General features: G+C 64.9%; 57 protein-coding genes and 1 tRNA gene (2 of these 58 running past the window's edge). 17 read left to right on the top strand and 41 right to left on the bottom strand.

Annotated elements, in window-relative coordinates; translation table 11 throughout:
* Both IWX62_RS01125 and IWX62_RS01130 read left to right on the top strand, forming a co-directional pair.
* Nucleotides 1–573, top strand: the end of a protein-coding gene (locus IWX62_RS01125; RefSeq protein ID WP_196839519.1) for an ATP-binding protein. It extends 1,020 nt beyond the left edge of the window; only the last 573 of its 1,593 coding nucleotides appear in the window; the start codon falls outside the window, past its left edge; its stop codon occupies nt 571–573.
* A complete protein-coding gene (locus tag IWX62_RS01130; protein WP_196839520.1) occupies nt 570–1,295 on the top strand; it encodes a response regulator in 726 nt (241 codons plus the stop codon). The genes IWX62_RS01125 and IWX62_RS01130 overlap by 4 nt, the downstream gene beginning before the upstream one ends.
* A gap of 168 nt (nt 1,296–1,463) precedes the next feature.
* On the opposite strand, the gene IWX62_RS01135 is transcribed toward IWX62_RS01130, so the two are convergent.
* From IWX62_RS01135 to IWX62_RS01160, 6 genes are all read right to left on the bottom strand, one after another.
* On the bottom strand, nt 1,464–2,183 hold the full coding sequence (locus tag IWX62_RS01135) for a hypothetical protein (protein ID WP_196839521.1): 720 nt from the start codon (nt 2,181–2,183) through the stop codon (nt 1,464–1,466).
* On the bottom strand, nt 2,180–2,914 hold the full coding sequence (locus tag IWX62_RS01140; RefSeq protein ID WP_196839522.1) for a hypothetical protein: 735 nt from the start codon (nt 2,912–2,914) through the stop codon (nt 2,180–2,182). Before IWX62_RS01140 ends, IWX62_RS01135 begins: the two co-directional genes overlap by 4 nt.
* 129 nt (nt 2,915–3,043) lie before the next feature.
* Nucleotides 3,044–3,274: a hypothetical protein gene (locus tag IWX62_RS01145; protein ID WP_196839523.1), complete on the bottom strand. Its 231-nt coding sequence runs from the start codon at nt 3,272–3,274 to the stop codon at nt 3,044–3,046.
* 198 nt (nt 3,275–3,472) lie between these two features.
* Nucleotides 3,473–4,099, bottom strand: a complete 627-nt coding sequence (locus tag IWX62_RS01150; RefSeq protein WP_196839524.1) for a hypothetical protein — start codon at nt 4,097–4,099, stop codon at nt 3,473–3,475.
* A gap of 190 nt (nt 4,100–4,289) precedes the next feature.
* Nucleotides 4,290–4,365: transfer RNA gene (locus IWX62_RS01155), tRNA-Lys, on the bottom strand.
* Nucleotides 4,366–4,463: 98 nt separating this feature from the next.
* Entirely contained in the window at nt 4,464–6,224 is a 1,761-nt protein-coding gene (locus IWX62_RS01160; protein WP_196839525.1) for an ABC transporter ATP-binding protein, read from the bottom strand.
* A gap of 76 nt (nt 6,225–6,300) precedes the next feature.
* On the opposite strand from IWX62_RS01160, the gene IWX62_RS01165 reads away from it, so the two are divergent.
* The 4 genes from IWX62_RS01165 (at nt 6,301) to IWX62_RS01180 (ending at nt 9,531) form a co-directional block, all read left to right on the top strand.
* Entirely contained in the window at nt 6,301–6,957 is a 657-nt protein-coding gene (locus tag IWX62_RS01165; protein ID WP_196839526.1) for a TetR/AcrR family transcriptional regulator, read from the top strand.
* On the top strand, nt 6,954–7,601 hold the full coding sequence (locus tag IWX62_RS01170) for a hypothetical protein (protein WP_196839527.1): 648 nt from the start codon (nt 6,954–6,956) through the stop codon (nt 7,599–7,601). Before IWX62_RS01165 ends, IWX62_RS01170 begins: the two co-directional genes overlap by 4 nt.
* A 301-nt stretch (nt 7,602–7,902) precedes the next feature.
* Nucleotides 7,903–8,520 carry a DUF47 family protein gene (locus IWX62_RS01175; protein WP_196839528.1) on the top strand — a complete coding sequence of 206 codons (618 nt, stop codon included), beginning with the start codon at nt 7,903–7,905 and terminating at the stop codon, nt 8,518–8,520.
* Complete coding sequence (locus IWX62_RS01180) at nt 8,521–9,531, top strand: inorganic phosphate transporter (protein ID WP_196839529.1); 1,011 nt, start codon at nt 8,521–8,523, stop codon at nt 9,529–9,531. It begins immediately after the preceding gene.
* A 94-nt stretch (nt 9,532–9,625) separates the two neighbouring features.
* Here IWX62_RS01180 and pstB read toward each other — a convergent pair whose 3' ends face one another.
* The 4 genes from pstB to pstS form a co-directional block, all read right to left on the bottom strand.
* Nucleotides 9,626–10,405, bottom strand: a complete 780-nt coding sequence (pstB, locus tag IWX62_RS01185; RefSeq protein WP_196839530.1) for a phosphate ABC transporter ATP-binding protein PstB — start codon at nt 10,403–10,405, stop codon at nt 9,626–9,628.
* Nucleotides 10,406–10,434: 29 nt separating this feature from the next.
* On the bottom strand, nt 10,435–11,538 hold the full coding sequence (gene pstA, locus IWX62_RS01190; RefSeq protein WP_196839531.1) for a phosphate ABC transporter permease PstA: 1,104 nt from the start codon (nt 11,536–11,538) through the stop codon (nt 10,435–10,437).
* Nucleotides 11,538–12,485 (bottom strand): phosphate ABC transporter permease subunit PstC, encoded by a 948-nt coding sequence (pstC, locus tag IWX62_RS01195; RefSeq protein WP_333483133.1) that lies wholly within the window; start codon nt 12,483–12,485, stop codon nt 11,538–11,540. Before pstC ends, pstA begins: the two co-directional genes overlap by 1 nt.
* 156 nt (nt 12,486–12,641) lie before the next feature.
* On the bottom strand, nt 12,642–13,766 hold the full coding sequence (gene pstS, locus IWX62_RS01200; RefSeq protein WP_196839532.1) for a phosphate ABC transporter substrate-binding protein PstS: 1,125 nt from the start codon (nt 13,764–13,766) through the stop codon (nt 12,642–12,644).
* Nucleotides 13,767–14,034: 268 nt separating this feature from the next.
* On the opposite strand from pstS, the gene IWX62_RS01205 reads away from it, so the two are divergent.
* From IWX62_RS01205 to disA, 3 genes are all read left to right on the top strand, one after another.
* Nucleotides 14,035–15,162 (top strand): FUSC family protein, encoded by a 1,128-nt coding sequence (locus IWX62_RS01205; RefSeq protein WP_196839533.1) that lies wholly within the window; start codon nt 14,035–14,037, stop codon nt 15,160–15,162.
* A gap of 73 nt (nt 15,163–15,235) precedes the next feature.
* Nucleotides 15,236–16,612: a DNA repair protein RadA gene (gene radA, locus IWX62_RS01210; protein WP_196839534.1), complete on the top strand. Its 1,377-nt coding sequence runs from the start codon at nt 15,236–15,238 to the stop codon at nt 16,610–16,612.
* Nucleotides 16,613–16,806: 194 nt separating this feature from the next.
* Nucleotides 16,807–17,883 (top strand): DNA integrity scanning diadenylate cyclase DisA, encoded by a 1,077-nt coding sequence (disA, locus tag IWX62_RS01215; RefSeq protein WP_196839535.1) that lies wholly within the window; start codon nt 16,807–16,809, stop codon nt 17,881–17,883.
* A 24-nt stretch (nt 17,884–17,907) separates the two neighbouring features.
* Here disA and IWX62_RS01220 read toward each other — a convergent pair whose 3' ends face one another.
* The gene (locus IWX62_RS01220) at nt 17,908–18,621 is read right to left on the bottom strand and encodes a DUF4232 domain-containing protein (protein WP_196839536.1); all 714 of its coding nucleotides are present in this window, start codon (nt 18,619–18,621) and stop codon (nt 17,908–17,910) included.
* 86 nt (nt 18,622–18,707) lie between these two features.
* Here IWX62_RS01220 and IWX62_RS01225 point away from each other — a divergent pair, with 86 nt between their 5' ends.
* Nucleotides 18,708–19,649, top strand: a complete 942-nt coding sequence (locus tag IWX62_RS01225) for an A/G-specific adenine glycosylase (RefSeq protein WP_196839537.1) — start codon at nt 18,708–18,710, stop codon at nt 19,647–19,649.
* A gap of 34 nt (nt 19,650–19,683) precedes the next feature.
* Here IWX62_RS01225 and dhaM read toward each other — a convergent pair whose 3' ends face one another.
* From dhaM to dacB, 24 genes are all read right to left on the bottom strand, one after another.
* Nucleotides 19,684–20,397, bottom strand: a complete 714-nt coding sequence (gene dhaM, locus IWX62_RS01230) for a dihydroxyacetone kinase phosphoryl donor subunit DhaM (protein ID WP_442859222.1) — start codon at nt 20,395–20,397, stop codon at nt 19,684–19,686.
* Nucleotides 20,398–20,414: 17 nt separating this feature from the next.
* Nucleotides 20,415–21,074 (bottom strand): dihydroxyacetone kinase subunit DhaL, encoded by a 660-nt coding sequence (dhaL, locus tag IWX62_RS01235; RefSeq protein WP_196839539.1) that lies wholly within the window; start codon nt 21,072–21,074, stop codon nt 20,415–20,417.
* Nucleotides 21,075–21,076: 2 nt separating this feature from the next.
* Nucleotides 21,077–22,078, bottom strand: a complete 1,002-nt coding sequence (dhaK, locus tag IWX62_RS01240; protein WP_196839540.1) for a dihydroxyacetone kinase subunit DhaK — start codon at nt 22,076–22,078, stop codon at nt 21,077–21,079.
* A gap of 231 nt (nt 22,079–22,309) precedes the next feature.
* Nucleotides 22,310–22,492 carry a CsbD family protein gene (locus IWX62_RS01245; RefSeq protein WP_196839541.1) on the bottom strand — a complete coding sequence of 61 codons (183 nt, stop codon included), beginning with the start codon at nt 22,490–22,492 and terminating at the stop codon, nt 22,310–22,312.
* A gap of 120 nt (nt 22,493–22,612) precedes the next feature.
* Nucleotides 22,613–23,128 carry an amino-acid N-acetyltransferase gene (locus IWX62_RS01250; RefSeq protein ID WP_196839542.1) on the bottom strand — a complete coding sequence of 172 codons (516 nt, stop codon included), beginning with the start codon at nt 23,126–23,128 and terminating at the stop codon, nt 22,613–22,615.
* A 35-nt stretch (nt 23,129–23,163) separates the two neighbouring features.
* Nucleotides 23,164–25,266 carry an alpha/beta fold hydrolase gene (locus tag IWX62_RS01255; protein ID WP_196839543.1) on the bottom strand — a complete coding sequence of 701 codons (2,103 nt, stop codon included), beginning with the start codon at nt 25,264–25,266 and terminating at the stop codon, nt 23,164–23,166.
* Nucleotides 25,267–25,451: 185 nt separating this feature from the next.
* A complete protein-coding gene (locus IWX62_RS01260) occupies nt 25,452–27,959 on the bottom strand; it encodes an ATP-dependent Clp protease ATP-binding subunit (RefSeq protein WP_196839544.1) in 2,508 nt (835 codons plus the stop codon).
* A gap of 129 nt (nt 27,960–28,088) precedes the next feature.
* On the bottom strand, nt 28,089–28,409 hold the full coding sequence (locus IWX62_RS01265) for a histone-like nucleoid-structuring protein Lsr2 (protein WP_196839545.1): 321 nt from the start codon (nt 28,407–28,409) through the stop codon (nt 28,089–28,091).
* Between the two features lie 127 nt (nt 28,410–28,536).
* Nucleotides 28,537–28,731, bottom strand: coding sequence for a hypothetical protein (locus IWX62_RS01270; RefSeq protein ID WP_196839546.1), 195 nt, complete (start codon nt 28,729–28,731; stop codon nt 28,537–28,539).
* Complete coding sequence (lysS, locus tag IWX62_RS01275) at nt 28,724–30,187, bottom strand: lysine--tRNA ligase (protein WP_333483162.1); 1,464 nt, start codon at nt 30,185–30,187, stop codon at nt 28,724–28,726. Before lysS ends, IWX62_RS01270 begins: the two co-directional genes overlap by 8 nt.
* Nucleotides 30,188–30,327: 140 nt before the next feature.
* Nucleotides 30,328–31,245, bottom strand: coding sequence for a pantoate--beta-alanine ligase (gene panC / locus IWX62_RS01280; RefSeq protein ID WP_196839547.1), 918 nt, complete (start codon nt 31,243–31,245; stop codon nt 30,328–30,330).
* Nucleotides 31,242–32,153 carry a Rossmann-like and DUF2520 domain-containing protein gene (locus IWX62_RS01285; RefSeq protein ID WP_196839548.1) on the bottom strand — a complete coding sequence of 304 codons (912 nt, stop codon included), beginning with the start codon at nt 32,151–32,153 and terminating at the stop codon, nt 31,242–31,244. The genes panC and IWX62_RS01285 overlap by 4 nt, the downstream gene beginning before the upstream one ends.
* Nucleotides 32,140–33,699: a PH domain-containing protein gene (locus tag IWX62_RS01290; protein ID WP_196839549.1), complete on the bottom strand. Its 1,560-nt coding sequence runs from the start codon at nt 33,697–33,699 to the stop codon at nt 32,140–32,142. The genes IWX62_RS01285 and IWX62_RS01290 overlap by 14 nt, the downstream gene beginning before the upstream one ends.
* Nucleotides 33,696–34,211: a PH domain-containing protein gene (locus IWX62_RS01295; RefSeq protein ID WP_196839550.1), complete on the bottom strand. Its 516-nt coding sequence runs from the start codon at nt 34,209–34,211 to the stop codon at nt 33,696–33,698. Before IWX62_RS01295 ends, IWX62_RS01290 begins: the two co-directional genes overlap by 4 nt.
* Nucleotides 34,204–34,701, bottom strand: a complete 498-nt coding sequence (locus IWX62_RS01300; RefSeq protein WP_196839551.1) for a DUF3180 domain-containing protein — start codon at nt 34,699–34,701, stop codon at nt 34,204–34,206. Before IWX62_RS01300 ends, IWX62_RS01295 begins: the two co-directional genes overlap by 8 nt.
* On the bottom strand, nt 34,689–35,204 hold the full coding sequence (gene folK / locus IWX62_RS01305) for a 2-amino-4-hydroxy-6-hydroxymethyldihydropteridine diphosphokinase (RefSeq protein ID WP_196839552.1): 516 nt from the start codon (nt 35,202–35,204) through the stop codon (nt 34,689–34,691). Before folK ends, IWX62_RS01300 begins: the two co-directional genes overlap by 13 nt.
* Nucleotides 35,201–35,590 carry a dihydroneopterin aldolase gene (gene folB, locus IWX62_RS01310; protein WP_196839553.1) on the bottom strand — a complete coding sequence of 130 codons (390 nt, stop codon included), beginning with the start codon at nt 35,588–35,590 and terminating at the stop codon, nt 35,201–35,203. Before folB ends, folK begins: the two co-directional genes overlap by 4 nt.
* Before the next feature lie 7 nt (nt 35,591–35,597).
* A complete protein-coding gene (folP, locus tag IWX62_RS01315; RefSeq protein ID WP_196839554.1) occupies nt 35,598–36,503 on the bottom strand; it encodes a dihydropteroate synthase in 906 nt (301 codons plus the stop codon).
* A gap of 14 nt (nt 36,504–36,517) precedes the next feature.
* Nucleotides 36,518–37,135, bottom strand: coding sequence for a GTP cyclohydrolase I FolE (gene folE, locus IWX62_RS01320; RefSeq protein WP_196839555.1), 618 nt, complete (start codon nt 37,133–37,135; stop codon nt 36,518–36,520).
* 37 nt (nt 37,136–37,172) lie between these two features.
* On the bottom strand, nt 37,173–39,245 hold the full coding sequence (ftsH, locus tag IWX62_RS01325; protein WP_196839556.1) for an ATP-dependent zinc metalloprotease FtsH: 2,073 nt from the start codon (nt 39,243–39,245) through the stop codon (nt 37,173–37,175).
* Nucleotides 39,246–39,436: 191 nt separating this feature from the next.
* Nucleotides 39,437–39,988 carry a hypoxanthine phosphoribosyltransferase gene (hpt, locus tag IWX62_RS01330; protein ID WP_196839557.1) on the bottom strand — a complete coding sequence of 184 codons (552 nt, stop codon included), beginning with the start codon at nt 39,986–39,988 and terminating at the stop codon, nt 39,437–39,439.
* Nucleotides 39,957–41,045, bottom strand: coding sequence for a tRNA lysidine(34) synthetase TilS (gene tilS, locus IWX62_RS01335; RefSeq protein WP_196839558.1), 1,089 nt, complete (start codon nt 41,043–41,045; stop codon nt 39,957–39,959). Before tilS ends, hpt begins: the two co-directional genes overlap by 32 nt.
* A 19-nt stretch (nt 41,046–41,064) precedes the next feature.
* Complete coding sequence (locus IWX62_RS01340; protein WP_196839836.1) at nt 41,065–42,219, bottom strand: zinc-dependent metalloprotease; 1,155 nt, start codon at nt 42,217–42,219, stop codon at nt 41,065–41,067.
* 41 nt (nt 42,220–42,260) lie between these two features.
* The gene (dacB, locus tag IWX62_RS01345; RefSeq protein WP_196839559.1) at nt 42,261–43,694 is read right to left on the bottom strand and encodes a D-alanyl-D-alanine carboxypeptidase/D-alanyl-D-alanine endopeptidase; all 1,434 of its coding nucleotides are present in this window, start codon (nt 43,692–43,694) and stop codon (nt 42,261–42,263) included.
* A 144-nt stretch (nt 43,695–43,838) separates the two neighbouring features.
* Here dacB and IWX62_RS01350 point away from each other — a divergent pair, with 144 nt between their 5' ends.
* Together IWX62_RS01350 and IWX62_RS01355 are read left to right on the top strand one after the other, a co-directional pair.
* Nucleotides 43,839–44,357 (top strand): inorganic diphosphatase, encoded by a 519-nt coding sequence (locus IWX62_RS01350; RefSeq protein ID WP_196839560.1) that lies wholly within the window; start codon nt 43,839–43,841, stop codon nt 44,355–44,357.
* A gap of 72 nt (nt 44,358–44,429) precedes the next feature.
* Nucleotides 44,430–45,071 (top strand): hypothetical protein, encoded by a 642-nt coding sequence (locus IWX62_RS01355; protein WP_196839561.1) that lies wholly within the window; start codon nt 44,430–44,432, stop codon nt 45,069–45,071.
* On the opposite strand, the gene IWX62_RS01360 is transcribed toward IWX62_RS01355, so the two are convergent.
* The gene (locus IWX62_RS01360) at nt 45,068–45,898 is read right to left on the bottom strand and encodes an HAD family hydrolase (protein ID WP_196839562.1); all 831 of its coding nucleotides are present in this window, start codon (nt 45,896–45,898) and stop codon (nt 45,068–45,070) included. The genes IWX62_RS01355 and IWX62_RS01360 overlap by 4 nt on opposite strands.
* A gap of 43 nt (nt 45,899–45,941) precedes the next feature.
* Complete coding sequence (gene serS / locus IWX62_RS01365; protein ID WP_196839563.1) at nt 45,942–47,228, bottom strand: serine--tRNA ligase; 1,287 nt, start codon at nt 47,226–47,228, stop codon at nt 45,942–45,944.
* Here serS and IWX62_RS01370 point away from each other — a divergent pair, their 5' ends adjacent.
* On the top strand, nt 47,229–48,401 hold the full coding sequence (locus IWX62_RS01370) for a diacylglycerol/lipid kinase family protein (protein WP_333483134.1): 1,173 nt from the start codon (nt 47,229–47,231) through the stop codon (nt 48,399–48,401).
* Here the strand turns inward: IWX62_RS01370 and IWX62_RS01375 are convergent.
* The 4 genes from IWX62_RS01375 to IWX62_RS01390 form a co-directional block, all read right to left on the bottom strand.
* A complete protein-coding gene (locus tag IWX62_RS01375) occupies nt 48,398–48,763 on the bottom strand; it encodes a hypothetical protein (RefSeq protein ID WP_196839564.1) in 366 nt (121 codons plus the stop codon). The two genes, IWX62_RS01370 and IWX62_RS01375, sit on opposite strands and share 4 nt — an antisense overlap.
* Before the next feature lie 84 nt (nt 48,764–48,847).
* A complete protein-coding gene (locus tag IWX62_RS01380; RefSeq protein ID WP_196839565.1) occupies nt 48,848–49,822 on the bottom strand; it encodes a DNA topoisomerase IB in 975 nt (324 codons plus the stop codon).
* Nucleotides 49,823–49,897: 75 nt separating this feature from the next.
* Complete coding sequence (gene pheA / locus IWX62_RS01385) at nt 49,898–50,830, bottom strand: prephenate dehydratase (RefSeq protein ID WP_196839566.1); 933 nt, start codon at nt 50,828–50,830, stop codon at nt 49,898–49,900.
* Between the two features lie 10 nt (nt 50,831–50,840).
* Complete coding sequence (locus IWX62_RS01390) at nt 50,841–51,167, bottom strand: rhodanese-like domain-containing protein (protein WP_196839567.1); 327 nt, start codon at nt 51,165–51,167, stop codon at nt 50,841–50,843.
* A gap of 92 nt (nt 51,168–51,259) precedes the next feature.
* Between IWX62_RS01390 and IWX62_RS01395 the strand changes: the two genes are divergently transcribed.
* The 4 genes from IWX62_RS01395 to IWX62_RS01410 form a co-directional block, all read left to right on the top strand.
* Entirely contained in the window at nt 51,260–52,012 is a 753-nt protein-coding gene (locus IWX62_RS01395; protein ID WP_196839568.1) for a Type 1 glutamine amidotransferase-like domain-containing protein, read from the top strand.
* A complete protein-coding gene (locus IWX62_RS01400) occupies nt 52,009–53,412 on the top strand; it encodes an amidase (RefSeq protein WP_196839569.1) in 1,404 nt (467 codons plus the stop codon). Before IWX62_RS01395 ends, IWX62_RS01400 begins: the two co-directional genes overlap by 4 nt.
* Nucleotides 53,413–53,478: 66 nt before the next feature.
* Nucleotides 53,479–54,945: a peptide MFS transporter gene (locus IWX62_RS01405; protein WP_196839570.1), complete on the top strand. Its 1,467-nt coding sequence runs from the start codon at nt 53,479–53,481 to the stop codon at nt 54,943–54,945.
* A 154-nt stretch (nt 54,946–55,099) separates the two neighbouring features.
* Nucleotides 55,100–56,521, top strand: partial view of a long-chain-fatty-acid--CoA ligase gene (locus IWX62_RS01410; RefSeq protein WP_196839571.1) — the 5' portion only. The gene runs 102 nt beyond the window's last position; the window shows 1,422 of its 1,524 coding nt (coding positions 1–1,422); the start codon lies at nt 55,100–55,102; the stop codon falls past the right edge of the window.

Raw genomic sequence — 56,521 nt, forward strand, 5'->3', positions numbered from 1 at the left:
ATTTCCGGCCTCCTTGAACTCGGCAGGACCGCGCAGGCAGTCGATTTCATCACCCGGTCGGGGCATGGTGGATCGGTGGTGTCCGGTGACCTGTGCCCGGGAATCAGCGACCCCGATGCCGCAAGCCTCTTGATGGCGAAGAGTACGATCGGTGAAGAGAAGAATATTCAGGTGATCATCGACGGAAATTCGACCCTTGCCCCGGACGGGACCACCGATCAGGTGACCATCCTTGGCAACCTGATCGACAACGCGATGGAGGCGATCGTCTCGGACGGGACTATCCATATCTCCACGACGGCAGGTGAAGCGGGGTGCGTGATCACGGTGTCTGATGATGGCCCTGGCGTCCCCGAAGCTGTGCGGCAACGGATCTTCGAAAGTGGTGTCACCACCAAGGGAGACGGACCGTTGGCTGCGCGTGGATTCGGGTTGTCGCTGCTGCAGCGGGTTGCCCAGCGCCGCAAGGGGGAGATCACCGTGGGCACCTCCCCGCTCGGCGGTGCTGAGTTCTCTGTCAGCCTGGCCCCCATCCCAGCACCAGTGGCGGCTGGCCGCGTGGAGAACCAGTGACACAGTTGATCCGCACTGCGGTCATCGACGATGACCGCGAGGTTGCCGGGGTGCACACAGGGTTCCTGCTGGCGCACGGCGGCTTCGAAGTGGTTGGTGTTGCCTACACCGGAGCCGATGGCCTGGAGCTCATCGCCGCCCAGCGACCTGAGTTGGTGCTGCTGGATATCCACCTACCCGATGTGTCCGGCATCGAGGTACTTCGCGCGGCCCGCAATCTGCCCGGTGATCCCGTAGACATCATCGCCATCACCGCCGCCCGGGAACTCGAAACGGTCCGCGCGGCAATGGCCGGCGGGGTGCTTCACTACCTGGTGAAGCCCTTCAACTCGAAGGTCCTGCTGGAACGCCTCGATCAGTATGTGGCTCATCGACTGAGTATCCTCGAGCACAGCGCCGGCAACTCCCCCGCCCTGGATCAGGCGGTGATCGACCGGCTCCTGGGTCCGGCCAGGGAACGGCGGCCCACCGGTGGGATTTCGAAGCCGCAGCAGCCGGTCCTGCCGAAAGGTCTGTCCGGGCCCACCCTGGAGGCGGTCATCGGCGATCTCAAGTCCAATCCGGCCGGATCCTCGGCGTCCGAAATGGCTTTGCGATTAGGGCTGGCACGGGTCAGTGCACGTCGGTATCTCGAGTACCTCGTTGCCCAGGAGCAGGCCAAGATCACTCCCAAGTACGGGGCGGCTGGCCGGCCGGAGAAGCGCTACGCCTGGACCGGGTAACCCGATCGAGAACGGGTAGGTGCGTCCACCCGTTCTAATGGACGCCCCACCCCGCACTGTAGCTCCGCCGTCCCCCATGGCTAAGCGGAGTTACATAATCATTATTTTGGCACACGATGATGAAAACGTGAATACCTTTGGTGGTACCAATCACGAAAACGTCACAATCTACGCAAGTTGGTTCCTCTGCGGCGCCTGCCTGGTACGCCGTCGGGCGGCCCAGATGATGGTGAGGCCGGTCGTGACCAGCAGGATGGCACCAAAAGGAAGGATTACCTCCCAGAGACCAAGGTCGCCCACGGTGAACCGGGCCACAGCAAAGAAGGTAACTGCACCAAACCCGACGGCCAGCAGGGCTGAAGCACCCCGGTGCGCCAAACGGCCGGTGGGGCCGACAACCCCCTTCAGGGCGGGAAGGACCAGGCAGGCAGCAACATACCCCGGGTAGAGCCGTCCGGCTTCGGCGTAATACTGGACGGTGACCTGCTCATGATAGGCCCGCAGGCCGGTCGAACTCTCTGGGAGCTCGCTCATGACGAACAGCGCGACGGTTGCTAGCACGAACAGTCCAAGGACTGCCAGCCCCACAGGTCCGACAATCAGCCAGCGGGTTCGGGGAGACCGGAAAGCGGCGGCGATTCTGATGCCCAGGAGCACCAGAATCGCGAAAAGTGAGAGCCTGATGATCAGGTTGGCAATGTTGATCCCACCCAGAAAACCATCCACCGGTAGATAGATCTGCGGCAGGCTCAAGCCCACTGCGACTACCAGCAGCACCAGGGCAGCAAACACGCCGCGCCCCCGGCCGCGGACAGCATCAGGTACGCGCAACAAGGCACAGAAAACGCATAGCGCCAGCACGGCCCACTGGATCAACTGCTCACTCATCCGAGGTTCTCCCATAGGTCTTGGTCCCGGCTATGTGCCAGCTCAAGTTTTTTCAGTGATTTACCCAGCACGTCGAGGCGGTCCCTCGCAAGAAGCACCAGGTCGACGTCCTGCAGCACGCTCAGCGCCCGATGCCTGCCGTTGCCCGGCCAGCCCCCCTCGCCGGGAGTAAGGAGGCCGGTAACCACCAGCCCACTGGCCAGTGACACACCGGCAAACCGGGCAGCCTCCAACGCCAGTTCGGGGGTGAGGCGACCGGCAGTGAGCTGCGCTGAAAGATTTTGGGGAGCAATCCCCGTTCTCGCCGCCAGTCCCTGGCGAAGGTCACCGCGATCGACGGCATCGATCCACGCCCGCACCGAGTTCCGGTGCGGGAAGGGTGCCAGTTCAAGCTGCAGGTCCCGCCCCACCGCCTCCTCGTCCTGGCTGCGGGCCACTACAAGCCGGAGGATGTCGATGTGGGAGACCTGGCTGATCAGTTCGGCGTCGGTTGGTTGCCGGATCCCGTCCGGAAGATCACGGTAGCCGTCAAAGTTGCCGAGCTCCTGGGCGGGGTTCAGGTGGTAGGCGCGGGCAATACTGACAATGGTGCCGGTGGCCACCTTCCCACGAACCAGCTGCTGACCGAGGGTTGACCTTTTGATCCCTGCCTTACGGCAAACGTCCGAAACGGTGTCCTCCGGCGCGATCCGGGACCGCCACAGCTGGAAAGACTTGGCTGTGACAGCCATTACCACCCCTTAATTGGACTTCCCCTGGTCGATTTGAAGTATACTGAGGTTGCTGGCTCCCCATTCTGCGATTCCCCCATACGCAGAACGCGGAGCCAGTCTCAATTTAACTCCGTACCGTCTGGAAATTTACCAGCGCGCCTTCTTCTCGGTCTTGCCCTGTTTACCGCTGCGGTGGACCGGCTGATGGTTCGGTCCGGTGCTCCGCGATCCGGCGAGCTTCCCAAAATCCGGGTTCTTTTTCTCCAGCGCCAGCTTCGCCCGGGGATCGTCCTGAAGCTTCTTCGCGGCGGACTCTGACAGGTGGACTGACAGATCCTGACTGTCGTCTTGGGCTTGGTTTTTCGTGTGCTCGGTCATGGTGATCCTTAAATGTTGTACTGCTGAACGCTGTTCAACAGCTGTGGTGGATAAGAAACGCCACTCGGAGGCGCTGCCTCAACAAGTGTGGTTTTCGATCAGGAAGAGCCCTCAGGGGACTACTCGAAAATTATTGTTCTCATGCGACCAAACCTACACGACGCCCCCGGCGTCGGCCAGAGTACCCGGGTGCGCTGGCTAGGTGAAAGGGCGGCCGGGTGGGTGACGGTCGCTTGGCACGCCGTCACGCCGCACCACTCCCGCGGCAGTTTCCGCAGCCTCCAGGTCAGCTTCGAGGCGCTCCACCGCGGACTCGTAGTCGGAGGCCGCAGCGTCGCCGTCGTCGAACCGGACCCGCAACAGAGCTGCGGCACGCATCGATCGGATCAGCCGGGATGTATCGCTGCGGGAGAGATCGGTCATCGCCGGGAAGTCGATGGCCGCCGCCGGATCCAGTTCGTACGTGACCCACTGCTGGAGAACCTGCTCATGGCGGGCGCGTACCTTCTCCCCCTCCCGGCGGGTCGCCTCGTCTTCGAGCCGCACCCTGCGTTCCCGCTCGCCCCGCCACAACCAGCCAGCCGCCAGACCGGTGCAGACCAGAGCCCCGCCAGTGACCATCCCTCCGCTGCCGGGGATGGTAGCCGCGGCTCCAATCACCGCGAGCACAACAGCCAGGAACCCGGAAAACCCGTACCAGAACAGGGAGTCGACGTCGTCGTTGCGCTTCAGGCTGCTGGCGAGGGCCATGGCCGTGGCAGCCGTGAGAAGACCCACCACGACGACGGCGATGGTCGCCTGGATCAGGAAGCTGGCAAGGTCCATCGGTCTTCCTCCCGGCGGGGCCGAGGTTCACGGACCGAGGGTGGCCGAAAACGTAGCGCCCTTGTGGAATTACCTACTCTCCATTGCAGACGTTTAAGCCGTCCGCGTCAATCCCCAGTTTCTTCGCCAACGCAAAGAATCCCCGCCGTTACGCTCAACGGCGGGGATTCTGTGTTCGGGTTTCCCACAATGGTGGGCCCTGAGGGGCTCGAACCCTCGACCCACGGATTAAAAGTCCGATGCTCTACCATCTGAGCTAAAGGCCCGTATCACCTCACACCACCGAAGTGGTCGAAATGACCTGCCTACATTATCGCATCCTGCCTCGGTGTGCAGAACGCAACCCCGATCCGGCGGCCGGGAATCAGCCGATGGCGGGTTCGACAATCCGCAACGCCTCGACAAGCCGGCGGTACAGGTCATCACTGATCAACAGCTCGCTATGGGTGCCGCTGGCCCTGATCCGGCCGTCCTCCATGACCAGAATGGTGTCGGCGTCGATCACCGTGGAGAGCCGGTGGGCGATGGTCAGGACCGCTCCCCGGGACGCCCGGTCGCGGATGCAGTCATGGATCGCCGCCTCGGTGAGGCCATCAACCTGGGCAGTCGCCTCGTCCAGCATCAGTACCGCGGGGGTGCGCAGGATGGCACGGGCGAGTGCGATGCGTTGCCGCTGCCCGCCGGACACAGCGGTGCTGGCGAGCTCGGCATCGAGCCCGTCCTCAAGCGACAGCACCTTCTCGTCGAGCCGCACTGCCCGCAGCGCCTCCCAGATCTCCTCATCGCTGGCATCAGGGTGGGTGAACAGCAGATTGTCCCGGATGGTGCCGGGCACGATGGGCGTCTCCTGCTCGACGTACGCCAGCTCGGATCGAATGTGGGCGTGCGTGTAGCTGGAATACTGACGTCCGTTCAGGAGGATTTCACCCTCCTGCGGCTCGATGAACCGCAGGAGGAGGGAGAAGAGGGTGGTCTTACCTGCCCCCGACGGGCCAACGATCGCCGTATGCCCTACGCGGGGGATACTGACCGTCACCCCGTCAACAGCCTGGACGGCGTCAGGCCCATACGCCGCGTGAACGTTGCGGAACTCCAGGACCGCCCCTTCACTGTCGGCGACGCCGGACTGCCGGCCGACGCCGGAAGTATCCTCCTCGACCGCCATCCGCTGAACCTGGGAAATGCGTGACGCGGCGGCGATCCCCGACTGGAGGGCGGTGATGTTCTGGGTCAGCTCCGAGATGGGGCCCATGATTCCGAAGGCGTAGAGGAGGAAGGCGATGAGGCTGGACACCTCAAGGAGACCGAGCCCCACCCGCCAGGCTCCGATGCCGAGGATCGCAATGATCGCCAACTGGATTCCGCCGCCGGCAATTGTCCAGGCGACAGCCTGGGTGCGGACAGCCCTCACACTATGCCGGGCAGACTCCCTGGCCTCGGTGACGATCCGCTCGCTTTGCCGGTCCTCAGCCCGGCTCGCCTTGACTGTACGGACGGCCCTGAGCGCACCCTCCAGCACACCGCCAAGGTTTCCTACCGACTCCTGGGCTTGTTCCTCAGCCTTCGCGATGCGTGGCATCAACAGGGCGAACAGGATGCCGACGATGACGATTGCGCCCAGCGTGGTCCCGAGGAGCACGAGGTCCAGCACCCCCATCAGGATGAGGGTGCCGACGAGGGCGACGGTGCCGTTGACCAGGCTGACCGCACTTGAGGAAGCCGCCTCCCGCAGCAGTACCGTGTCCGAAGTGACCCGGGTGACGAGCTCACCGGTGGGACGCCCGGTCAGCTCGGCCACCTTGGCCTGGAAGAACCTTCGCACCATTGACTCGCGTGCGTCGAGGACGACGCGTTCCGCGAGGGTGCCCAGCAGGATCCATTGCCATAACCCGACTGCTGAGCCAATCACCAGAAGGGTCAGCAGCACAGCGATTGGTTCGGCCAGGGAAGCCGTCGTGCCCACCGAATCGAGCACCCACTTGGTGACCATCGGGGTGGCGAGGGCGGTGGCAGTGGTGACCAGACCCAGCACCAGACCGAGCAGCAGGACCCGCCGGTGCGGGCGGATGAAGGACCAGAGGATCCTGAGTCGGGGGTAGCGGCCAGCAGGAACAGGAAGGCTCATAACCCTAATTGGAACAACGATGTACCAGAAATGTCAATAGCTATTCCATTCCGGTCATACTTGGTACTTTAGAGCTATGACATCAGCCGCACCCGCCCCGTCAGCTGACACCTCCCCCCGCCCACACACCCCCGTGAGATCCCGCACCAGGAAGGCCATCCTCGAGGCAGCCGTCGCCATGCTGGCGACCAACCCCCAGGCCTCCCTTACCGAGATCGCCGCTGCCGCTGCGGTGGGGCGGACTACGCTGCACCGCTACTTCCCTGAACGCACCGATCTGGTGGCAGGAATTGTTGAGGTCTGCGTGGAGCAACTCAACCAGGCCGCCGGGAGGGCACGGCTTGCCGAGGGAACTGGAATCTCTGCCCTGCACCGGCTGTGCCACGAATACTTCGCCCTCGGCGACCTCCTCTCGGTGGTGTTCAGTGAGCCCCAGCTCAGCGACGAGTCAAGCTGGCAGGAGGATTCCGGCGTCGGGTGCAGTCTCTCTGACACCGTTCGTCGAGGCCACAGCGATGGCACTATCGACTCCGAGATGGCTCCCGACTGGGTCGAAGGGGTGCTATGGGCTTTGCTCTACAACGGCTGGAGCCAGCAGGCAAAAGCAGGCACACCGAAGCTCACGGTACTGCGAATGATCCTGCGCAGTCTTGACGGGGCGGTGGGACCGAAAGCGGCCCTCGTCGGAGACTCTGGCATGGAGGGAAACGGCAGGAGTATCCTCAGTTCATGAGCGGTAACTACGAGAACCAAAGTCCACGGCATCACAAGCCCAAGCCCTTCGCGCCGCTGGACTTTGAAGTGTTCGCTGGTGGTGCTGATCCGTCGCGGGTCTCCGAAGCCGCTCACCTCTCCGCGCACGCGCTGGTCCATCACGGCCGCCTCTCCGACGACCCGGGGATCACCCAGCGGTTGGTCGAACTGGCCGATCAGCAGGGCCTTGAGGCAATCGCGGAGATGTGGGCGGAAAGCCCGGCGCGTTCCCTCCCGGGCGCCCTGTGGCGGCTCTACGCGCTCCGCGCTGCCACCCAGCAGAACCCCGAACGCATCGCCTCCTACTTCGAGTCCGGTAAGGATGTCGCGCAGGTCTCCAACGTGATTGCGGGGGTCGCGGAGCCTCCCGGGGCGGAGGAGGTCCGGTCCATGGCGGACACCATCCTCTCGGGAGCGTTCGAGGGAGAGTTTGACGTCGCGTTGGAACGGTTCGCCGCGTTCTGCCGGGTCATTGCCCTGGGCCAGACCCATCACGCCGACGACGCCGAACCCGCCAATGGGGCGCACGCCGCCAAACTGACGCGCAACTCACATCAATTGATCAAGACCGCCGAGGACCTGGAGCACGCTGCCGCGTCATGGCGGCGGGGTGAACTCGACTGACAGGCGGTGTCTTTCGGGCCAATGTTGACATGAGCGCACCGGAGGAGAACACTGAAAGTGGTGTCGGACCGTGGAACCCCCGGGCTTCAACATTTAGCCGCTTCGAGCGGCCTTCCGCCGAGAGGCGCTCCCGGTTCGGCACCATTTTTGTGTCATCAGCACCACCTTCCCGGGTGAACGGCGGTAGGACGAGCCGTTCAGGCGTGGAGCATCCGGCGACGGTGAGCCTCGGCGTGACTGTCAGTTATTCTTAGGCAGCAAACCCATCACATCCGATGCCCCGGCAGGTTAGGTAGCCCACGTGAAGCTTCGCCTCTTTCCTCAGGAGGATGCCGGCCTTGTGCTGCTCTCCGATATGGCGCAGCAACTGGTGCTGGGGGTGCGCACCATGTCGGGAATCCTCGGGGCCACCACCCGCGACTACGATCGCCTCGCCGAAGAACTGCACCAGCATGAAGCCAATTCGACCGAACTGCATTACGCATTGCTCACGTCCATGCGCAGCAGTTTCGTCAACCCACTCCCCCGGGAAGATCTTTACGCCCTGTCCCGGCTGCTCAACGAGGCCATCGAGAAGCTTGACGGCGCCGCGGAACTCATCTCGCTGTACCGCCTCAGTAAGCTGAGCCGCCGGGCCACCGAGCAGCTTGAGGTCATCACCCGTCAGTCGGAGCTCACCGCCGACGCAATGAAACGCCTGAATTCGATGGACGAACTGGAGGAGTACTGGATTGAGATCCTCCGGCTAGCCAAACGCGCCGAACGCACCCACCGGATCTGGTGCTCGGAGCTCCTCACCGATCACAAGCCGCTGGTCTACGCACGGCACCGCGACGTGGCGAATCAGCTCGTCGATGTCACCAAGGACATCCGCAAGGTGGCAACTCACGTGGGTAGCATTCTCGTCAAGGAATCCTAGGTGGAGCCGTTCCTCCTCGGCATCGTGGTGATGCTGGCCGGAGGTTTTGCGTTTCTCAACGGGTTCCACGACGTCTCCAACTCGGTTGCCACTGCGGTCCGCACCCGGGCCCTTACCCCGAGTGTCGCAGTCCTTCTGGTGGCCTTCTTCAACCTGATTGGCGCGCTCCTGGGGACCGGCGTCGCCCTGCTCTTCACCGGCGATGCGTTGAGCGTTCCGCCTGGCCGGGTCGGCCTCGGGATTCTCATTGCGGGTCTCATCGCTGCGCTCAGTTGGGGCGTGTTCACCTGGTACCGGGGCAAGCCGTCATCGTCGACCCATGCCCTGATCGGGGGGCTGATTGGCTCGGGCGGGGCGTCGGCCCTGATCGGAGGCGAGTCGATCGCTGACTCAGAGCAGGTGTTCCTCCTGCAAATTGCGCTCCCCCTCCTCCTGTCACCACTCGTGGCGTACCTGCTGGCCTATCTGGCGGTGTTCCCAGCGATCTGGCTGCTCCGGTACAGCCCGCCGCAGAAGGTCAATTCGGGCAGCAGGATGGCGCAGTCGGTGCTCGCGGGAGTGTTTGCGCTGGGGCACGGGCTGCAGGACGGGCAGCGGACCATGGCGGTGATCGTGCTGGCCCTGGTGGGCAGCGGCGTCGCGACGGGCACCGGAATCCCGCTCTGGGTGCAGATCTTCGCGGCAGTGTTGCTGGCGTCCGGCTCACTCTTCGGCGGCTGGCGGATTACCCACACCCTGTCGCACCGGCTGGTGCGGGTGGACCCGCTGCGTGGGATGACTGCGCAGGGCGTCAGCTCGGCGATACTCTTCGTCGGCTCGATCTCCCTGTCCATGCCGCTCTCCAGCACCCACACCATGACCTCGGCGATCCTCGGCGCGGGAGCCAATCAACGGTTCCCGACCGTGCGCGGGCGTGAAGTGGTGAAGGTGCTGCTGATCTGGTTCTCGACGGCGGCCGTGACAGCGACGATCGGCGCCATCCTTTTCCTGGCGATGAGCCCGCTCCTCTAGACCAGAAAAAAGCGGCCCCAAGGCTCAGAACCGCCGGGTCCAACCGGCACCTCTGACCCTCAGGGCCGCTTTTGGGCTAGCCGGACAGAATCACTCAGCCGAACCGGCCGGAGACGTAGTCTTCGGTGGACTTCTCCCGGGGGTTGTTGAAGATGTCGGCGGTGTTGCCAAACTCGATCATCTTCCCGGGCATACCCGTTGCCGCGATGTTGAAGAAGGCAGTCTTGTCCGAAACCCGGGCAGCCTGCTGCATGTTGTGGGTGACAATGGCCACCGTGTAGTCGGTTTTCAGCTCATTGATCAGGTCCTCGATCGCGAGCGTGGAGATGGGGTCAAGGGCCGAGCAAGGTTCGTCCATGAGGATGACCTCTGGGGATACTGCTATCGCCCGGGCGATACACAGTCGCTGCTGCTGACCGCCGGACAATCCTGAGCCCGGGCGGTCGAGGCGATCCTTCACTTCATTCCACAGGTTGGCCCCGCGCAACGACTTCTCCACCAGCGCGTCGGCATCGGATTTGCTGATGCGCTTGCTGTTGAGCTTCACACCGGCGAGCACGTTGTCCCTGATGGACATGGTGGGAAACGGGTTGGGGCGCTGGAAGACCATCCCGATCTGGCTGCGCACATGCACCGGGTCAACGGCGTCGTCGTACAGGTCGTCGCCGTCGAGCAGCACCTCACCCTCCACACGGGCGCCGGGGATTACTTCGTGCATCCGGTTCAGTGTCCGCAGGAAGGTCGACTTGCCGCAGCCCGAAGGGCCGATGAATGCGGTAACGGAACTGGCCTCAATGGTCACATTGACGTCTTCAACTGCGAGGAACTTGCTGTAGTAGACGTTCAAGTCCTTGACGTCGATACGCTTTGACATCTAAATCCTTAGGGGTTGTGCAGCGCCGGTTAGCGGCTGGTTTTGGGGGCGAACATCCGGGCAATCAGACGGGCGACGAGGTTGAGTAGCATCACGAGGATGATCAGCACCAGAGCAGCCGCCCACGCGCGTTGAATACTCGGATCGGTACTGGTGGGCGACGTCGGCGTGATGATCTGGTAGTAGATGTAGGTGGGCAGGGTGCTCATCCAGCCGCTGAAGACGTCGAGGTTGATCCCTGTGGCAAATCCTGCCGTCACCAGGATGGGTGCTGTCTCGCCGATCACCCGGGCAATCGCCAGGGTGACACCCGAGGCGATGCCCGAGATGGCGGTCGGGATGACCACCTTGGTAATGGTCCGCCATTTCCGCACGCCCAGCGCGAAGGACGCCTCGCGGAGTTCGTTGGGAACAATCTTGAGCATTTCCTCTGTTGCCCGCACCACCACCGGGATCATCAGCACCGACAGCGCCGCCGCAGCGACGAAGCCGGTGCGGGTGCCCGGGCCGAAGATCAAACCGAACAGCGCCGCGGCGAACAGGCCGGCAACGATGGACGGGATGCCGGTCATCACGTCGACGAAGAAGGTGATCGCCCGGCTGAGTGGACCGCCGGTCGAGTATTCCACCAGGTAGATGGCCGCCAGCAGTCCCACCGGCACCGAGATGATGGTGGCCCAGAGCGTGATCTGGAGGGTGCCGAGAATGGCGTGGTAAGCGCCGCCCAGTACCGGTGTACCGTCAGCAACACTCTGGTTGTCAATGGCGCCGGTGAGTCCATTCATCGAACGGAACAGGAAGTCGCTGGTCATTCCGGGGATACCGCGTTCCAGGACCGTCCAGAGGACCGAGAACAGCGGGAGGACGGCAACAATGAACGCGCCGACGATCAGGTAGGTGGCCAGCCGATCGCGCGCCTTGCGGCCGCCTTCGACCACGGCCGACGCCGCAGTGCCGCCGACGACGAAGAACACTGCTGCAAAAAGGGCCATCGCTACGGGGTTGAACCCGAGTAGGGCCGACACGGCCGCTCCGAGGATCACGGCGCCGGCCAGTACCGCCCAGATGGACCATTTGGGCAGCTTGTTCTTGGTGAACTGGGAAGGACGCCGGGTCATGGTTGAGTTACTCATTAGTTGGCACCTGAGAATTCCTTGTGGCGGCTGATGATCCAGCGGGCGATCATGTTCACGGCCAGGGTGATGACAAAGAGGACAAGACCGGCTGCGATGAGCTCACTCAGCCGAAGACCGAACGCCTCGGGGAAGTTGAGGGCGATCTCAGCGGCGATGGTCTGGTTGCCGGTCTGGATCAGGCTGGCAGTCAGTGCGCCCCCCGAGAGCACCAGTGCCACTGCCATCGTCTCGCCGAGGGCCCGGCCCAGCCCGAGCATCGCGGCGCTGATGATTCCTGGACGGGCGAAGGGCAGCACGGCCATCTTGATCATTTCCCAGCGGGTGGCGCCAAGCGCCAGCGAAGCCTCTTCATGGAGCTTGGGTGTCTGCAGGAAGATTTCCCGGCTGAGCGAGGTGATGATGGGCAACACCATCACCGCGAGCACGATTCCGGCGGTCAGCATCGTTCGCCCGGTGTTGCTGGCGGGCCCTTCGAAAATGGGGATCCACCCGAGGTTTGTTGCCAGCCAGTCATAGGCCAACGCCAGTTGGGGTGCCAGCACCGCGTAACCCCAGGCGCCGTAAACGACCGAGGGGATGGCGGCCAGCAGATCGATCAAATAGCCAAAGCCCTGAGCGAGCCTGCGGGGCGCATAGTGCGAGATGAACAGCGCGACACCGATCCCCACCGGGGTGGCGATAATCAGGGCGATGGTGGCCGCGATCACCGTACCGATGACGATCGGCCAGATGTAGGAACCGAAGCCATTACCGCCCGAGATGTCAGCTGGATCGGCGACGAAGGTGGGAAAGGCCTGGACTAGCAGGAAAATCGCCACGCTGAACAGCACGGCGAGAATCAGACAGCCGGCCAACAGGCTGGCTGTGGAGAAAATCTTGTCCCCTGATTGGCCGCTGTCGCCGTCTCTGCGCAACGTGTTCGGAGACACCGTCTTCGTGGACACTAGTGAACCCTTCAGTGCTGGTAATGGATTGTTCCTGCTGGGGCCCGAGAGCAGGCGGCGTCAGCGGTGGAGGTAACTGCATACCAGCCTAATGGCTGAGTGCAAAGGACTGCCCCGCCCGGTCGGTGAGGACCGGACGGGGCGAACGGTCCGTTGTTAGGAAGCAACCGTGATCGAATCGATGGCGGCCTGAGCCTGCTCGCGCAGTGTCTCAGAGATCGGGGCGTTTCCGGCCGAATCAGCGGCGTCAGCCTGGCCCTCTTCGCTGATGGCGTAGGAACCGAAGGCCTTGACCAGGTCAACCGTTTCCTGGTCGGCGTAGGTGGTGCAGTAGACGTGGTAGGAGATCAGCACGATGGGGTAGGCACCGGATTCGGTGGTGTCCCGGGTCAGGTTGTAGGACATATCAACCTCGGGAGCGCCTTCCACCTCGGCGGGCTCTGCGACCTCAACGGCCAGCGAAGCAGCTTCGGGAGTCAGTGCCACGTTCTCTTCGCCAACCTGAACCAGAACCTGGCCGAGGTCGCCTACTGCTGACGCGTCGGTGTAGGTGATGGCGCCTTCGGTGCCGGAGGTGGTCGACACCACACCGTTGGTGCCCTGTGCGTTCTCGGCAACGATCTCGGCCGGCCAGTCGCCCGATACCTCGTCGGTCCATACCTCAGGTGCGGCCTGGGAAAGGTAGTCGACGAAGTTCTCGGTGGTGCCCGATTCGTCGCTGCGGTGGACCACAGTGATGGCCAGATCGGGAAGGTCAACGCCCTCGTTCTGTGCGACAAGCGCCTCGTCGTTCCAGTTGGTGATGTCACCGCGGAACACTGAGGCGATGGTCTCTGCATCCATGTTCACTTCGTCGACGCCCGGCAGGTTGAACGCCACGGCGATCGGTGCAATGTAGGCCGGGATGTTGAAGGCACCCTCAGGTCCGCAGACCTCGACTGCTGCTGCGTGCTCTTCCTCGTCGAGGTAGGCATCCGAGCCTGCGAACTGGACGCCGCCGGCGAGGAATGCTTCACGGCCAGCGCCGGAGCCGTCTGGGGAGTACTGGAGTGTTGCATCCGGGTTGGCAGCGGTGAAACCGGACTGCCAGGCGGTCATTGCCGCGCCCTGGGAGGAAGCGCCTGCACCGGTCAGGGTGCCCGTGACGGTGCTCTCTGCTGCACCGTTTTCGCCGGTAGTTGCTGCCGGCTCATCGGTTGCGCTGTCGGTGCCGCAGGCTGTCAGTGCGAGCGCGGCGACGGAGATTACTGCCGCTGCGCGGCCAAAGCGAAGAACCTTCACTTGATGTTGCCCCTTCCAGGGAGTCGAAAATCAGTGCCGTGAGGCACCTTGAAGAAGGAAAAGCCGAACTTTCCGGAGTCCGTACCTTGAACAAGCTAGGCCCCACAGGTAAAGAGACTGACCGACCAAAGTGAACGGAGGGTGAACAGGAAACGTACAGTTGCAATCCGTCCGTGCCATGGTCTTGCCAAAGCGCCCCGCGTGCTGTGCGCATCCATTGGTTGCGGACAGCCATGCACCTGACGGAACCAGGGCTAGGCTGGGTTCCATGCCGCGGCCATCATTTCCCTCGCGAGCCCGTTCCTTTGTTCGCAACCGGACGCGGGTGGGTTTCCGCCGCAGTTCCAACTCGGTGATCCCCGCCCTCCAGATGACGGTCTGCGCGGTGGGCGCATACGTCTTCGCTGAGCGGGTCCTGGGTCACAGCGGTCCACTGTTCGCCGCGACCTCCTCGATGATCGCGCTCGGCTTCACCCGCGACCCGCGGCTCCGCCGAGTGCTTGAGGTCGGGTTGGGCTGCACCCTTGGGATTGCGCTGGGAGACGTCCTGCTGGCCCTGTTCGGCACCGGAATCTGGCAGGCCGCCGTCGTTCTGTTTGTTTCCATCCTGTTGGCCAGGTTCCTGGACAGCGGCACCATTTTCACCACGCAGCTTGGCCTGCAGTCCCTCCTCGTGGTGCTGCTCCCGGCTCCCGACGGCGGTCCCTTCACCCGCAGCGTCGACGCGATAGTGGGAGGGCTTTTCGCGCTCCTGATCGTGATCCTTGCGCCCAAGGATCCGCGGAAGGAGCCAAAGACCAATGTGCGCGAGCTCCTCGGGGAGCTGTCGGCGGTGCTCCGGGAGTCGTCGACGGCGCTGACCCGCAGCGATCCCACGCTCGCCTGGCATGCGCTGATCAAGGCCCGCAACTGCCAACCCTTGATGGAGGGGCTGTCCGGCAGCATGGGAGCGGCGCAGGAAGTGGCGCGGCTCTCCCCCGCCTACCGGCGCCACCGGCAGGAGCTTGGAGAGCTGAGGGGGTCAATCGAGTCGATCGACCTCGCCGTCCGCAACGCACGGGTGTTCACCCGCCGGCTGACCTCGGTCATCAACCACGCGGCGCTGACCGACGAGGCCGTCCAGGAGCTGTCCCAGGTCATTGAGGACACCGCCGACGCCGTCGATGTGCTGGGCCGGGCACTGTCCTCCTCGAGCGCCCCGGAACAGGAACTCTCCCTCAGGCGGGCGCGGGAGGACCTGGCAGCCGTGGCGACCATGCTCCATCCACGGCTGCTGAAGATTCAGCGGCTGGAAGGTGAGGGCCTGGTCCTGCTGTACCGCCCGCTGATTGTTGACCTGCTGGAGGCGACCGGCCTCCCCCACGACGAGGCCGCCGGGTACCTGCCGAGACTGTGAGCCTGGTCAAACCCGGCGCCGGGTGTGGTGTCTTTGCGGGGCCTTGTCCCTACCCGCCGGTACGTTAGAGCCCATGGCAACAAAGACAGCACGCCCCGCACGCGCCTCCGCCCCCGCCTACCGGTGCGGTGAATGCGGGTGGACCACCGCCAAATGGGTCGGCCGGTGCGGAGAGTGCCAGGCCTGGGGGACGGTCGAGGAGACCGGGCAGACTGTGGCGAGGACGACGCCGGCTGTAGCGGTTGCCTCGCCTGCCCTGAGGATCTCGCAGGTCGATGCGACTGCCGCCTCCTACCAGCCCACCCGGATCGGCGAACTTGACCGGGTGCTCGGGGGCGGCCTGGTACCCGGTGCCGTAATCCTCCTCGCGGGGGAACCGGGAGTGGGTAAGTCCACCCTGGTCCTCGACGTCGCGGCGCGGGTTGCGCGCCTCGGGAAGGACGTCCTGTACATCACCGGCGAGGAGTCGTCGGCCCAGGTGAAGCTGCGTGCCGAACGAATCGGCGCACTCGCCGAGACCCTGTATCTCACCGCCGAATCGGACCTGGGGCAGGCGCTGGGGCAGGTGGAACGGTTGTCCCCGTCGCTGCTCATTGTTGACTCGGTGCAGACCCTCAGCAGCGCAGCAGTAGACGGCACCGCCGGCGGAGTGACCCAGGTCCGGGAGGTGGCGGCGTCGTTGATCGCCGCAGCGAAAACCCGTGGGATGACGACCATTCTGGTGGGGCACGTCACCAAGGATGGGTCCATCGCAGGACCGCGCCTGCTGGAACATCTGGTGGACGTGGTGTGCCAGTTCGAGGGCGACCGGCACTCACGGCTCCGCCTGATGCGGGCGATCAAGAACCGGTACGGCCCCACCGACGAGGTGGGCTGTTTCGACCTGACCGAGACAGGCGTTGAGGGTCTCGCTGACCCCAGCGGCCTGTTCGTATCCCGCACCAAAGACCCCGTTTCGGGGACCTGCATCACTGTCACCCTTGAGGGACGCAGGCCACTGCTGGCCGAGGTTCAGGCGCTCCTCGCCGAGTCCTCAAATTCACAACCCCGCCGGGCGACCAGCGGCCTCGACAGTTCGCGGGTCGCGATGCTCCTGGCGGTACTCCAGCAGCGCGCCTCATTGAGCCTGCACAAGGATGACAGCTACGTGGCAACAGTCGGCGGGGTGAAACTCAGCGAACCGGCCACCGATCTGGCCGTTGCCCTCGCCGTCGCGTCGGCGAAGACCAACCAGCCGCTCGCGGCACGGCTGATCGCTTTCGGCGAGGTGGGCCTCGCCGGTGAGGTGCGGCCGGTCCCCGGCATTGCGCAGCGGGTCCAGGAGGCTGAACGGCTCGGTTTCACCCACGCAGTGGTACCCGCTTCCCCCAACGGGCCGGGCCGGGTCCCGGCCGGGTTCACGGTGCATGAGGTGTCAACGCTGACCGAGGCCCTGCAGTTGCTCTTCTAACTGCACCCCGGGCTCCCGCTTCCCACTCGTCCACTGCCTCCGCCGTAACCGTTACCCATTTGCGCCCCTGGCCGGTATCAGGGTTTGGGCGGCGCGCCCACTAGGATTGGAACGGCTGCGCTGGTGCCTGCGCGGCAGGGCCCCGCCCAGCCGGATACCGGTTGGGCGGCGCCGGTAGCCGGAAGGAAGTGGCAATGGTTCGCAGCCCAGAGGACGCGTTGAAAGCCACCCTGGCGCGCGTGGCGCCCGGCACACAGCTGCGGGATGGGCTGGAACGCATCCTGCGTGGGCGCACCGGAGCGCTGATCGTGCTGGGATTCGACCGCACCGTGGACTCCATCTGTTCCGGCGGGTTCGATATCGGCATCACCTTCTCACCCACAAGGCTGCGGGAACTCGCCAAGATGGACGGCGCGATTGTCTGCGACAAGGACGCGAGCAATATCCTGCGCGCCGGAGTGCAACTGGTTCCGGACCACACCATCGACACCCAGGAATCTGGGACACGGCACCGGACCGCCGAGCGGGTAGCCATCCAGACCGGTCTCCCGGTAATCTCCGTCAGCCAGTCAATGCACATCATCGCCCTCTACATCAACGGGCTGCGGCACGTTTTGGAAGGCTCCGAACCGGTCCTGGCGCGCGCCAACCAGGCCCTCGCCACTCTGGAACGCTACCGGGCCCGCCTGGACCAGGTCACCGGATCCCTCTCAGCACTGGAGATCGAGGCGATGGTCACGGTCAGGGATGTGGCGGTGACCCTGCAGCGCCAGGAAATGGTCCGACGGATCTCCGAGGAGATCTCGCAGTATGTCCTCGAACTTGGGGTGGATGGCCGGCTACTGTCCCTGCAGGTCGAAGAACTGACCACCGGTCTTGGCCCGGGCAGCGAAATGGTCCTGAGGGACTACCTCGACCTGAGCGACGCCTCCCTCGTGGTCGAGGATCAGCTCGCAAAGTTGCAGGCTTTCAGCTCCACCGACCTGATCGACCTCGGCACCATTGCCAGCGTTGTGGGTTTCAACCCGTCGAACGACTCACTCGACGCCGTAGTCCAACCCAAGGGGTTCCGGCTGGTATCGGGCATCAAGGCTGTTCCTCCGGCGGTGGCGAACCGGTTGGTGGACCACTTCGGTGGGCTGCAGAACCTGATGGCCGCGAATATTGATGACCTGATGGCCGTTGACGGCATCGGTGAACAGCGGGCCCGTACGGTGCGTGAGGGACTCTCCCGGATAGCCGAGACGAGCCTCCTCGACCGCTTTATGTAGTGGGTTACTGCAGTTCGAAGCGTGTCACTGCAGTTCGAAGCTGGTTTCCTCGCTGGTCCGCTCCCCCAGCGACACCCTCACGGCATAGGAACCGGGTGTGGGGTTCGCCTCGACTGCCACGCAGCCCGGGGCACTGCGGTTCCGTTCCCAGGTGAAGTTGGCTTCCTCTGATTCCCCCGGTTGGATCTCCCGGGTGAGGTCTTCGGCGCCCTCCTGACAGTCGACGGACGAGAAGATCCGGTCCTCGCCACTGGTGACCAGGAACTCCATCTGCGAGGTTCCCACGTTCACCGGGCAGGCCACATCGCCGGTGTTCGTCACCGTCAACGTCAGCACCGGGTTCTGTTCGGGCGCGTAATCGGCTGCGTCGGTCGACGCGCTGACTTCCACCTGGCCGGGGTCGCAGGCGGGGTCCGACGGCGATGGGGCGTCGATGGGTTCGGCCGCCTCAGTGGGGGCGTCCGACTGGCCCGCCGCTGCCCTGGTGTCGGCCGGCGACGGGGCGGGCTGGGCCGACCCGGAGGGCGCCGGCCCGCCGTCGGCGTTGTCCTGGCCACTGGTGATCAGCCCCGCAATGACAATTCCTGCCCACACCAAACCACCGATCACGATCAGTGCCAGGATCAGGACCACCAACCTGCGGCGACGGTACACCCGGGGGCTGGCCCGGGGCGCGCCGGACGGGCGTGACGGCCTGTCCTCCGGCCCGCCTCGCGAAGGGCCACCCTGCGAATCCATGACTTAAGGCTAGGGACTGAAGCACCGGATACCTGTGACCCCACGCCGGTCAGTACAGTATTGATGGTCAACTATCAGGAGTCTCAATGGACCAGGTTTCACCAGCGCTGCTGCATCAGCGCATCATTGGCTGGTTTGACGTCCAGGCCAGGGACCTGCCCTGGCGGGGTCCCGCCCGCACCCCCTGGTCGGTGCTGGTGAGCGAGTTCATGCTCCAACAGACACCCGTGGTGCGGGTCCTGCCTGTCTTCAGCGAGTGGCTCTCCCGCTGGCCCACCCCGGCGGATCTTGCCGCAGCGCCCTCAGGCGACGCCGTGAGGCAGTGGGGGCGGCTGGGTTATCCGCGGCGTGCCCTTCGCCTGCACGCCGCCGCCGGGGCCGTCGTCGAACACCACAACGGTGAGGTGCCGGACACGGTCGGCGAGCTCCTCACCCTGCCCGGCGTGGGCACCTACACGGCGGCGGCGGTGGCCGCGTTCGCCTTCGGGAAGCGCGAAACTGTGGTGGACACGAACATCCGCCGTGTTCACGCGCGGCTGCTCGGCGGGGAGGCCCTGCCTGCACCGGCGCTCACCGCAGCGGAAATGCGACGGGCAGCTGACCTGCTGCCTGACGACGACTCCCAGTCGGTGCTATGGAACGCTGCAGTGATGGAACTGGGGGCGTTGGTCTGCACCGCCCGGGCACCCAAATGCTCCCAGTGCCCGGTCCTCGAATCGTGTGCGTGGGTGGCCGCCGGCAGGCCGGAACCCCGCTACGTCCCCAAGGGTCAGGCGTGGGCCGGGACCGACCGCCAGGTGCGTGGCGCGATGATGGGCGTGCTCCGGGACGCAGCGGTGCCGGTAGTCAGGGAGCTCATGGTCAGCGGGCCCGTGGAGCTCCTGCCGGGACCCGCAGCTACGCTCACACCGCTGATGAAGTTGCATGGCCTGAAAGCGCCAAGGGAACAGCTGGAACGGTCACTGGAGGGTCTCCTTCGGGACGGCCTCGCCCGCGATACCCCGGCTGGCATCACCCTTCCCGGCTGACCCCCGGCAGCTGGATGCCGGAAGGACTTCCAGGTCAGAGTTCACCGAATCCGGCGGTGACCTCGGTGCCGATCTGGTCGATCGCCTTCTGCGCGTCTGGTCCGGCCGCCGAGGCCGTCAGCACCTTGCCCTGCCCGAGCCCGAGGCTCATCAGCAGCATCACCGACTTCGCGTCGACCCCGTTCACCGTCACCTCGGCGTCGAGTTCACTCATTGCCCGCGCCAGGGTCGCTGCGGGGCGCGCGTGGAGTCCCATCGGGTTGGGCAGCTCCCATGACCCCTCCACCGACGGGCCGCCGGTTGATGGTGCCGCCGGGGCTTCCCCGGGTGCTGCTGCGGCGTGGCTGACGAACGGCTCAAGGACCGCCGGATCCAACGCGACGATCGCGGCCTCGGCGGCGCGGGTCACCGCGTCAGCGTCAGCGCCGGTCTGCGCTTCGACGGCTGCGGCAACCGCCCCTTCCACCAGCGCCGCGCTGGCAAGCCTGACCCGCGACCGATGATCGCTGTCGAGGAACTCGAGAGCCATTTCGGCGGTCATGACCGCCGACCCCAGATCGGTCAGGATCACCACACCGTTGCCCTGGTCGGCGGCCGAAATCGCCTCGAGGACCTTCTCGAAGCTGGTGCCGATCCTCGACACCCCCGATTCGTCCTCCACGCCGCCAGCGGGGACCAGCTCGACATCGGCGGCCATCTGCCGGGCCAGATCGCAGACCCCCTCGGCAATTTTTGAACTATGCGACACGATAACCAGGCCAACGTTCACTGTTGGCCCCCGGCCGCGTCGACTGCCGCCTGCAGGATCAGGCCCGTTGAGACTGCACCCGGATCAAGGTGGCCAGCACTGCGTTCGCCCAGGTAACTGGCCCGACCCTTCCGGGCGATCAACGGTTCGGTGGCAGCGGCACCCGCGTTGGCCGCGTTCGCGGCGGCCGCGAGGACCTCGGTCACCGATGCGCCGGCCAGCGCCGCAGTTCCCGCGGCTTCCACGGCTGGGGTCCACGCGTCGACCATCGTCTTGTCACCCGATTCGGCCTTCCCCCGGGCCACCACACCATCCCGCGCAGCGGTCAGCAGCCCGACGACGTCGTCGGGTCCCACCTCCTGGGCGTCACCGAGCGCCGCGGCCCCCCGCAGGAACGCCGTCCCGTAGAGTGGGCCAGCTGCGCCCCCCACCGAGGACATCAGGGTCATCGCTGCCAGCTTCAGGACTGCGGCAGGGGTGGCGGGGGCTTCGCCGTCGTCGAGCTTTTTCACCACCGCCGAGAACCCGCGGTCAAGGTTCTCGCCGTGGTCGGCGTCACCGATCGCCCGGTCAAGGTCGATGAGGTATTGCCGTTGCTCCCCGACCACGCGGGCGCTCTCGCGCAGCCAGGCGACAACCCATGCTGCGGTGAGGGTGTTGGCGGATCCTTCGACCACGCCTAGACCCCCCAGCGCAGTGCCGCGGTCAGGACCGGCGAGTCCCACAACTGGACCATCTCGTCGTCGAGACGCAGGACGGTGATCGAGGCCCCCTGCATCTCGAGGGCAGTGATGTAGTTGCCGACCAGTGAGCGTTCAACGACGATTCCCTGCTCCTCAAGGAGTTGGCGGGCCCGCCGGTAAACAATGTACAACTCACTGGCAGGGGTGCCTCCCATGCCGTTGACGAACAACAGCACCCGTTCGCCGCTGCCAACCCGCAGATCGGCAAGAATCGGTTCCATCAGACGCCCGGTGATCCCGTCTGCGTTCTCCATTGCGATCCGGTGCCTGCCCGGTTCCCCGTGAATGCCGATACCAATCTCGATCTCGTCGTCGGTCAGGTCGAAGCTCGGCACCCCTGCGTGCGGGACGGTACAGGCGGCCAGCGCCACCCCCATCGATCTGACATTGTCGACGACGCGCTGGGCAACGGCGGTCACCGAGTCGAGGTTGTCGCCACGCTCAGCGGCAGCGCCAGCAATCCGCTCGACGAGTACTGTGCCGCCCACACCACGCCGGCCGGCGGTGTAAAGCGAGTCCTCGACAGCGACGTCGTCGTTCACCAGGACCGTCCGCACTGTCACGCCTTCGGCTTCGGCCAGCTCGGCCGCCGTCTCGAAGTTCAGGACATCGCCGGTGTAGTTCTTGACGATGTGCAGCACTCCCGCTCCCCCATCAACTGCAGTGGTGGCGGGGAGGATCTGGTCCGGCGTGGGAGACGTGAACATGGCCCCCGGTACGGCTGCGTCAAGCATGCCCAGCCCCACGTACCCCGCGTGCAGTGGCTCGTGGCCGCTCCCTCCGCCCGAAACCAACCCTACTTTCCCTTGGCGGGGCGCCTCGCGGCGGGTAATGAAGAGGGGATCCGGGTGAACGCTGACCAGATCAGCGTGAGCAGCCCCAAACCCTTCGACGGATTCGGTGACTACCTGTTTGGGGTCGTTGATTAGCTTTTTCATGGCGGCTCCTCGGTGAAAGGACACAGGGCTTATGGGTTGAACCGGCCCGCCGGACCTGCTGGCCGTGTCTGAACCCTACCCTTCGGCCAGCTGCTTGCCTATAGGCCCGAACCACTGCTTTAACTGGCTGTGGGAGGGTGCCGGGCCTGAGCCCGGTCCCTCCCACAGCACTAATCCTTCGATGGCTTCCACTAACAACTGAATGAGGAGCGGATACCCGATGGATCAGATCTAGCGGTTGTCACCCTTGAAGGCGTCCTTGACGTTCTCGCCGGCATTCTTGAGATCGCCGGAAGCCTGGTCCTTGTGACCGTCGGCTTCCATCTTCTCGTTGCCGGTGAGCTTGCCAACACCTTCTTTGATCTTGCCGCCCAGCTTCTCGCCGGTGTTTGCTGCTTTGTCGTCTGCACCCATAGTCTGACCTACTTCCGCTCGGTGTGTTGGGCCCCGGTTTCGGGCCCCGCCTGATCATCGTCGTAGATGCCAAGCCCCCTTAGCTTATCTATCCTGGCGCCGGGATGCCACCCATGGCGGCTACCGATCGTCGAGTTGGCGGATCATCCGGGTATTCCCGAGGGTATTCGGCTTGACCCGGGCAAGGTCGAGGAACTCCGCGACCCCCTCATCATGGGAGCGCAGCAGTTCCGAGTACACCGCCGGGTCGACCGCCGACTGGTCTGCCATCACCTGGAATCCCCTCCGCCTGAAGAACTCCACCTCGAAGGTGAGGCAGAAGACGCGTTCGACGCCGAGGGCACGGGCGTCGTCGAGCAGGCGTTCCACCAGCGCGGTCCCGATCCCGCGTCCCTGGGCGTTCTGCGCGGTGGCAAGAGTGCGGACCTCCGCCAGGTCCTCCCACATCACGTGCAGCGCGCCACAGCCGAGGACGCCGTCGTCGTCCTCCGCGATGCGGAACTCCTGCAGACCCTCGTAATAGGCGACAGTTTCCTTCGCCATCAGCACCCGGCTGTCGGCGAGCGGGGCCACCAGTGCCTTGATCACCGGGACGTCGGAGGTGCGGGCGGGCCTGATTCTGAAGGAGGAACTCACTAGGGCAGTCTACAAAGCCCTCGGCGCCCGTACCGCTACAGCCCCAGCTCGGGCGGGAGGGTGGTGTGCTGATCCAGCAAGTGGTGAGCCAGGAAGTGACCGACGACGCCGTACCAGACCTTGACGTGTTGCGGTTTGAGGATCCAGTGGTTCTCGTCAGGGAAATACAGGAAGCGATGCTCGGTGCGGCCCTGGTCATCGGCGGCCAGCCGGGACCGGGAGAGCAGCTCATACCAGAGCCTGAGCCCTTCCCCGATGGGCACACGGTAGTCCTTGTCGCCATGGATCACCAGCAGGGGAGTTGAGATGTTTTCCACGTGGTGGTGCGGGGAATTCTCGGCAGCCATTTCTGCGGTCATCTCCTTCTCCCAGTAGTAGGAAGCGTCAGTAGTGGGCCCGAACTGGTCAAGGGCCCACAGACTGGCGTGGGTGACAATGGCGTTGAACCGGTCGGTGTGCCCTGCGATCCAATTCGCCATGTAACCGCCGAACGAGCCACCCATGGCCGCCGTGCGCGTCCCGTCGATGTCGTCGCGGACGACGACGGCGTCGGTGGCCGCCATGAGGTCGGTGTAGGGCGTCTTGCCCCATTGGCCCCAGCCCCGGTCAATCATGTGCTGGCCGTATCCGGTCGACAGCGCCGGATCGGGGAGGAGTACTGCGTAGCCCTGGGCAGCGAGTAGCCAGGGCGACCAGCGCCAGGTCCACGCGTTCCAGGATCCGAGCGGGCCACCGTGGATCCAGAGCAGCAGTGGGGCGGGGTGGGAAGCATCCGCGTCTGTGGGAAGGACCAGCCAGGACCCAACTTCTTGTCCGTCATCGGCTGTGGTGTGAACGCGTTCGAGCCGCCCCGGGAGAGCGGGCCGCTCCACGGGTCCGTTGAGCTCCTCCACTGACGAGTCGGCGAGATTGATGCTGACCACCTCCGCGGGAAACGCGTAGGAGCTGCGCAGCGCATAGGCCGTAGCCCCGTCGGGGGCCACCACGACATTGGTGTAGGCGGCCTCGTCGCGGGTCACTCTGGTCACCTGCCCGGTGTCGACGGCGATGCGGAATACCGGGCAGGCCCCTTCCTCGTCGGCCGTCGCGAGCAACGCGCTGCCATCGGGCAGCCAGGCGGCGGGCGACGGCCAGCGGTCCCAGTCTCCGGCGAGCGGGGTGAGCTCACCTCCGGTAACGGGCAGTAGCCCCAGCGTCTGCTGGGGTGAAATCCTTGCCGTGGTTCGGCGCGCACGATGGACCACCAGGGTGGTCCCGTCAGGGCTGATCGGCCCGGGTGAGAAGTCATAGGCCGGGTCGTCCAAAATCACCTCGCGCTGCCCTGTCGCCACCTCGATGCGGGCGAGGACGCTGCGGCGGTCTCCTCGTCCCACCGGGATGCTCAGGGAGGTCACCACGAGTGAGCCGTCAGGGCTGATGACCTGCTGCGCGTTGCGGAGCGCCACCCCTGCCTCAGGGGTGATGTCCCGCAGCAGTGCCGGGGACTGGTAATCGACGGCCGCCGGTTCGGGCTGGCGCGTGGCGTCGCTCTCCAGCGCGAAGTAGCGCGGTTCGGCCGGTCCCAGGTCGGCATCCCAATAGCGGACCGGGTACCCGGAGTGGAGGATGGCCCCCACCTTCGCATCCTTGCGCTGGGTGCGGCGTTCGCCGTCGTCGGTCTCGTCAGTCGAACCGGCGAGGACGTCGGCGAGGAGGATTGCTGAGTCGGCGGTTGCGGCGGTCAGGATGCCGCTGACTCCCCCCACACGGGAAAGCACCACACGTGCCTCACCGCCCGCGGCGGGCAGCCGCCAGAGGGCACTGGTGGCATCCTTGGCCGGGTCGCCGTCGGCACGCTCAGGATCGGGGCGGACCGAGGTGAACAGGAGGTCCCCACCGGCAAGGAAGGCGGCACCGGACTCACCCTTGGCGCTGCGTGTCAACCGGCGGGCGGGTTTCGCGCCGGCCGGGTCAACCTCCCAGAGGGCGGTGGCGTACTCGGTGGATTTGGCATTCAGGGTTGCGACGGCGGTTACCAGACGGGATCCGTCCGGGCTGAGCACCAATGATCCAACGCGGGGAATCGCGATAAAGCGGTCCAGGTCGTGGAACGGGGTTTCGGGTTTCGCCGTGGGGTTCAATTCCGATTCGGGTGTCATGGATCCATCTTTACCATCGGGAGTGGTGTGGGTCACCATGACTTCTCTGAGAGAGTAATAAGTTGCTTCAGGCACACATGCTGGAGGCGGGTCGGTGCCGTCTCCCTGAAACGCAGGAGGCCCCGGCCTGAGCTCTCGCACTGACCGGGGCCTCCTGCTGACACCGAGGGGCATCACCCGACAATCTACTCGGGAACTGTCGCCTCAATGGCGGCCGGAGCATCCTCGATTTCCTTCGGGGCACCGTGGCCGATGAAGGTGAAGTGCGCTTCATCTCCCTCGCCCTCGATATCTACCGACACCAGTTCGCCGGACTTCAGTTCGCCGAAGAGGATCTTTTCGGAAAGCTGATCCTCAATCTCCCGCTGGATGGTGCGGCGAAGTGGCCGGGCACCCATTGATGGATCGTAGCCACGGGTTGCCAGCAGCACCTTGGCTGCCGGGGTCAGCTCAATGCTCATGCCCTTGTCAGCCATCCGCTTCCCCAGCCGTTCAAGGAACAGGTCGACAATCTCGACAATCTCGTCCTGGGTGAGCTGCGGGAAGACCACCGTGTCATCAACACGGTTGAGGAACTCGGGACGGAAGTGCTGCTTGAGCTCCTCGGTAACCTTCGCCTTCATCCGGTTGTAGGTCGTGGTGGTGTCAGTCCCGGACTGGAACCCGGTCATGACACCCTTCGAGATATCACGGGTACCCAGGTTGGTGGTCATGATGATCACGGTGTTCTTGAAGTCAACCACACGGCCCTGGCTGTCGGTCAGCCGGCCATCCTCAAGAATCTGGAGGAGGGAGTTGAACAAGTCGGCGTGTGCCTTCTCAACCTCGTCGAAAAGCACCACCGAGAACGGACGGCGCCGCACCTTTTCGGTGAGCTGCCCACCCTCTTCGTAGCCCACGTACCCTGGGGGCGCACCGAACAGCCTGGAGACGGTGTGCTTTTCCGAGTACTCGGACATATCCAACGTGATCAGGGCATCTTCGTCGCCGAACAGGAACTCGGCCAGCGCCTTGGCCAGTTCGGTCTTGCCGACCCCGGTGGGACCAGCGAAGATGAACGAGCCGCCAGGACGCTTCGGATCCTTCAGCCCCGCCCGCGTGCGACGGATCGCCTGCGAAATGGCCTTGATGGCGTCGTTCTGGCCGACAACCCGCTTGTGCAGTTCGTCTTCCATCTTGAGGAGTCGCGTTGATTCCTCCTCGGTCAGCTTGAAGACCGGGATGCCAGTTGAATTTGCGAGCACCTCAGCGATGAGCTCCTCATCGACCTCGGCGATGTCGTCGAGACCACCGGACTTCCACCGGCGCTCCTTCTCCATCCGCTCGTCGTGGAGCTTCTGCTCCTTGTCCCGCAATGACGCAGCGCCTTCGAAGTCCTGCGCGTCGATCGCTGACTCCTTTTCGCGCTTCACGTCGGCGATCCTGTCGTCGATCTCCTTCAACTCGGGAGGAGCGGTCATCCTGCGGATGCGCAGCCGCGCTCCGGCCTCATCAATCAGGTCGATCGCCTTGTCCGGCAGGAACCGGTCCGAGATGTACCGCTCGGCGAGGGTTGCCGCGGAGGTCAGCGCCTCATCGGTGATCGACACGCGGTGGTGTGCCTCATACCTATCCCGCAGACCCTTCAGGATCTCGATGGTGTGCGCCACCGACGGTTCCTGAACCTGGATCGGCTGGAACCGGCGCTCCAGCGCCGCGTCCTTCTCAATGTGCTTGCGGTACTCATCGAGGGTGGTCGCGCCGATGGTCTGGAGTTCGCCGCGGGCCAGCATGGGCTTCAGAATCGATGCTGCATCAATTGCGCCTTCGGCCGCACCAGCACCTACCAGCGTGTGGATCTCATCGATGAACAAGATGATGTCGCCGCGGGTACGGATCTCCTTGAGCACCTTTTTGAGACGCTCCTCGAAATCACCGCGGTACCGTGAGCCGGCCACGAGGGAGCCGAGGTCGAGGGTATAGAGCTGCTTGTCCTTGATGGTTTCCGGTACGTCGCCTCGGACGATTGCCTGGGCGAGACCCTCGACGACCGCCGTCTTGCCGACGCCGGGCTCGCCAATCAGGACAGGGTTGTTCTTGGTACGGCGGGAGAGGACTTGCATGACGCGTTCCATCTCAAGCGCACGCCCGATGACCGGGTCAAGCTTGCCCTCGCGGGCGGCCTGGGTGAGGTTGCGCCCGAATTGATCGAGCACCACCGACCCCGCTGGGGTCCCCTCCTGCTGTTGGCCGCCGACTGAGGCAGGCTCTTTGCCCTGGTAGCCGGAGAGCAGCTGGATGACCTGCTGACGGACCCGGTTGAGGTCGGCGCCGAGCTTGACCAGCACCTGCGCGGCGACGCCTTCACCCTCGCGGATGAGACCGAGCAGGATGTGCTCGGTGCCGATGTAGTTATGACCCAACTGCAGTGCTTCCCGCAGCGAAAGCTCAAGTACCTTCTTGGCGCGGGGCGTGAAGGGGATGTGGCCGGACGGCGCCTGCTGGCCCTGGCCGATAATCTCCTGAACCTGCTCACGGACAGCGCCGAGAGAGATGCTGAGGGATTCGAGCGCCTTTGCGGCGACGCCTTCTCCCTCATGGATGAGACCGAGCAGGATGTGCTCGGTGCCGATGTAATTGTGGTTGAGCATGCGGGCCTCTTCTTGGGCCAGCACAACAACACGACGGGCGCGGTCGGTAAATCTCTCAAACATGGGGCACACTCCTAGCTAACGCGTAATTCGATGCTACGTGTCCTGCTCGGGCTTTTGGAGCGTGTTCGCCACAGGCGAGATATCACACCCACCTGAAGCTGCGCCCGGCCGGGCGCAGCCAGTCGCCTTTTAGCGCTGGGCGGCCCGGTAAGCCTCGACGATTTCACTGTTGACCCGGCCACGTGCCGAGACGTTGTAACCGTTGGCCCGCGCCCATTCGCGAACCTGCGCGGCTTCCTGGTTGCGGCCCGGCGTGGCCACGCGTGCTTTCACCTGGGTGCTGCGGCGGGCGCCGGTAACGTAATTGCTCATTGCGGCCCGAAGTTCTTTCGCGTGGGTTTTGGAAAGATCTATTTCGTACTGCACACCGTCGAGACCAAAACGTACAGTTTCATCGGCTTCGCCGCCGTCGATGTCATCGATCAGGAGGATCTTTACTTTTTGCGCCACGGTTTGCTCCTGCGTTTTGTGATGAATTGTTATGTGTAACCAATTATGGGCCAGTCACGCACTAACCGTCAAAGCACAGCACAAAAACGTCTTTAGAAACTTTTGTCGAAATACGTGCGGAACTACTTCACCTGGGCGCGGCCGGGTCTTCCTGATCGGGTGCCACAACAGGTTGTTCCTGCCGTGACTGCGCGATCTGCTCTTCGGCGTGGCTCATTGCGTCACGCTCTGTGCGATCAGCGTTAAAAATTGAACGCATGACAAAATAAAAGATCACGCCTACTGCTAAGGACGGCAGCAATACTGCAACATACTCAAGCACGACTATCTCCAACCGGTTTCAGAATGGGAAAGAGGATGGTCTCTCTAATACCTGCATTGGTGAACAGCATGACCAGCCGGTCAATGCCCAGACCAATGCCTCCCATGGGGGGCGCTCCATACTCCAGCGCCCGCAGGAAGTCTTCATCAAGCTGCATTGCCTCGTCGTCCCCTGCAGCGGCCTGCCGGGACTGATCAACGAGACGCTCACGCTGCACTACCGGGTCAATCAGCTCAGAGAAGGCGGTCCCCCGCTCCATCCCACCAATAATCAGGTCCCACGCTTCGATGAGGTTGGGATCCTCGCGGTGCGGGCGAGCCAGGGGCTGCGCGGAGGGCGGGTAATCGTAGACGAAGGTCGGCTGGATCAGAGTTGGTTCGACCAGCTCACCGAACAATTCGAGGACGAGCTTTTCGCTGCCCCATTCCGGGGCAATCTTCACCTCGTGCATTTTTGCGATATCCACCAGCTCAGCCTTGGTGGTCTCGGGAGTAACCTGACGCCCCACCACTTCGGAAAGACCCGGATACACGCCGAGCCATCGCCAGTCACCATCCAGGTCAATGACACCGGCTTCTGTTTCGATGCGCCGCGAGCCAACGACGTCGGCACAATTCAGAATAATTTCCTTCATCCGCTCGGCCATTCCAAACTGGTCGGTGTATGCCTCGTAACACTCCAGCATGGTGAATTCCGGACTGTGGGTTGAGTCAACCCCTTCATTCCGGAAAATCCGACCGATCTCATAGACCCGGTCTATTCCCCCCACTACTGCGCGCTTCAGATAAAGCTCCAGCGCGATTCGCAGCGTCATTTTCTGGTCGAAAGCATTCAGATGGGTTTCAAACGGTCGTGCAGCAGCGCCGCCGTGCACCAACTGAAGCATTGGCGTTTCCACTTCGACATATTCCAGCGAATGAAGAGTTTCCCTGATGGACCGGACAATCGCTGCCCGCTTCCGCACCATATCCCGCGCCTCTTCGCGCACCATCAGATCGACATAACGCTGCCTCACCCGGGTCTCCTCGTTAACCCCGGCATGCAGGGTGGGCAGCGGCCGCAGCGCCTTCGATGCCATAGCCCAACCGCCAGCCATGACAGACAGTTCGCCACGCCGGGAGCTGATGACCTCGCCGTGCACCACTACGTGATCGCCCAGATCCACCAGGGCTTTCCAATCCGCTAGAGACTCCTCACCGATCTCGGCAAGACTGAGCATGGCCTGCAGCCGCGCGCCGCCGCCTTCCTGGAGGGTGGCGAAACAAAGCTTTCCGGTGTTGCGGATAAACACCACACGACCTACCACTGAGACGACCTCGCCGGTGGTTTCGTCGGCAGCCAACTGATCGAACTCGGTCCGCAGCTGGGCCAATGAGTGGGTGCGCTTAGGCTTCACGGGATACGCCTCATCACCCCGGTCGAGCAACCGCTCGCGCTTCTCCATGCGGATGCGCATCTGCTCGGTGGTTTCGTCATTACCCAGGCCATCGGCCGGGGCGGTTTCTGTGGCGGTGCTGGAGTTATCTGTGGTCACGATATATAAGGTTACCGGCTAGCTTCCGCGGGCCACATTTGGAACGGCGTGCACCGGCCGCCTCAGTACCCGAGTGGGGCGTTGTCAATCAGCCTGACCGATCCGACCCGGGCCGCGATCAGGGCCAGGGCCTCGCCGGTGAAGGGAGTCTCCCGGCAATTGACGGCGAGAGGTTCAAGGGTCCCTGGATCTACCACCTCGAAGTAGTCGAGGTTCACCTGGCGCGCGCTCGTGACCAACGCCACCGCTGAGTCGAGGTCCAGCGGTTCGTGGCGTTGGGCTCTGCCGTCGAGGAGACGCAGTGCGCGGGAGAGCACCAGCGCGGCGTCCTGTTGCTCAGCAGTGAGGAAACGGTTCCTGCTGGACAGAGCCAGTCCGGCCCCGGTTCGGACCGTAGGAACTGCAACGATATCGGCCGGGAAGTTAAGGTCGCGGACCATCCGGCGGATCAGGGCCAACTGCTGGGCGTCCTTCTGCCCAAAATAGCAGCGAAACCCTGCGTCAGCTGCGGGGGCGCCAACGTGCAGCAACTTGGCCACCACGGTGAGCATCCCGTCGAAGTGTCCGGGCCTGGCAGCACCCTCGAACTTATTGCCCAGGGCCCCCGAGTTCAGGGTGACCAGCGGCGGTCCGTCCGGGTACATCTCGTGCTCCGACGGGGCGAACACCAGGTCCGCTCCACAGCCAGCCAACAGGTCCAGGTCCTGCTCGAGTTGGCGCGGGTAACGCTGCAGGTCGGTAGGTTCTCCGAACTGCAGTGGATTCACAAAAATCGACACGACAACTACCTGATTGGCCCGACGCGCGGCACGCACCAGCGCCACGTGGCCCTCATGCAGCGCTCCCATGGTGGGGACGAATCCCAGGCTGGGGCGCTCACCTTCACGCCCCTGCGCCGGTGGACCACCCAGCAATTCAGCCGTGGCCGCCATCAGTTCACCGGCGGTCCTGACGACCCTGGGTAAAGGAGGCAGGGTCATGAGGGACCCAGCTCGTCAGCAGCCAGGGCTCGGGTGATCGCGCTGGCCTGCGCCTCGGTCAGGAGGCCCCGGTCCACTGCCCGGTGGGCGGTGGCAATGGCCAGTCCACGGTAGGCCGCCCTGATATCAGCTGACGGCTGGGAGTTCAGGGCCTCGATGTGCGCCGCAACGGTTCCGGTATCCCCGCGCGCTACCGGACCGGTGAGCGCGCCCTCGCCGGCTGAGAGTGCGTTCTCCAGGGAGGCTCTCATCAACGGCCCGAGCATCCGGTGCGGTTCCTCGACGCCGACGTCGGTGAGTAGCTGGGTTGATTGGGCGGTGATCGTGACCAGGTGATTTGAGGCATGAGCCAGGGCAGCGTGATAAAGGGGCCGGTGGGTCTCCTCGATCACTACGGGCTCGGCACCCATCTCCACCACCAAAGCCTGCGCCACGGGCAGAACGGCGGATGGTGCAGTGATGCCGAAGCTGCAGTCGGGGAGCCGGGCAAGGTCAAGACTCATTCCGGTGAAAGTCATCGCGGGGTGCAGCGCCAGGGGAATGGCGCCCATCCGGCGGGCCGGTTCGAGCACTGAGATGCCGAACCGTCCGGAGGTGTGGGCGACCAGCTGTCCTGGCTGCCACGCGCCGAGGGCGGCGAGGCCTTCCACCAGTTCAGCCAACGCATCATCGGGAACCGCAATGAGAACCAGTTCCGACCGTTCAATGATGGCGGGGATGTCCAGGACCGGGACGCCCGGCAAGAGCATCTCGGCGCGTTCCAGGCTCGCCTCGGATACTGCCGACACCCCGATGACTGCGTGTTCGGCAGCACGCAACGCCGCACCCAGGACCGCACCCACCTTGCCCGCACCGATGATCCCTACCCCGAGCCGGCCCGGCCGACGCGCTCCGCTAGCGTTGTTCATCAGTGTCCTTCGGGTCTTCGGTGAGCTGGCCTGGACCGTCGTAGGACGGCGGGGGTGGCATGAGTGTTGCATCAGCCACCTCAACCGGTCTCATCCATTGCTCCGGGAGGCTGCGGCGGCGTGCCTCGGCTGCACGGACCGACTGTTCGTGGAAGAGCCGCCAAGCGGCTTCCTCGTCGACCTGCTGGATCCGTGGGCTTACCGGCCCCGGCGTGGTGTGGAGCACCAGATCGGCAACCCTGAACCTGCGGTACACCGGCCCCTGGTGCAGGGCGAGGGACTGGGTGCGCTCGTGCGGCACCACGGCAAGGGTACGCCAGAAGAAACCCGACCGGATGAGCAGGGCGGTGCTGGTGACGGCAAACCCGTTGCGGCGCCATTCCAGTGGTCCAATCCAGCGTGCACGCCGCGGGGTGGAAAGGAACCCCACGTGGCTGTCCTTGCCTTCCATCCCGGCACTGAACATCGCTAGGGGATCCTCGGTGCCAGGATCCGGGAGCACCAGTGCAAGGATTTGCAGCACTTCCTGTCGGGTTCCGACCGGGAGCAGGGTGGCTCTGGCCTGGGCATCCCCAGAGGCTGAAATACCGTAGCCGGCGACGTTCACTGTCATCCGGTACCAGCCCTTCATCCGCCAGAGCGGGGACTGGATGATCCCGACGGCCTGGATTCTCCCGGGTGGGACGGTCTGGGTGCGGGTATCGAGGAGGCCGTAGCGGACCCTGATGCCATCAGGCGAGATGGCGGCCCGGAAATTGAAGCCGTTCTTGATGCTGTTCCAGTACCCGCCTGCCACGGCGAGCCCCAACGGGATGATGACGGCCAGCGGCGCGGCAGCATCGAGGACAACCGCCAGGACCACCACCACTGCCACGCCGAGGATCAGGAGGATCGTGGTTCCCGACAGCAACGCCGCTGCGATCACCCTCCCGGGCGTCAAGGCGAGCACCTCACGCTCGGGTGCCTCCTGGATGTCATCCGGATGGTCCGGGTCGATACTCACGCCAGCCGCCCGCGCCAGAATCGTCGCCCGGAGACGTTGCGCGTCGCTGAGTTTGAGGAAAGCGAGTTTGACCGCTGACTCGCCGGCGTCGGCAACCTCGAATTTCAGTTCAGCCAGCCCGAACACGCGGGCGAGGAAGGGCTGAACCACGTCGATAGCCTGAACCCGGTCCAGCCGTGCCTGCCGGTTCTGGCGGAACAGCACTCCGGAGTTGACCTTCACATGCTGCTCGGTCACCTGGTAGCGGGTGAAATACCAGGACAGCAGGAAACCCGCTGCTACGAGCACAATGATCCCGCCGATGATGGCGATGGTCCAGGGCAGCCGTGACCCGCCGTCGGCGAGGCTTGGCAGACCGTCACCGCTGAGCACGCTTTCGAACAGGTCCTGGCCGGCGAAGAAGGCAATGGCGATCAGCGCGATCCAGCCCCGTACCAGCGGGGAGATGACGTGAACCCGGCTCCACTGGTCTTCCGAGGTTGCCAGCAGCGACGCGTCGGGTGCGATGGGGTTATCCGGCGGCGTCTGGTCCTCGGTTGTCACAGTCCGGCCAGCTTCGCCTCACCGCGGGCGGACAGTTGCTCGCGCAGGCGTGCTCCCTCACCGGCTGGCAGGCCGGGGATGGAGGCGTTGGTGCCCGGCGACGCGGTGTGCATTTTCAGCGTGCACAGTCCGAACGCCCGTTCGATCGGCCCGACGGCGACGTCGACGTACTGCATCCGCCCGTAGGGCACCACCATGGTGCGTTGGTAAAAGACGCCGGTACGAATCAGGAGGTCCTCGTTCCGTTCGGCGTAGCCGATCGCTTTGACCTGCCGGGGAAGGAGGATTCCCCGCCAGAGGGACAGCACCAGGGCACCAACCGGTAGAGCCCAGGCGACCCACAGCGGCGGGAAGCCCCACCAGATCCCGGTGAGGACGAGGATCAGCGGAACGCTGAAGATTGCGAGGTTGATGATGGTCCCGACGGCCCAGCCGAGCAGGCGCACCGTGAGGTACTTCGGTGACACCCTGGTCCATTCGACACCGTCCGGGTCGATTGGTTCCTTACGCATATTCCCCCTCGTCATTGCGGCTACTTTTCCCGTCGGCGCCGTCGGCGCCGTCGTCGGGCGGTAACCGACAGAATCCCTGAACCATTATCCCCACGGCGATCATCACCATGCCGCTGAGGAGCATGACAACGGTTCCCCAGACCGATCCGGTCACGCCGCGCACCGCGACGAGGGAGAACTGGTCCACCAGAATCCCCAGGTGCCACCCCGCGTTCAGCGCACCGGCGTAAGCCGTCGCCTGGGCCAGCACCACGGTGCGGGCCGCGAGGATAGGGTTCAGCGCCCGGTCGCGTCGGCCGTTCCGCCAGCGCAGCACCCTCAGCCCGAAAACCAGTGTGACGGCCAGGATGGCCGCCACGGTGAGCAACGAGCTCAGCGGCAGGGTGGGAACGGGGAACCCGTTCCTGCTGGCCCACCAGTTCACCAGCCAGCCGCCAACACCTGCGATGACCCCGAGAGCAGCCAGCCAGCCCGGCTTTAGGGTACCCACTGTGTATCGGCCCCCTCGTACGGCCGGATTCCGGCGAGGTCAGCGGTTTCGCCGACCAGTTCGCTCACCAGCCACCCACCGAGGCGGGCCGTGGAGTCCATCCATGCCCACGGTTGCAGGACGAAGGCGCGCTCGGCCGCCCTGGGGTGCGGGATGGTGAGCCGCTCGTCGTCGGAGGTGAAGTCGCCGAAGGTGATGATGTCGACGTCGAGCGTCCGCGGCCCCCACCTGACGTCCCTGATGCGCTGGTGCTTGTTTTCGACAGCCTGGCAATGGGCGAGGAAGGCGTAGGGGTCGAGGTCTGTTTCCACTTCGATCACCATGTTCAGGTAGTCGGGCTGGCCGGCAGGTCCGCCGACCGGGCTCGACCTGACGACTGGGGAGACTTCCCTCAGCCGCACGAACTGGCTGTCCACCAGGTCGGCGACGGCGAGGGAGAGGGTGCCGTGACTGTCGCCGAGGTTACTTCCCAGCGCCAGCACCGAACGCACCCGCCCGGTCACGGGGTTTCCTGGCCGGTCCGGGTCCGAACGATCGATACGGCAACGTCACCGAACGGCACGGGGATCGGCGCCTCGGGTTTGTGGACGGTGACCTGGACCGCTTCAGCCGGGAAGGAGGCGAGCAGCCGGGCCGCGATGCGCTCGGCGAGGGCTTCGATCAGGTTCAGGGGTTCGCCGGTTACCGCTTCAACAACCTGCTCGGCCACGTCGCCGTAGTGGGCGGTTGCGGTCAGATCGTCTGTCGACCCGGCGGTGCGGAGGTCGAGGTGGAGTACGACGTCGACGACGAACGGCTGACCGTCGCGGCGTTCGGAGTCGAATACCCCGTGGAAGCCAACCGCTGTGATCCCGGTGACCGTGATGGTGTCCTGCTGGACGGGTGTCATGGCGGCCCTAGCCGGTCCATGCGGCTGACACCTTCACGGCGTCAAGGTTGGGGCCGACGTCGTGCACGCGGACGCCCCAGGCGCCCGCGGCGGCGGCGAGTGCCGATAGTGCGATTGTGGCCGCATCGCGTTCCTGCGGCGCGGCCGCCTTGCCGGCTGAGGTGAGGAGTGTGCCGAGGAACCGTTTCCGTGACGCTCCGATCAGGACCCGGTGGCCGAGGGTGGTGAACCGGTCGATAGCCCGCAGGATGGTCCAGTTGTGGGCGTCGTCCTTGGCGAATCCGAGGCCGGGGTCCAGGATGATCAGGCCCGGGTCAACTCCCGCTGCCACGAAGGCGTCCCGAATCTGCATCATCTCGGCGATGACCTCGTCGACGACTTCCTCATACTGGGCGAGGGATCCCATGGTGGCTGCTGTGCCGCGGCGGTGCAGGAGCACGTAGGGCACGTTCCGCTCGGCAATCAGGGCGGGCATCGCGGGGTCATAGTCGAGTCCCGAGACGTCGTTGACCAGGGCCGCGCCGGCGTCGAGCGCTTCTGCCGCGGTCGACGCGTGCATGGTGTCCACGCTGATCAGGGCACCCGCCTTCACCAGGGCAGCGACAACGGGCAGGATCCGCCGTTGCTCCTCGTCGGGGCTGGTGAGGTCCGCATTGGGGCGGGTCGATTCCCCTCCCACATCGATGATGTCAGCACCGGCGTAGTGCATCCTGAGGCCTTCGGCGATGGCCTCGTCGGCGCTGGCAAAGCGCCCGCCGTCGCTGAAGGAGTCCGGGGTGACATTGAGGACACCCATGACCAGCGAGCGATCGGTAGGCAGGTCGGCGAGGGTTTTTGCCTTCTTGGCGACCCGTAGAACCGGGAGGGGTGAGGTGGCCGGCCCGGTTCCCGGCGCCGCAGCGAGTGAATCCATCGGTCTGTGCTGTCCTATCTTCCGAGTATCAGGCTCATGGCTTCGGCCCGGGTGGCGGGGTCCCGCACCTGGCCGCGTACGGCCGATGTAACAGTTTTGGCGCCGGGTTTGCGTACCCCGCGCATTGACATGCACATGTGTTCACATTCGATCACCACAATGGCACCCTTTGGCTGGAGATGCGTCATGAGTGCTTCAACGATCTGGGTGGTGAGCCGCTCCTGGACCTGGGGGCGCCGGGCGAAGACCTCGACCAGGCGGGCCAGTTTACTGAGCCCGGTCACCCGGCCCTCAGCCGAGGGGATGTACCCGATGTGGGCCGACCCGTGGAACGGAACGAGGTGATGCTCGCAAGTGGAGTAGAACGGAATGTCCTTGACCAGCACCAGCTCCTCGTGGTCGATCGCGAAGGTGGTTGAGAGAATCTCCGCCGGGTCCTGATGGAGCCCCGCAAAGAACTCGGCGTACGCCTTGGCCACCCGTTTCGGGGTCTCGACCAGCCCCTCACGATCGGGATCCTCTCCTATCGCGGCGAGGATCTCCCTCACCGCTCGCTGGATCCTGGGCTGGTCCACCGGCGAACCTGCTGCCTCGAGGGCCGCCGAGAACACCTCATCATCGAAATCGGTCACTGGAGCAATCCTACGCGGTGCCTGCGGGCCGGCCCGTTTAGGGCTGGGCGCCGTCAGCGCCGCCCTTGCCGTCGGCCCCGTTCCCCGACCCCGGTGCGGGCAGGTCGGTGCCGTGCACATCGAAGTCGCCGACCAGGTGCGCGTCGGCGATCTGGTCCTGCGGTGCGACGGTTTCGGGTGCGGGTTCGCCAGCTTCGTTGGCTTCATCCCGCTCCTTTTTCGAGGTCACCGGCGGAAGGGCGTGGACCGGCCGGGAGTCTTTGGACAGCCACACGTCCCGCAGATCCCGTTTGCGGATCTCGGTGAAGACCTCGGCAATCTCCGCCTGGTTGAGGGTTTCCCGCTCCAGCAATTCCAGCGCCACCCGGTCCAGGACGTCGCGGTTCTCGGTGAGGATCTCGTACGCCTCATCGTGCGCGTTGTCGATCAGCCGGCGGATCTCCTCGTCCACGATGTACGCAATGTGGTCCGAGTAGTTCCGTTCGTGGCCCATGTCCCGGCCCAGGAAGGGCTCTCCGCCGGCCTGACCGAGCTTCACCGAACCGATCCGCTCGCTCATGCCGTACTGGGTCACCATCTTGCGGGCGGTGGCGGTCGCCTTCTCGATGTCGTTCGACGCACCGGTTGACGGGTCGTGGAACACGATTTCCTCGGCGACCCTGCCGCCCATGGCGTAGGCCAACTGGTCGAGCAGTTCGTTGCGGGTAATCGAGTATTTGTCGTCGCTGGGCAGCACCATGGTGTACCCCAGCGCCCGGCCGCGCGGGAGGATAGTGACTTTGGTGACAGGGTCGGTGTTGCGCAGGGCTGCCGCGACGAGTGCGTGCCCACCCTCGTGGTAGGCGGTGATCTTCCGTTCCAGTTCCTTCATCACCCGGCTGCGTTTCTGCGGCCCGGCAATGACGCGGTCGATTGATTCATCGAGGGCGCGGTCGTCGATCAGCTGGGCGTTCGAGCGCGCTGTGAGCAGCGCCGCCTCGTTGAGGACGTTGGCGAGATCGGCCCCGGTGAAACCTGGGGTCTTTTTGGCTACCGACCGGAGGTCCACGTCGGGCGCCATGGGCTTGCCCTGTGAGTGAACGGTCAGGATGTGCTCGCGGCCCAGCATGTCAGGCGCTTCGACGCCGATCTGCCGGTCGAAACGCCCCGGCCGCAGGAGGGCGGGGTCGAGGACGTCCGGACGGTTGGTGGCGGCGATGAGGATGACGTTGGAGGTGGCATCAAAACCGTCCATCTCGACCAGGAGCTGGTTCAGTGTCTGCTCCCGCTCGTCGTTTCCGCCGCCGACACCGGCGCCACGGTGGCGTCCGACGGCGTCAATCTCGTCGACGAAGATGATGGCCGGGGCGTTGGCTTTGGCCTGCTCGAACAGGTCGCGTACGCGTGATGCGCCGACGCCGACGAACATTTCGACGAAGTCGGACCCTGAGATGGAGTAGAACGGCACTCCTGCCTCGCCGGCCACAGCCCGGGCCAGCAGGGTCTTTCCGGTGCCCGGCGGACCGTACAGCAGCACGCCCTTCGGGATTTTGGCGCCGAGGGCCTGGAACTTCGCGGGTTCCTGCAGGAATTCCTTGATCTCGTGGAGTTCCTCGACTGCTTCGTCGGCGCCTGCCACATCGTTGAATGTGACCTGGGGCATGTCCTTGGAGACGAGCTTCGCCTTGGACTTGCCGAACTGCATCACCTTCGACCCGCCGCCCTGCATCCGGGAAAGCAGGAACCAGAAAATGGCGCCGATGATCAGGAGCGGCAGGAGCAGCCCCAGCAGGCTGGTGAACCAGTTGCTTTCGGCGGGCTGGTCCGTGAACCCTTCAACGTCCGAGGTGTTGATCGCCGCCACAACGTCTTCGGCACGTGCAGTGCTGAAGAAGAACTGGACGCTGCGGCCCATGTCCTCGTAGTCCTCGCGCAGAGTCAGGTCGACGCGCTGGTCGCCGTCGTAGATCTTCGCCTGCTCCACCTGGTTGTCGTTCAGGAGGTCGAGGCCCACGTTGGTGTCCACCCGTGAGCTACTGGTGCTGAACAGGTTGGGCAGGATGATCAGGAGCGCCACGACGGCGAGCACAATCCAGAAGATGGGCCCCTTGAAAAGGTTCTTAAATTTCATTCGTCTCAGGGTTGCGAGACCCTGTCCCTCCTGCTTAACGAGTCAAATATCGCTGACGTCACGCGGCGGGCGCGCAAGGAAAGCTACACAAGCTTTACACCGTCTGCACACAACCACGCACCAAATCACCCATAAGTTCCCTATGGGCGGACAGACTTCGCCTGCGTCGAGGCGCCCGTGGCCGGGTGGGACTACTCGTAGACGTGCGGGGCGAGGGTGCCGATGAAGTCAAGGTTGCGGTACTTTTCAGCGAAGTCCAGGCCGTAGCCGACGACGAACTCGTTGGGAATGTTATAGCCGACGTATTTCACATCGATGCTGACCTTCGCGGCCTCGGGCTTCCGCAGCAGGGTACAGATTTCCACTGAGGCCGGTCCGCGGGACTGCAGGTTGGACTTCAACCAGGACAGGGTCAGCCCGGAATCGATGATGTCCTCAACGATGAGCACGTGCTTGCCCATCAGGTCGGTTTCGAGGTCCTTGAGGATCCGGACGACGCCCGAGGACTGGGTACCCGACCCATAGGACGACACGGCCATCCAATCCATCGTGACGTGGGAGTGAAGCGCACGCGCAAGGTCCGCCATGACCATCACCGCGCCCTTCAGGACACCGACGATGAGGAGGTCCCTGCCGGCGTAGTCGGCGTCGATCTGGGCTGCCAACTCGGCGACGCGCTGCTGGATTTCCTCTTTCGTATAGAGAACGTGCTTAAGGTCGTCCTGGACGTCCTGTGAATCCACCAATTGCTCCTGAAGGTTTGGATGGTGCGGCACCGACGGCTGGGGGAAGCACGCGGTTGTTTCTAAAGACAAGACTGCCATAGCTTGGGTCCCCTTGGGGAACGGATTTGCCGCGCACCTGGCGGTGCACGCTCACGCCACCGCCGAGCTGCACCGGGCCGGCGGAGCCCCGCCGCTCAAGCAGGGTCTCAGCCGCCCGGATCCGCTCAAAACTTGGCTGCTCCCCGCCGAGCCGGACGGCGGCGAGCGCCAGGACCCGTTGCCGCAGGGATGGCGGCAGGGACCGGAGCCCGTCCTCGGCGAGGAGGATGTCGGCTCCGTCGGCAACGTGCAGGTCGTCATACATGGTGAGGCTCAGCTGGTCCAGGTAGTCGGCGTCCTGCGCCAGGATACGGGAACTGCGATACAGCGCACGGGCCACACCGGGTCCCAGTTGGTCCTCCAGATAGGGAAGCACCTGCGTCCTGACCCGGGAGCGGGCGAAGCTGGGGTCGGCGTTGGACGGGTCGTACCACGGCTGGAGGCCCTCGAACCGGCAGATCTCCACCGTCTCCTCCCGTCGGAGCCCCAGGAACGGGCGCAGGTAGAGCCCCCGCTGCGCCGGCATGCCGGCCAGGGACCTGGTCCCTGACCCCCGGGCGAGTCCCAGCAGCACCTGCTCCGCCTGGTCATCGAGCGTATGGCCGAGGAGGACCGCCGACGCCCCCAGGTCGGTGGCCGCGGCATCCAGTGCTTCGAAGCGCGCGGTCCGTGCCGCGGCCTCCGGCCCCATTCCCCGACCGTCCACCGCGACGGCGCGGACGCCGACCGGCTCCAGGCCCATCGCCGTCAGCGCCAGCGCTGCCTGAGCCGCCACCGCTGCACTGCCGGGCTGGAGCCCGTGATCCACCACTACTGCGCCAACCCGGTACTCGCCGGAGCGCGCCGTGTGGGCGGCAACCGAGGCCAGGGCCAGGGAATCGGGGCCACCGCTGCAGGCCACCAGGATGAGAGACCCGGCAGGGGTTCCGCTGGCCTCAAGGGCGTGGCGGAGAAGGTTGCGTGCATTGGCAACCACCGGGCTGAGCCGGGGACGCCTAACCACCGTTGGGCAGTCCCATTCGGGTGATCCACTTGTCGGGTGCGTGGATTTCCTCTTCGGTGGGGAGGTGCTCGGCGCTGAGCCAGACGCTGTTGAACCCTTCCATGCCGACCCGGTCCACTACCCGGCGGACAAACCGCGCGCCGTCACTGTACTGCCGCATTTTGGCATCCAGCCCCAGCACCCGGCGCAGGAACTTCTCCAGCGGGCCGCGGGACTTTCCCCTCGCATTGAACCGGCGTCGGATGGTTTTGACGCTGGGGACAATGCTCGAGTCGACGGCGTCCATCACCACGTTGGCGTGCCCTTCGAGCAGGCTCATGACGGCCGTGAGGTGGGACATCCGCGCCTTGTCCTGTGGGTCCTGCAGCAGGGAGAGGATCCCGTTGTCGCCGTAAGGGTGCTGGTTGTCGGCGCCGGGGTGGCCCTCGCCGGAGGACCGTCCCCCACTGGTGAGGCCCTTCGCGGCTTTGGCCAGCCGCTCGGAGAGGCCGTCCGCCTTGTCCAGCAGGCCCCCGGTGAGTTCGGAGATATGTGCCAGCATGTGGTCTTTGAGCCACGGCGCTGCAGCGAACTGCACCCGGTGCGTTTGCTCATGCAGGCACACCCAGAGCCGGAAGTCGGCGGGATCCACGTTCAGCTCACGCTCGACAGCCAGAATGTTGGGGGCAACCAGCATCAGCCGGCCGCCGGTGCCGTTCCTGGCGGGGCCGAAGGGATCGTACTGCCCTAACACTTTCGACGAGAGGAAGGCCAGGATGGCGCCGAACTGGGCGCCGGTGACTGTGCCGCCGAGGGCAGCGCTGGCGGTACTGAGTTCGTCTTTCCTGGTGCGTGCAAGGTGCTCCAGTGCCGGCGCCATCATGGCCTGGAAACTTTGGGTGTTGGCTTTGGCCCACGATGCCCTGTCAACGATGAGCAGATCGGAGTCCCGCAGGTCCCGGGCGGCGTCGAGCCCGGTGATCTGATGCACATAGCCGATTGAGGCGTCTGCTGCCGCGCGCAGGTCGGCCACTACTGCCGCAATCTCGCTGGCACTCACCTGAGGCCCGGCAGAGGTCAGCTTGGCGGCGCTGGACGCCGCAAGGTCCCAGTTAATGAGTTGGGCCGGCGCCTTGTGTCGGACGGTGGACGAAGGGTTGCTCTCCATGGGGTCCATTCGATCACACTAGCCTGTGAGGAAAGCTGCAGCTATCTGCAGCCGCAGGCGGCTAGTAGGGCGGCTGCCTGGTCGATAGCGGTCCGTGCAGCGAGGGTGTTTCCCTCCAGGCCTCCGGCGATCAGGGAGAACACCAGCAGCCGTCCATCCGCTGTCACCACGTACCCGCTGAGCGCCGTCACCGCGTTGAGTGTTCCCGTTTTCGCCCTGACCAGGCCGGCACCATCGGCGGCTGGGCCCTGCGGCTCGTACCTGTCCTGCAGGGTGCCTGAGAGTCCGGCGATCGGCAGACCAGCCAGGACGGAGGCCAGACCCTGGTCCTCCGAGACGGCCAGCGCGCGCACCACTGCTGCGAGCTGCGCCGGGGACACCGCGTTCCGGGGGGATAGCCCGGCAGCGTCGCTGACCACCAGCCCCTCCGTTGCCACACCCAGCTGGTTCATGACGCTCACCATGGTGTCGGTGGCACCGCCGAAGGACGCCGGCTGGCCAGCCGCCCGCGCTGCCAGCCGGGCCAGGGACTCGGCAAGATAGTTGTCGCTCGTCAGCAGCAGGTGTTCCACCTGCTCGGCGACGGTTGCCGACTCAACGGCGGCGAGCTGGACGCCGTCGTCGGGGGCCTGCGAACGGATGACCCCGGCCGTCACCTCGATGCCCAGTTCACTGCCGGCGGCGGCGAACGCGTCGCTGAATACCGTAGCGGCGTCGAGGGCCGCGTCGGGTGTCCGAGCGCCCTGGGAAGCACCCTCGGTGACCCATGACGAGTTGATGGCCAGCGGGAAGATGGGTGCGATCTCACCGGTAGCCACGTCCCCGGGCAGCCAGCCGGCGTTCAGGGTGGGTCCGACAAACAGGGTGTCGTCCAGGAGGATGGAGAACGGGGCGTCGGCCGGGTCGACGGCGGCGAGGGTTTCCTCGGCGAGGGTCTGCAGCCCAGCCCGTCCGACGACCGTCCCAGGATCGGATCTCCCGGCGGACAGCAGCACGTCCCCGCCTGCCACCAGCACCAGCTCGCTGGCCTGCTCCCCACCGACCACCGTTGTCTCAAGCCTGCGGTTCGGGTCGATTTTGGCCAGCACAGTAGCGGCAGTCAGCAGTTTCTGGTTGGATGCCGGCAACTGAAGCTTGTCCGAGTCCCTGTCAAAGAGGACATCGCCGGACTCAGCGTCCAGCACCACCCCGGAGAACCCGCCCGGTCCGTCCAGCGAGAGTTCCGCGTCAAGGGCGGCAGCCAGGAGGTCGGAGGTTGGCTGCGGTGCCGCCGGATCGAGGGCAGTGACGTGGGCGGGAGGCGTGAGCGTCGACGGCGGCAGCTGACGTGGGTCGGTAGTGGGTTCCGGCGTGGGCTCGGGCACCTCAAACGCCCCGATCACCGACGGTACGGCGGCAAAACCAAGGGGCACGGCAAGGATTGCGAACACCGCAACCAGCAGGGCTGCAGTGATCACACGAGCGCTACGGAGCATGCGGATACCCCCATCGGTGATCGGTCGAACTGGTTCGAACCCACGGGATGCGCCCCAAACCTATATGTTTAAGACTAGACCGACGCGGCAGCCCTTGCGGCATACCGCCGCGCGCTGCCCCACAGGATTCCACAGGAGAGTGCCATGAACCTCGACGTCACCATCGAGATCCCCAAAGGATCACGCGTCAAGTATGAAATCGACCACGAGACGCATCGGCTGCGCCTTGACCGTGTCCTCTTCACCTCGATGCAGTACCCCACCCACTACGGCTACTTCGAGAACACCCTCGGTGAGGATGGCGATCCGCTCGACGCCATGGTGATGCTGCAGGATTTTGACCTGATTCCCGGCGTTCTGGTGGAATCCCGCCCCATCGGCGTGTTCAACATGACCGACGACGGCGGCGGCGACGCGAAGGTCCTGTGCGTTCCCACCGACCCCCGCTTCGAGCACATCAAGGACCTCTCGGATGTGTCGCCGTTCCTGCTGGACGAGATCAAGCACTTCTTTGAGCGGTACAAGGATCTTGAGCCCGGCAAGTGGGTTGAGGCAGCGGACTGGGCCGACCGCGAAGCGGCCGAAGCCGAGGTTGAAGCCTCGCTGAAGCGTTTCCAGGAGCTCGGCGAACAGCGGGAAGAGGACGAGCCGCAGGGCCGCTAGACCCAGAACCGAAAACAACGGTTATCGGTTGATTAGAGCGTTGTAGAGCATGGTTTCAGGCATACTGAAGCCATGCTCTACGTTTTAACGATCAACCAGCGTGACTCCCGCGAGGTGGGGGATCTGGTCAATGATCTGCTGCGCGGGCTACGTCACGTCGACGCCGTGGTGCCGTTCCAGCGCTCGACGGGCGACGAGGTCCAGGGGGTAGTCGACAACGCTTCGACAGCAGTCGACGTCGCCCTGACCGCCCTCCGGCACCGGCGTTGGCACGTTGGTATCGGCGTCGGCGGAGTCAATCCACCGATCCCCGGAAACATCCTCGAAGCCCAGGGCTATGGGTTGGTCTACGCGCGCCGCGCCGTCACCCGGGCCCAGAAAACGGGTGAACGTATTCCGCTCGCCGTTGAGGGGCCTGATCCCGAGGTGGCGGCCGAGGCTGAGGCGGTACTGCGCCTCCTTGGTCAGATTGTGTTCACCAGGACGGAAGCCGAGTGGAATGTTCTTGACCTGTTGACTCCCGGCGCCAGGGGGCAGCAGCGGCTGATTGCCGCTGAACTGGGGATTACCACCCAGGCTGTCAGCAAGGCAGTGGTCAGATCACACTGGGTTGAAGAGTGGGCCACCCGGCCTGCGGCTGCGAGGCTCCTCGACCTCACTGCCGGGCCGGCCGCGTTGCCGCCGTCGACGTTGCCGTATACCCCTGGCTCCTAGACCAGGGTGCGGAGGACCTTGGCGGCACCGTCGTCGTCCACGCTGGCTGTCACCTCGGTTGCCGCGGCCAGCACCTCGACCGGCGACTGACCCATCGCAACACCGCGGGCTGCCCAGGCCAGCATCTCGATATCGTTGCGCCCGTCCCCCAGGGCAACGGTGTGCGACGGGTCAATGTCCAGGCGGCGACGCAACAGCTCGAGGGCACTCGCCTTGGTGACGCCGGCCGCCGCGATGTCCAACCAGGCCGTCCACCCCACCGAATAGGTGACACCGTGGAGGCCGATTGCCTCGACTGCCTCACCGAACTGCTCAGCGGTGCTGTCAGTACTGAACACCACGACCCGGACCGCTGCGGCGTCGAGCATGTCCTCAAAGTCGACGGTGCGGGTCTGGGCGCCGAAGCTCGCATCATCAAACGGTTCAGTGGCGAGGAAGTTCCCCTCGTCATCCTCGAGCGCGTATTTGGCGGTCGGCAGGCGTTCCCGCAGCGCAACGAGAGCCGGTCGGGGGTCGAAGGTGACGCGGTCAATGATCTCAAAACCCTGTGGCAGGGTGGGATCGATGCGGAGGGTGACCCCGCCGTTGGAGCACACGCTGTAGCCGCGCGTGAGCCCGATCTGTTCCATGATGGGCAGTGCAGCACCAAGCGAGCGGCCGGTGGCGATGATGACCTCATGCCCGGCGTCGACGACGGCCCGGGCGGCGTGACGTACCTCATCGGTCATTCTTCCCTGGTGATCAACCAGCGTGCCGTCGACGTCGAGCGCGATGAGTTTCCGGTGGGGCTGCTGGTCCTCGGTGCCGGCAGGATTAAATTCTTTCATTACCCCAGTGAACCAGATTCGCCGCGTGGCGGGGTAGGCAGCGTCAGGAGGCGCCGAGCACCGGCAACACGTCGAGTCCGCCGAGGTACGGCCTGAGCGCCTGCGGCACTGTCACCGAGCCGTCGGCATTCTGGTGGTGTTCCAGGATCGCGACAATCCAGCGGGTGGTGGCAAGGGTTCCGTTGAGTGTCGCGACCGCGCGGGTGCCCTTCTGCCCCTCGGGCTGCCGTTCACGTATGTTCAGTCGGCGCGCCTGGAACGTGGTGCAGTTGGAGGTGGAGGTGAGTTCGCGGTACGCCCCCTGGGTGGGGACCCACGCCTCGCAGTCGAACTTGCGGGCCGCGGACATTCCCAGGTCCCCAGCGGCCGTGTCGATGACCCGGTAGGGCAGCTCCACCTTGGCGAGCATTTCCTCTTCCCACGCCAGCATCCTGGCGTGCTCCGCGTAGGACTCCTCCTCGGTGGTGTAGGCAAACATTTCGACCTTGTTGAACTGGTGCACCCTGATGATTCCCCGGGTGTCCTTGCCATGCGAGCCGGCTTCACGGCGGTAGCAGGAGGACCAGCCGGCGTATCGGACCGGGCCCGCTGACAGGTCGAGGATCTCGTCGGAGTGGTAGCCGGCCATGGCCACCTCCGAGGTTCCCACCAGGTACAGATCATCTTCGGCGAGGCGGTAGATCTCGGCATCATGGGCCACATCGAAACCGGTGCCCTGCATGATTTCGGGGCGAACCAGGGTGGGGGTGATCATGGGGGTGAACCCGGCATGGACTGCCTGGTCCATGGCCATGTTGAGGAGCGCCAACTCCAGGCGGGCTCCGACGCCCTTGAGGAAGTAGAAGCGTGAGCCGGAGACCTTCGCTCCGCGTTCCATGTCGATGGCCCCGATGAGCTCGCCAATTTCCAGGTGATCCCGGGGGGCGAAGCCTTCGCCGGTGAAGTCCCGTGGTGCTCCGACGGTTTTGATGACCTCAAAGTCGTCCTCGCCGCCAGCTGGCACGCCGTCCTGGATGGCGTTGGGAAGACTGCGAAGAAGTGCTTCCTGCTCCTGACGGGCCGTCTCGGCCTCGGCTGCGGCAGCCTTCACCGAGGCAGCGAGCTCCTTGACCTCGGCGAGCAACGCCTGCTTCTCCTCACCCTTGGCCTGGGCGACGCGCTTGCCGAAGGCGTTCTGGTCTGCCCTCAGGGATTCGGCGCTGGTGACCACCTCCCGACGGCGGGAATCAGCCGAGATAATCGCATCGACCAGGTCGACATCAGCACGCCGGGCGCGCTGTGACGTGCGGAATTTCTCGGGATTGTCGCGGAGTTCGTTAACATCGATCACGTGCCAACACTATCAATGGCACGGCGTGACGATGCCCCTACCTCTCAGCGGGGCGATACCCTGAGGGACATCATGCAACTTCGCCTGATAGTCCTGATTGCTTTGGCCCTGGTCGCGGGCGGTTCCGTAGCGAGCTGGCTGGGCGTACGACGGCTGCATTTCCGCAAACCGCCGGCTCCCGACGCGGCGCCTCCCCTCCCCGCACCGACCGGTCGGCAGCGGGTGGCCCTCGTGGTGCACCCGGGGAAGTTCAATGCGGGGCTGGCCCGCGACCTGGTCGAGGTGGCTTGTGCTGAGGCTGGCTGGGACCCGCCCCTGGTTTTCGAGACCACGGTCCTGGACCCGGGCTTCGGGCAGGCCTGCCAGGCGCTTGAGGCGGGGGCCGACGTCGTCGTCGCCGCCGGTGGGGACGGGACGGTCCGGGCCGTAGCCCGGGCGATGGCGCACCAGACGGCCGTGCTGGGACTGATCCCGCTGGGGACGGGGAACCTGCTGGCCAGGAATCTTGGCATTCCGGTAGCGGATCTGGCGGCGCGTGTCAGCGACGCCCTCCATGGTGGGGGACGGCGGATCGATATGGGACGCGTCGAACTGCTGAACAACAGGACCGGCTCACGCACCGGGCACGTGTTCCTCGTGATGGGCGGGGTGGGCCTGGATGCAGTGGTTGTCGCGGCGACCCGGGACGTCCTGAAGGAAAAGGTGGGGTGGCTGGCCTATAGCGAGGCGGGCTTCCGTAGCCTGCCGGGTAGACGCCAGCGGATGGGAATCAGCCTCGACGGGCAGCCAACGCAGAGCCGGACGGTCCACAGCGTGCTGTTCGCCAACTGCGGGAGGCTTCCGGGCGGGATCGAGCTGATCCCCGATTCGACGCTCGATGATGGCTTCCTGGATGTGGTGGTGATCAGTCCGCGGAGCATCCTCGGGTGGATCTGGATGGGGGCGAAAATTGTGCTCCGTCCCCGGAGCGTCATCCCGGTGATCAACTACTATCAGGCACGGAGCGTCACCGTCACTGTGTCAGAACCGACAGAGACCCAGCTCGACGGGGACCTGGCGGGGGTTGTCACGTCACTGACCGTCAGCATTGATCCTGGTGCACTGGTTGTCAGGTCATTTCCTGCACCCGATTCCCAGCGCACCAGACCACTGGTGCGGCGGGTTCGCGGCTAGCGGGAGCCGCCTTCGGTATCGGCATCGGTGTACTCACCCTGCGGGCCGGTACCGTCGGACGGGTCTTCCTCGACGTCGGTGTACTCACCCTCTTGCTCGGGGTCCTGTTCGCCGGTGAAACCCCCCTCGGTTGCGCTCTTCTTCTGCGCGCCGGTGTACCCGCCGCCGGGGACTGGCTCCAGGTTCTCGGTATCCGAGTCAGGGAAATCGCCCTTCGCCTGACTGTTGATGAGCTGCTGCTCCTCCGAGAACCGCAGATCGTTCGCCTGGTCTCCGGCGTCTCCGCGGTAGTTCTCGTCGGAGGCGGCTCCGCCACCCTCGTTAGGGCTGGTGTTTCGTCCTTCGTTAGCCTGCTCGCTCATGGTGCGCCTTTCGTTGAACGTTTGCGCCAACGCTGGCGCCTTGAGTGAAGCCTACTGACGAACCGGTTCCAGTGGGAAGGATCCTCACGCTTTAAGCAGCCCGCGAACAGCTTTCTCGGACGCCGAATAGCTGGCAATCTCGATAACTTCGCCTGCCATGAACCGATCGACCAGACGAGGGTCCACGTAGGAGCGTTTCGCGACGGCTGGAGTGTTACCGAGCCGCTCGGCCACCGCGCGCATGGTTGCTGCAACGGCCTTCTGTCGTGCGGTGCGGCTCGTGGCCAGGAGGTCGCTGCGCGCGAGGTCCATGGCTGCAACGACCGTCGCCTGCCAGGTGCGGAAGTCTTTGGCGGTGAAGCCCTCACCGGTGACCTGGCGGAGGAACCCGTTGAGCTGTGATGCATCGACGCGGTGCCATTCACCGTCTGCGGTCCGGTAGGCCAGGGCAGTGTCGGCTGGTTCGCGCTTGAGCATGGGCCGCATCGCTGCCGAAAGGTCAGCGTCCTCAATTGTCGATTCCCACTGTTGGCCGCTTTTCCCCGGAAATTCGAAGGTGATGACCGACCCCTTGATGCTGACGTGGTCAACCTGGAGGGTGGTCACCCCAAAGGAACCGTTGGCTTCGGCGTACTGTTCGGACCCGATCCGCAGCGACCCCGAATCGACAATCCGCAGCGCGGCGGCGAAGGCGCGCTCACGTGGGACGCCCCCGCTGCGCAGATGGGAGGTGATGACCCGCCGGGCTGCGGGCAGCTTCTCCCCGAATTCCAGGGCACGATCAAACTTTTCGCGGTCCTTCTTCTCCCGCCACGCCGTGTGATAGATGTACTGGCGGCGGCCTGCCGCGTCGGTGCCAAGGGACTGGATATGCCCGTTGGGGTACGGCGCAATCCAGACGTCCTGCCAGGCCGGCGGGATGGCCAGCTCCTTGATCCGCCGCAACTCGGCGGCATCACGCAGTGGTGTGCCGTCGGGTGTCCGGTAGCCAAAGCCCTTCCCATGCCGACGGCGGGTGATGCCCGGTTTTTCACAGTTACTGCGGCGAAGTCGAGGCATGGATGCCACCTGTCCGGATCGAGAAGATCAGCCTACTGCCTATCTGGGATCCGGTGGCGGGTGGGTGAGGCGACGCTAATCGCCCCTGAGGATCGAATCCACCCAGATCCGCGCCGCCCGGAACGCCTCATCGGAGGTATGCCGGGCCACCGAGTGTTCACGCCGGTCGGCCCTGGCGTAGGAGCCCAGGAACCGCAGGTGGGGGCTGATCCTGTGCAGCCCTTTCAGAGCGTCGGCCACCCGGGCATCAGCGATGTGTCCCTCGGCGTCAATGCTGAAGAAGTAGTCGCCAAGGAACTGGCCGGTGGGTCGGGATTCGATTCGGCTGAGGTTCACCCCGCGGGCGGCGAACTGGTCGAGAATTTCCATCAACGCCCCGGGGTGGTCCTCCGGTAGTGGAATAACCAGCGTCGTCTTGTCTGCCCCCGTGGGCTCGGGAAGCACGTTGGGCCGGCTGACCAGAATGAACCGGGTCACGGCGTCGGCCACGTCGCCAATATGGCTTCCCAGGACCTCCAGGCCCAACCGTTCGGCCACGAAAGGTGAGCAGATGGCCGCATCGTAGGGGCAGTCGGCGTCGAGAAGGCCCACTGCAGCCGCGGCAGTCGACGAACCCGGCATATATTCTGCATCTGGAATATGTTTGGCGGTCCACACCTGACATTGCGCCCAGGCGTGCCCATGGGTGGAAATGGTGCGCACCGCGGTCAACGGCGTCCCTGGTTTGGCCACCAGGACGAAGGTGATGGGAACCAGCACCTCGCGGATAATCCGGAGGGGATCGCCCTGCGCAATTGCGTCAAGGGTGGCGCTCACTCCGCCTTCCACCGAGTTTTCGATGGGAACCATGGCGGCGTCGATCGAACCGTCCCGTACCAGATCCAGTGCGGCGTTAACGGTCGGGGCGGGCACCCGGCGGGCGACATCGGCCCCGGGCACCTGCAGCAGGGCCGCCTCGGTGAAGGTCCCCTCGGGGCCGAGGAAGGTATAGGACGCCGGTGTGGTCATGGTTGTGGACTCACAGGACTGTGGGCGTCTGATCGGTGTCGGAGAGCATCGGGCGATCCGCCTCAAGCCACGCGCCCATCCCGCCGGCCACGTTGACTGCCGAGTACCCGTTGGCCACCAGCCACTGTGCGACTCGCTGGGAACGCCCGCCGGTCCGGCAGATCACATGCAGGTCAGCGTCGGGGTCAAGTTCATCCAGCCGGGCAGGAATCTGCTCCATCGGAATATGCAGTGCGCCGTCAATGTGGCCGGCCGCCCACTCGTAGTCTTCCCTGACGTCCACCACAACAGTGTTCTCGACGATTGAATCAATCGAGACATTCTCAGCCTCACTCATCACGCAGCCCCTTCCCATGGGTCGTATTCCGCCCAAGCCTATAGTGGAAGACGAGCCGTACCCACCATGCTGCACCCAACCGGGAGGTAACAATGCCAGCTGACCGCCCCACCATCCTCGCGACCTCTGGGGGGTACCGCAGGGGCCTCCGGGTCGACCTCGAATTCAATCTGCTCCTGCACCATGCAGTTGAACTGTCCGGTGTCACCGGGCGGGCCCCGCGGGTCACCTACGTGGGCACGGCTGGCGGAGACTCGAGGGAGTGGAACCAACGGTTTACCGAGGCCGCGCGGATTGCAGGCTTTGACGCAGCGTGCCTGAACCTGTTCACCATGCCGAACATCGATCCGATGGAGGATCACCTGCTGTCGCAGGACGTGGTGTGGGTCGGCGGTGGATCGGTGGCCAACCTGCTGGCCGTCTGGCGCGTCCATACCCTCGACCAGCTCTTCCACCGGGCCTGGCAATCCGGGGTGGTCCTTGGCGGGGTTTCCGCCGGGTCGTTGTGCTGGTTCCAGGGTGGAGCGACTGATTCCTTCGGTCCTGACCTGCAGCCAGTCACCAACGGGCTGGGCTTCCTCCCCTACGGCAACGGCGTGCATTACGACTCAGAGGAGCGCAGACGTCCGCTCATCCACCGGATGGTCGCCGACGGCACACTCGGAGAAACCCATTGCACCGACGACGGCGTGGGCCTGGTGTATCACGGCACCACCCTGGTGGAGGCAGTCAGCGAAACCCCGGGCAAGGGCGCCTACATTGTCCGTGCCGGCGCCGGGGAAAGCGTCGATGCGGTTGCCGTCGAGGAGCGTATGGAGCCCCGGCTGCTGGGACAGATCCAGTGACGGCGCTCCACGACCTGACCGCGCTGGCCCAGAGGGACGCGATCGCGCGCGGCGAACTGGGCTCCCGCGAATTGACCTCCCACTACCTCAGCCGGATTGGAGAGCTCAATCCCCGATTGGGGTCCTTCATCACCATCACCGCTGACCAGGCTCTCCGGGAGGCCGATGCAGCGGACAGCCGTCAGGCGTCGTCGGCACGTTCGGGCGGTCACCTGCCGGTGCTCCATGGCATGCCGTTGGCGCACAAGGACCTGACCGACGTCGCTGGCGTCCTGACCACCTACGGCACGGCGGCGATGGACCCTGTGCTGGCGACAACGGACTCTCCACTGGCAGCCATTCTGCGTTCAGCTGGGGGCATCAGTCTCGGCAAGACCCAGGTGCCCGAATTCGGGCTCAGCTGCCACAGCGAAAACACGATTGCCCCGCCAGCCAGGAACCCGCTTGATCCGTCGCTTAGCCCCGGCGGATCGTCCGGCGGCAGCGCTGCGGCCGTCGCCGCCGGAATGATTCCGTTTGCGCCGGGCAGCGATGGCGGCGGATCAGTGCGCATTCCCGCTTCAGCGACCGGCCTGATCGGGTTGAAACCCAACCGGGGGCGAATTCCGTCCCTTTCCGGGCAAGCGGACCTGGGCCAGTTCGTGGTGGCCGGGCCCCTGGCCCGGACCACCGCCGACGCTGCGCTGCTCCTGGATGCGATGGTGGCCGAACCAAACCACCGGGCCACCAGCGCGGTGCCGGGATCGACATCATTCCTCGACGCCGCCCTGCGGGCGGACGGGACGTTCCGGATCGGGGCAAGCACAGTCTCCCCCTTCGCCAGCGCCTATGACATTGTCCTGGACCCCGCGGCGCAGGCTGCCTACGAGCTGGGCATCGCCGCCCTGGGCGCCGCCGGCCATGATGTGGTCGACGCCGACATCAGCTACGACCCCCGCTACCACGAGGCCTTCCAGCTGGTCTGGACCGCAGCATTGGCAACCGCACCCATCCCGCCGGACCGCGAGGCACTGCTCAGCCCGCTCGCCCGTGACATGCGGCGCCGTGCCCTGGGTCGCAGCGCGGCCGACCTGGTCGCCGCCGTCGACACGCTTCGGCAGTTTGAGCAGCAGACCATTGCCGACTACTCGCGGTATGACCTCATTCTGACGCCAGCGCTAGGCCAGACGCCCCGCCCGATCGGGTGGTACGAGTCAGATGAGGGTGATGTCGATTACATGAAACAGTGCCAGTACTCGCCCTTTACGTCGATGGTGAACGTGTGTGGACTGCCGGCGATCACCCTGCCCACCCTGACCACCGACGGTGGTCTTTCCATGGGAATCCAGCTGATCGGACGCCCCAGCGCTGAGGCTCAGCTGCTGGCGGTTTCGGCGCAGCTTGAGGCGCGGGGCGCCTGAACGTAACGGCTGCGGCGTCGGCCGGGTCCGTTTCAGTAGCCAAAGGCCCGTGGCACCATGGGATAAATGACCACATCATCTGAGACGTCCGCCCGTCCGGCGGAAAGAACATTCATGGGCCACCCCCGAATGTTGGCCAATCTGTTCAGTATCGAACTGTGGGAGCGCTTCTCCTTCTACGGGATGCAGGCCATCCTCCTGCTGTACATGACCTACAGCGTCACCGAGGGTGGGCTGGCGATCAACCAGGGCGTTGCCGCTGGCCTGGTCGGGGCGTACGGCGGCGGGGTCTACCTCTCTACCATCCTCGGCGCCTGGCTGGCCGACCGGGTCCTGGGGTCTGAAAAGGTCCTGTTCTACTCGGCAATCATGATCATGCTCGGCCACATCGCCCTGGCTGTGCTGCCCGGCGGCGCGGGTCTGACGGTGGGCCTGATCCTCGTGGGCATCGGCTCCGGCGGGCTGAAAGCCAACGCCACCTCGCTGGTCGGCACCCTGTACCGGCAGGGGGATGAACGGCGCGACGCCGGCTTCTCCATCTTCTATATGGGCATCAACCTCGGCGCCCTGATCGGCCCGCTGATCACTGGTTGGCTGCAGCAAAGCTGGGGCTTCCACGTGGGCTTCGGTGCTGCGGCAGTGGGGATGGGCATCGGGCTGGTGCAGTACACGCTGACCCGGAAGAGCCTCCCCCGGGAATCGCATGCGGTGGAGAACCCGCTGCCATCCTCCGAGTACCGCAAGTGGCTGCTGATCGCCGTCGCCTTCCTGATCGCCGTCGCGGTGGCCATCCTGACCGGTGCGGTCACCCCCGACAACCTGGCGGACCTGATGGCCTATGCGGCGATCATCGCCACAGTCGCCTACTTCACGGTGATCCTGCGCAGCCCCAAGGTCAGCGCCCTGGAACGCCGCCGGGTGTATTCGTTCATGCCGCTGTTCCTCGCGAGCGCGGCGTTCTGGGCCCTGTTCCAGCAGCAGTTCACTGTGGTGCTCCTGTACTCGGAGCAGAGCCTCAACCGGGAAATCCTCGGTTGGACCATGCCGGCCGCCTGGGTGCAATCCATCAACCCGGCGTTCATCATCCTGTTTGCGGCGGTCTTCGCGACGCTGTGGACCAAGCTGGGATCCCGGCAGCCGTCGTCGCCGCTCAAGTTCGCCCTTGGCCTGATCTTCATGGGTATCGCCTTCCTGATGTTCATTCCGTTCTCGGGCGGTGGCGCGAACAGCACACCGCTGCTGGCGCTGGCCATGATCCTGCTGTTCTTCACGTTCGCCGAGCTGTTCCTCTCCCCGATTGGCCTCTCGGTGGCCACCAAGCTGGCGCCGGACACGTTCAGGACCCAAATGGTGGCCCTGAACTTCCTGTCCATTTCCCTGGGCACCACGGTGTCGGGCATCCTGGCTGGCTACTACGACCAGGACAACGAGATTCCCTACTTCTCCTTCAGCGGGACTACCGCGATCGTGCTGGGCCTCCTCCTAGTCGCAGCAACTCCAGCAATCAAGAAGCTGATGTCCGGGGTCCGGTAGCCCACCCTTTGGCCGAACGGCGTCCGTCCCTGCACCGGGGCGGGCGCCGTCGTCGTTGTGGCAGGTGCTGCGGGCCCCGGCCGGTATTGCGCGCCGCCGTGTCATGAATAAGACTGTTACTCACCGGTAACCCGCAATGATCGAAGGAGATCACGTGCCCAACCTCGCCAACAACCTCGCGTCGACTGCCCTGGTGCACCCGGACGCGGTGGGCATCAAGCTCGACGACGTCGAACTCACCTTTGCCGCATTGGACGGGTGGAGTCAGCGGGTATCCCGGCTGCTGGCGCAGAAGGGCGTACGGCGTGGGGACCGGGTGGCGTTGATCATGCCGAATATTCCACAGATGGCATTTATCTACTACGGCGTCCTACGCTTCGGTGCGGTGGTGGTTCCCCTCAACCCCCTGCTGAAGGCCCGCGAGGTGGCCTACCACCTGACCGACTCAGGTGCGCGGCTGGTGTTTGCCTGGGAGGGAATTGTCGCTGAGGCAACGAAGGGCGCGGAACAGTCGGCTGACGATCAGGGCGGCGCGCTGGAGGTCATCGCTGTCGATGGGGCGACGTTCATGCAGCAGTTGGGAGCCGTAGAACCGGACCCTGTGGTCGCAACAGTTGATGCTGATGACACTGCGGTTTTGCTCTACACCTCGGGGACCACCGGCCGGCCCAAGGGCGCGGCGCTGACCCACTCCAATCTGCACCGCAACACCGAGATATCGCGGGACCTGATGGGCACGAAAGTAGGAGACGTGCTCTTCGGCGGGCTCCCGTTCTTCCATATTTTCGGGCAGACCTGTGCGTTGAATGCGGCGATGCTGACCGGCGCCACGGTGACGCTACTCCCCCGGTTCGAGCCCGGGAAGGCACTGGAGATCATCGCACGCGACCACGTGACGATCTTCGAGGGTGTTCCCACCATGTATATCGCCATGCTGCGGCATCCGTCGGTGGCCGGGACCGACCTGTCATCGCTGCGCGTGGCCGTGTCGGGCGGGTCGGCGCTTCCGGTCGAGGTGCTTCACGAGTTTGAACGGGTCTTCACTGCTGAACTGCTTGAGGGGTACGGCCTGTCCGAGACATCACCGATTGTCAGCTTCAACAGGCGCGGGACGGTCCGCAAACCGGGTTCGATCGGGACCCCTGTGGACGGCGTCGAGGTGCGGATGGTGGACACTGACGGACTGGAGGTGCCCACCGGCGAGGTGGGTGAGCTTGCTGTTCGGGGTCACTGCGTGATGAAGGGGTATTGGAACAACGCCGATGCCACGGCTGCTGCCATCCCTGACGGCTGGTTCCGCACCGGTGATCTGGCACGGTTCGACGAGGACGGGGCGATCTTCATTGTCGACAGGAAGAAGGACGTCATCCTCCGCGGGGGTTACAACGTCTACCCGCGCGAGGTGGAAGAGGCGCTCTACGAGCACCCCGCCGTCGCGGAAGCCGCAGTCATCGGCGTTCCGGACGACCTTCAGGGTGAGGAGATTGTTGCGGTGGTGGGCATCAAGGCCGAACTCGCGCCGGCTGACGACGACGCCAGGGAACGGCTGAGCTCCGAAATCCTCGAATTCGCCAAG

Source organism: Arthrobacter sp. CAN_A1, assembly GCF_015751665.1.
Lineage (GTDB): Bacteria > Actinomycetota > Actinomycetes > Actinomycetales > Micrococcaceae > Arthrobacter_D.

What these genes read in the sequence shown, in the direction of transcription:
- IWX62_RS01135 (WP_196839521.1), bottom strand. Translation starts at nt 2,183, where the DNA reads ATGAGTGAGCAGTTGATCCAGTGGGCCGTGCTGGCGCTATGCGTTTTC.
- IWX62_RS01140 (WP_196839522.1), bottom strand. Translation starts at nt 2,914, where the DNA reads ATGGCTGTCACAGCCAAGTCTTTCCAGCTGTGGCGGTCCCGGATCGCG.
- IWX62_RS01145 (WP_196839523.1), bottom strand. Translation starts at nt 3,274, where the DNA reads ATGACCGAGCACACGAAAAACCAAGCCCAAGACGACAGTCAGGATCTG.
- IWX62_RS01150 (WP_196839524.1), bottom strand. Translation starts at nt 4,099, where the DNA reads ATGGACCTTGCCAGCTTCCTGATCCAGGCGACCATCGCCGTCGTCGTG.
- IWX62_RS01160 (WP_196839525.1), bottom strand. Translation starts at nt 6,224, where the DNA reads ATGAGCCTTCCTGTTCCTGCTGGCCGCTACCCCCGACTCAGGATCCTC.
- IWX62_RS01165 (WP_196839526.1), top strand. Translation starts at nt 6,301, where the DNA reads ATGACATCAGCCGCACCCGCCCCGTCAGCTGACACCTCCCCCCGCCCA.
- IWX62_RS01170 (WP_196839527.1), top strand. Translation starts at nt 6,954, where the DNA reads ATGAGCGGTAACTACGAGAACCAAAGTCCACGGCATCACAAGCCCAAG.
- pstB (WP_196839530.1), bottom strand. Translation starts at nt 10,405, where the DNA reads ATGTCAAAGCGTATCGACGTCAAGGACTTGAACGTCTACTACAGCAAG.
- pstA (WP_196839531.1), bottom strand. Translation starts at nt 11,538, where the DNA reads ATGAGTAACTCAACCATGACCCGGCGTCCTTCCCAGTTCACCAAGAAC.
- IWX62_RS01205 (WP_196839533.1), top strand. Translation starts at nt 14,035, where the DNA reads ATGCCGCGGCCATCATTTCCCTCGCGAGCCCGTTCCTTTGTTCGCAAC.
- radA (WP_196839534.1), top strand. Translation starts at nt 15,236, where the DNA reads ATGGCAACAAAGACAGCACGCCCCGCACGCGCCTCCGCCCCCGCCTAC.
- disA (WP_196839535.1), top strand. Translation starts at nt 16,807, where the DNA reads ATGGTTCGCAGCCCAGAGGACGCGTTGAAAGCCACCCTGGCGCGCGTG.
- IWX62_RS01220 (WP_196839536.1), bottom strand. Translation starts at nt 18,621, where the DNA reads ATGGATTCGCAGGGTGGCCCTTCGCGAGGCGGGCCGGAGGACAGGCCG.
- IWX62_RS01225 (WP_196839537.1), top strand. Translation starts at nt 18,708, where the DNA reads ATGGACCAGGTTTCACCAGCGCTGCTGCATCAGCGCATCATTGGCTGG.
- dhaK (WP_196839540.1), bottom strand. Translation starts at nt 22,078, where the DNA reads ATGAAAAAGCTAATCAACGACCCCAAACAGGTAGTCACCGAATCCGTC.
- IWX62_RS01245 (WP_196839541.1), bottom strand. Translation starts at nt 22,492, where the DNA reads ATGGGTGCAGACGACAAAGCAGCAAACACCGGCGAGAAGCTGGGCGGC.
- IWX62_RS01255 (WP_196839543.1), bottom strand. Translation starts at nt 25,266, where the DNA reads ATGACACCCGAATCGGAATTGAACCCCACGGCGAAACCCGAAACCCCG.
- IWX62_RS01260 (WP_196839544.1), bottom strand. Translation starts at nt 27,959, where the DNA reads ATGTTTGAGAGATTTACCGACCGCGCCCGTCGTGTTGTTGTGCTGGCC.
- lysS (WP_333483162.1), bottom strand. Translation starts at nt 30,187, where the DNA reads ATGCGCATCCGCATGGAGAAGCGCGAGCGGTTGCTCGACCGGGGTGAT.
- panC (WP_196839547.1), bottom strand. Translation starts at nt 31,245, where the DNA reads ATGACCCTGCCTCCTTTACCCAGGGTCGTCAGGACCGCCGGTGAACTG.
- IWX62_RS01285 (WP_196839548.1), bottom strand. Translation starts at nt 32,153, where the DNA reads ATGAACAACGCTAGCGGAGCGCGTCGGCCGGGCCGGCTCGGGGTAGGG.
- IWX62_RS01295 (WP_196839550.1), bottom strand. Translation starts at nt 34,211, where the DNA reads ATGCGTAAGGAACCAATCGACCCGGACGGTGTCGAATGGACCAGGGTG.
- folB (WP_196839553.1), bottom strand. Translation starts at nt 35,590, where the DNA reads ATGACACCCGTCCAGCAGGACACCATCACGGTCACCGGGATCACAGCG.
- folP (WP_196839554.1), bottom strand. Translation starts at nt 36,503, where the DNA reads ATGGATTCACTCGCTGCGGCGCCGGGAACCGGGCCGGCCACCTCACCC.
- ftsH (WP_196839556.1), bottom strand. Translation starts at nt 39,245, where the DNA reads ATGAAATTTAAGAACCTTTTCAAGGGGCCCATCTTCTGGATTGTGCTC.
- IWX62_RS01340 (WP_196839836.1), bottom strand. Translation starts at nt 42,219, where the DNA reads ATGGAGAGCAACCCTTCGTCCACCGTCCGACACAAGGCGCCGGCCCAA.
- dacB (WP_196839559.1), bottom strand. Translation starts at nt 43,694, where the DNA reads ATGCTCCGTAGCGCTCGTGTGATCACTGCAGCCCTGCTGGTTGCGGTG.
- IWX62_RS01350 (WP_196839560.1), top strand. Translation starts at nt 43,839, where the DNA reads ATGAACCTCGACGTCACCATCGAGATCCCCAAAGGATCACGCGTCAAG.
- IWX62_RS01355 (WP_196839561.1), top strand. Translation starts at nt 44,430, where the DNA reads ATGCTCTACGTTTTAACGATCAACCAGCGTGACTCCCGCGAGGTGGGG.
- IWX62_RS01360 (WP_196839562.1), bottom strand. Translation starts at nt 45,898, where the DNA reads ATGAAAGAATTTAATCCTGCCGGCACCGAGGACCAGCAGCCCCACCGG.
- IWX62_RS01375 (WP_196839564.1), bottom strand. Translation starts at nt 48,763, where the DNA reads ATGAGCGAGCAGGCTAACGAAGGACGAAACACCAGCCCTAACGAGGGT.
- IWX62_RS01380 (WP_196839565.1), bottom strand. Translation starts at nt 49,822, where the DNA reads ATGCCTCGACTTCGCCGCAGTAACTGTGAAAAACCGGGCATCACCCGC.
- pheA (WP_196839566.1), bottom strand. Translation starts at nt 50,830, where the DNA reads ATGACCACACCGGCGTCCTATACCTTCCTCGGCCCCGAGGGGACCTTC.
- IWX62_RS01390 (WP_196839567.1), bottom strand. Translation starts at nt 51,167, where the DNA reads ATGAGTGAGGCTGAGAATGTCTCGATTGATTCAATCGTCGAGAACACT.
- IWX62_RS01395 (WP_196839568.1), top strand. Translation starts at nt 51,260, where the DNA reads ATGCCAGCTGACCGCCCCACCATCCTCGCGACCTCTGGGGGGTACCGC.
- IWX62_RS01405 (WP_196839570.1), top strand. Translation starts at nt 53,479, where the DNA reads ATGACCACATCATCTGAGACGTCCGCCCGTCCGGCGGAAAGAACATTC.